Here is a 57,671-nt window from a genome sequence, read left to right as displayed (position 1 = left end):
CCCCGCCGGCGATCTGCACCCAATGGCGTTCGGGATCGGCCCGCTTGGCGGCGGCGAGCTTGGCAGCCTCGGCGGCGTCGGCCTTTTTCTGGTCGGCGAGCTTCTTCGCCTCGGCAGTTTTTTTGGCGGTCGCGGCGCGGGTGTCCGCCAGTTTCCTGGCGGCTGCGGCCTTGGCGACGTCGGCGGCACGGGCATCGGCTTCGCGTTTTTCGGCGGCCTTGCGCGCGGCTGCGGCATCGGCGGCGAAGGCGGCGGCGCCGGTCGGCACGGTCGCGACGGGCGGCGGGCCGACGCCGAGTTCGGAGGCCGGAATGTCGAGGTTGCGGATGATGCGGGCGAGGACGTCGTCGTTCGTTTCGCGCCGGGCGGCGACCGTCGTGGCGGCGGTCGAAACGGCCGGCGTCGCCGGGGGCGGCGTTTCGGGCGGGCGGTCGACGACGGTGACCGGCACCGGCGCGGCGGCGACCTGCACCGGCGGACGGGCGGCCTGTGCCAGTCGGTCGCGTTCGGCAAGCGCAGCGGCGGCGACGCGGCGTTCCTCGGCCTGACGCGCGGCGACCCGTTCCGCTTCCAGCCGGGTTGTCTCGGCGATGCGCGTCTGTTCGGCCTGTTGGGCGGCGAGTTGCTGCGCGTCGCGTTCGCGCTGCGCCAATGCCGCCTTTTCGGCATTGGCGCGGGCCAGCGATTCGCGGCGCGCGGTTTCGTCGGCGCGGGCCTGGGCGAGTTGTTGCGCCTGCACCTCGGCCACCCGGCGCGCCTGCTCGGCCTGCGCCTGACGGCGACGTTCGCCGCTCGACAGCGGGCGGACGGTCGCCGGGGCGGTGGGTCGGGTCACGGCGGCGACGGCGACCGGTGCGGCGGTGCGGACCGGGGCGGGCAGCGGCGGCGCGAGGCGCGCGTCGGCGATCCGCTCGGGCGAGGGCGCCAGCCGGCCGAAATGCACCGCGAACGCACGGTCGGCACCGGCCAGTTGCGGCAGGCGACGGAAGAAAGGCGACAGGCTGCTGGCGAAGCCCGGCAGCATGCTGGCGGTAATCCTGTCCGCACCGGTCGTATCGCCGGACATGGCGAGGACGAAGGCGCGTACCCGCCACGCGGCACGATCGTTCTTCAGCAGCAGCGGGTTCAGAACCCGGGTCGCCTCGGTCAGATCGCCGTCGATCCCCAGCGACAGCGCGAGGCGGCGGGTGACCTCGTCATCCTCGCCGGCCCGCAGCGCCTGCCGGTAATCGGCCTGCGCCAGCGTACCGCGCCCGAGCAGATCGTAGGCGAGGCCGCGTTCGGCCAGATAGGGCGTCATCGCGACCCCGGCGCGCTCGGCCGAGTTGAACAGCGCGAGGGCTTCGCCGGGCCGTTCCATCGTCACCAGCGCCACACCGCGCGCGGCACGGATGCGCGGATCGCTGGGCGCGACTTTCTCGGCGCGGGCGAGGAACTGCATTGCGGCGTCGGTGTCGCCGAGCTTGCCGCTGAGGCGCCCGGCCTCGACCAGCGCCGATACGTCATTGGGGCTGCGGCCGAGGATGCGCATCTGTTCGGACAGGCGATCGGCATTGGGGGTCGTCACCGACTGGACGATCGCGCCGGACTGGGCCGCGACGGGGAGCGGGGCGGCGGAGGCGAGCAGCAGAGCCGTCGCGCGGAACATCGGGAATCGGGTCATGGGCGACCTCGCTACACCATGTCGGGGCTGAACCGGGAATGGTGGTTGCGCACGGTCGGCGACGAAGCGAGTGGTCGTGGCGACGAACGGGCGGCGAAGGTGACGAAGGTGCCACGTAGTGGCGTGTTTCCGGGCGGGCTGGGTGGGCGGCTGTTGCCGGTTTCGAGTCTGGCAGGGTTTGGGGGTGTAGGAAAGTTTCTTCGGTTCCGGTTGCGGAAGCCCCCCCCTCCACCATCCTGCGGATGGTCCCCCTCCCCGCGCAGCGGGGAGGATTTCCGGGTGTTGCCCCGCGATGCCGGTCGCGGGGCGGGTTGCCTTACTGGTTGTTCTGGCGGTGGAGGAAGCGCGGGATGTCCAGCGGTTCCTTACCATCGTCGGTGCCGCGCGCGGGGGCGCGGCCGGCGTTCGCCATGCGTTCGAACAACGTACCGCCGGGCTTGCGGGTCGGTGCCGCTTCTTCGCGCGGGGCCGGTTCGGCAGGCGCTTCCGGGGTCAGCCAGCGACGACGGCCTTCGCTGGACGACACGCCGAAATCGCTGGCCGGGGTCGGTGCGGGCGCGGGTGCGGCGGCTTCGGCACCGAGCACCAGTTCGTCCTCATCGCCGTGCGAAGGTTGCACCGGTGCATGCTGCGACGCGTGCTGCGGGGCGTCGTAGGTCGAATGCGGCACGACCCGTTCCGACGCCGACGGCTGGCTCGCCCCCTGCGGGAAGCGTTCCATCGGCGCGGGCGCAGGCGCTTCCTGGAGATGTTCGGCAGCGGCACCGCTCGGCGCGACCGGGACGGACGTGGCCGGGCGACGCGGCGCGTTGAACGAGAAGGCGCGGGTCGGTTCGGCCTGGGCCGGAGCCGGCTGTGCCTGCGACGGCTTTTCATCCTCGATACCGGTCGCGACGACCGACACGCGGATCTTGCCTTCCAGCTCGCTGTTGAACGCCGAACCCCAGATGATGTTGGCGTCTTCGTCGACCAGCTCGCGAATGTGGTTCGCGGCTTCGTCCACTTCGAGCAGACGCATGTCGTCGCCGCCGGTGATCGACACGATCACACCCTTGGCACCGTTCAGCGACACGCCGTCGAGCAGCGGGTTGGCGATCGCCTGCTGCGCCGCCTCGATGGCGCGATTGTCACCTTCGGCCTCGCCGGTGCCCATCATCGCCTTGCCCATCTCCTGCATCACCGAACGGACGTCGGCGAAGTCGAGGTTGATGAGGCCGGGCATGACCATGAGGTCGGTGATGCCGCGCACGCCCTGCTGCAACACTTCGTCGGCCATTTCGAAGGCCTGCTTGAACGTCGTGTTGGCGTTGGCGATCAGGAACAGATTCTGGTTCGGGATGACGATCAGCGTATCGACGTACTTCTGCAGCTCCTCGATGCCGGCCTCGGCCGACTTGCCGCGACGCTTGCCCTCGAACGCGAACGGACGGGTCACGACGCCGACGGTCAGGATGCCCATCTCGCGCGCCGCCTTGGCGATCACGGGTGCCGCGCCGGTGCCGGTGCCGCCGCCCATGCCGGCGGCGATGAAGCACATATGCGCGCCCTCGAGGCTCTTCTGGACCGCTTCGATGGTCTCCTCGGCAGCGGCGCGGCCGATTTCGGGGCGGCTGCCCGCGCCCAGACCCTGGGTGATCTTCGCGCCCAGCTGAATACGCTGCGGCGCGGACGACTGCTTGAGCGCCTGCGCGTCGGTGTTGGCGACGAGGAACTCGACCCCCTGCACCTCGGCACGGATCATGTTCGCGATCGCGTTGCCGCCGGCACCGCCGACCCCGATCACGGTAATGCGCGGGGTCAGTTCGTCCACGTCGGGTGCCAGAAATTCGATGCTCATACTCGGTCTCCCTGTCCCGGCCGGCACCGGGCACAATTACCATGCCGTTGTGCATCAAGCGGCGGGGCGATCCTAGTCCCCCGCGGCCCGATGGGTAGAAAAAGTCAATAGTTGGTGCGGAACGCGGTCATCAGCCGCTGGAACAGCGCACCCGTACTGGGGCGCGATACCATCTGCTGCGTGGGTTGTAACGCGCGCAAATCGACCGGGTTCGATGCGGCGAACATGGCGAGGCCGGCCAGCGTCGCGAAGCCGGGACCCGAATGCGCCTCCGGCAACGCGGTCAACCCGCGCGCGCGACCGACGCGGACCGGGCGACCCAGCGCCTGTTGCGCGTAATCGGCGATCCCCTTCAACTCGGCACCGCCGCCGGTCAGCACGACCTGTCGCCCGACCGGATCGTCGAAGTTCAGCCGGCGCAGTTCCTTGCCGATTTCGCCGACCAGCCGTTCGAGCCGCTGGCGGATGGTGGTGATGAGTTGCGCGCGGGTGATCCGCGTCCCCTCCGCATCCTCGTCCGCGCGGACCGGTGCGACCTCGATCATGTCGTGATTGTCGCGCGGCGACATGTTGGCCGACCCGTAGAAGCATTTCAGCCGCTCGGCCTGCGCCCGGTTGGTGCCGAAGGCCGAGGCGACGTCGTCGGTGATGTCGCTGGCCCCCATCGCGATCGAGGCGAGGCCGGTCAGCACGCCATTGGCGAAGACCGAGACGTTGGTGATCCCCGCACCGATTTCGACCAGCGCGACGCCCAGTTCGCGCTCTTCCTCCGACAGGCAGGCAAGCCCGGTCGCGACCGGCGCGGCGACGATCGATTTGGTTTCGAGATGCGCCGAACGGACGCACAGGTCGAGATTTCGGACCGGCGATCCTTCAGTGGCGACGACATGGATTTCGACCCCGAGGCGATCGGCGTGCAGCCCCTTGGGCTCCTGCACCCCGCCCAGACCGTCGAGGGTGTAGCGCATCGGCTGCGCATGCAGCACCATGCGCTGACCCGGATCGATCGCGTTGCGACCGGCCTTGAGCAGCGCATCGATATCGGACTGTTCGACGCGGTGGCCGCCCAGATCGACCTCCAGCTTGACGATATCGGACACGAGGCCACCCGCCGAAAAGCTGACCCACACATCCTCGATATTGAAGCCGGCGATGCGTTCGGCCTGTTCGACCGCTTCGCGAACCGCCGTCTCGGTCGCTTTCATGTCGGCGATATAGCCGCGCTTGACGCCGCGACTCTCGCGCTGGCCGGTGCCGAGCACGGTCAGTTCGCCGCTGTCGTCGACGCGCGCGATCAGTGCCGACACTTTCGACGTGCCGATGTCGAGTGCGGTGATGATGCCTTCCGGTGCCGTCTTCGCCATATGCCCCCCCTGTTCAGTCGACGTCGGTCGGCGGTGCCGCCGCGGTCGCATTGTCGCCAGCGTCGTCCTCGCCCTCGTCCGGCGTCGCATGTTTCATCCGCACGACCAGCTTGGTCGGATCGCGCAGGTCGAACCGGTCATAGCCCTTGCCGAGCAGGCCGAGCGTGCCGTCGAGCTGGGCGAACTTCACCAGCGCCTTCGCCGAATCGGCCTCGCCTTCGGGCAGGACCAGCCGCTCGCCGGTCTGGAACAGGATGTCCCAGCGGCGATTGCCGATCCACACCGCCGCCTTTACCACCGGTTTCAGCGCGGGCGCGGCTGCCATCAGCTTGCGATAGGCGGGTTCCTGCGCATTCGCACCGTCGCCGATGACCAGCGGCAGGCGCGGCATCCGGTTGGGCTGGACACCGTCGAGCAGCACGCCGCCCTCGTCGATCAGCATCAACTGACCCTTGTTCTGCCACACCGCCGCGGGATCGCGTTCGACCACGTCGACGACCAGCGTATCGGGCAGCCGGCGCGAGACGCGGGCATCGGCGATCCAGCCATAGCCGAGCAGTTTCTGCCGGGTGGCGTCGAGATCGACCAGCGGCATCGCCCGCGACCGCTGGTCGAGTGCCACGGCATAGACCGAGGTCGCGTCCATGCGTTTGAGGCCGGTCACCTCGATCTGTTCGACGCGGAAGCCGGCCGATCCGACCGCTTCGGCCGCCGCCACGCCGACCATGCCGAACAGGCCGAACCAGTTGGCGAGCGCGACGACGATCGCCCCGGCCCCGGCGGTCAGGCTCCACCCGACGATGCGGCGCGCGGTCGCGGCACCACCGGGCAGTGCGGCGACCGCCTGATCGAGGACCGAGGCACGGACCGGGCGCTTCTGCTGGACGCGGCGCTTGGGCTTGACGGTGCGGGTCTGGACGACGCGCTTGCCGGTCTGGGTCATCGCATCGCCTCTTCCACGATCCAGCCGACAAGGGCTTCGTAGCTCATGCCGACATGGCGCGCCTGTTCGGGGACGAGGCTCAAGGGGGTCATGCCGGGCTGGGTATTGGTTTCGAGGACGAACAGGCCGTCGATGCCTTGGCTATCGTCCCAGCGGAAGTCGGTGCGCGACGCGCCCTTGCAGCCGAGCACGCGGTGGGCGGTGACGGCATAGGCCATGCACGCCTGGGCGATGTCGTCGGGGATGTCGGCAGGGCAGACATGTTCGGTCAGGCCGTCGGTATATTTGCTGTCGTAATCGTAGAAGCCGCTTTTGGGCTTCAGTTCGGTGACGCCGAGGGCACGGTCGCCGAGCACCGCAGTGGTCAGTTCGCGGCCACGGATGAACGGTTCGGCGAGGAGTTCGTCGAATTCCTGCCATGGGCCTTTGGAGTCCGCTGCGATCGGGTTGCCGACATTGCTATCGTCGGTGACGATGGCGACGCCGACCGAGGAGCCTTCGCTGACGGGTTTCAGGACGTACGGGCGCGGCAGCGGGTCGCGGTCGTGCAGTTCCTGCGTCTTCACGATGCGGCCGCCGGGCATCGGCACGCCGGCAGGCACCAGCGCCTGCTTGGTCAGCACCTTGTCGATCGCGATGACCGAGGTGGCGAGGCCGCTATGCGTATAGCGCAGGCCCATCAGGTCCATCATGCCCTGTACCGTGCCGTCTTCGCCGGGCGAACCGTGGAGGGCGTTGAAGACGAGGTCGGGTTTGGCTTCGGTCAGGCGCGCGGCGATGTTGCGGTCCATGTCGATGCGGGTGACATTGTGCCCGAGCGATTCGAGCGCGGTGGCGACGCCCGCGCCGGACATCAGCGAGACTTCGCGTTCCGACGACCAGCCGCCCATGAGGACGACGATGTGCAGGGGGTCGGTCACGCGGTCGGTTCCTTCGTTATCACACTATACCCGTTTGCTTCGAGCGCAGGGTCGAGCTTGTCGAGACCCGTAGTCGAGAAGGCGGTGGTGACGCGCGCGTTCTCGACGGGCGCTTCTCGACTTCGCTCGAAGCTGCTCGAACCGAACGGGGTGGTTGGTGATAGGTTGGTCACGCCACCCCCACCCGCTGAATTTCCCACTCCAGCGTCACGCCCGATCCGGCAAGCACCTTCGCGCGGACGTCCTCGCCCAGCGCCTCGATGTCGGCGCTGGAGGCGTTGCCGGTGTTGAGCAGGAAGTTGCAGTGTTTCTCCGACACCTGCGCATCGCCACGCGTCAGGCCCCGGCAGCCGGCGGCGTCGACCAGCGCCCATGCCTTGTGCCCGTCGGGGTTCTTGAAGGTCGAACCGCCGGTCTTCGAGCGCAAGGGTTGCGAGGCTTCGCGAGCGGCGGCGATGCGGTCCATTTCGGCCTGGATCGTCTGCGGTTCGCCCTGCTCGCCGCGAAAGGTAGCGGACACGACGATCGAGCCATCGGGCAGGTCGCTGTGGCGGTAGCGGTAGTGGAGGTCGGCGTTGGCCAGCGTCGTCAGCGTGCCGTCGCGAGTCACGACCTGCGCCTCGACCAGCACGTCCGCCACCTCGCGGCCATAGGCACCGCCGTTCATCCGCACGAAACCGCCGACGGTGCCGGGGATCGAGCGCAGGAATTCGACGCCGGCAATGCCCGCGTCACGCGCGGTCGAGGAGACGAGGATGCCGCTCGCCCCGCCGCCGCAGGTGAGCGTCAGGCCGTCGGCGACGACCTTGGCGAAGGACTTGCCGAGGCGGACGACGACGCCGGGCACGCCGCCGTCGCGCACGATCAGGTTGGAGCCGAGGCCCAGCCCCATCACCGGCGTCGCGGGGTCCAGCGCGCGGAGGAAGTCGCACAGGTCGTCCGTATCGGCCGGTTCGAACAGCCACTGCGCCGCGCCACCCGCCTTGAACCAGACGAGCGGGGCCAAAGGGGCGTTCGCGGTCAGTTTGCCACGGACCGGCGGCAGGGTCATTTGCCGACGCCCCAGAAGCGCGCCCATGCGGTCCATGCCTCGGCCTGTGCGTCGACGATCTGCTTGCCAACTTGCGTCATGTCCCGCTGTTCGGCGGTGTCGAGGAGCTTGCCGGCGGCGTCGAGCTGCGCCTGTTGCGCACGCAGGATTTCGCGCTGCATCTCGATCGCGGTGGAGAACCAGTCGCTCATTTGAGGTTCTCACCGATCGCGGCGGGCAGGCCGGCGGCGATCTTCGTTATGTCGCCCGCGCCTAGACAGACGATCAGGTCGCCGTCCTGCCCCTCGGCGGCGAGCGCGGTGGCGAGCGCGTCCTTGTCCGCCGCGACCTGTGCCGAACGGTGGCCGCGCAGGCGGATGCCGTCGACCAGTGCCTCGGCGCTCACGCCGTCGACCGGGGTCTCGCCCGCGGCATAGACGGGCAGGACATGGACCGCATCAGCGTCATTGAACGCCTGTGCGAACTCGTCCATCAGCGCGCCCAATCGCGAATAGCGGTGCGGCTGGACGACGGCGATGACCCGCCCGCCGGTCGCTTCGCGGGCGGCGGAAAGCACCGCGCGGATTTCGACCGGGTGGTGGCCGTAATCGTCGATCACGGTCATGCCCGCCACTTCGCCGACGCGGGTGAAGCGGCGCTTCACGCCCCCGAACTTCGCGAAGCCCTGCGCGATCGTCGCGTCGTCGAGACCCAGTTCGACCGCGACGGCGATCGCCGCCAGCGCGTTCTGGACATTGTGGCGGCCGGCCATCGGCAGGTGGATGCCCGAGATCGTGCGGGTCTGGCCGTCACGGTCGCGTACCACGCAGTCGAAGCGGTTGCCGTCGCGGCCCGCCGTCACCTCGACGCCGCGAATGTCGGACTGGGCCGAGAAACCATAGGTCACGATACGGCGGTCGCGGATGCGCGGGATCAGTGCCTGCACTTCGGGGTGATCGAGACAGAGCACCGCCGCGCCGTAAAAGGGCACATTCTCGATGAATTCGACATAGGCGTCCTTCGCCCGGTCGAAGCTGCCATAATGGTCGAGATGTTCGGGGTCGATGTTGGTCACCACCGCGATCGTGCCATCCAATCGCAGGAAGCTGCCGTCGCTCTCGTCGGCCTCGACCACCATCCAGTCGGATGCGCCAAGCCGCGCGTTCGAGCCGTAGCTGTTGATGATGCCGCCGTTGATGACGGTCGGATCGACGCCGCCGGCATCGAGCAGCGCGGCGATCAGCGAGGTTGTGGTCGTCTTACCATGCGTCCCCGCGACCGCGACGGTCGATTTCAGCCGCATCAGTTCGGCCAGCATCTCCGCACGGCGCACCACCGGAATACGCTTCGCCAGCGCATGGTCGCGTTCGGGATTGCCGGGCTTGATCGCGGTGGAAGTGACGACGACCGCCACGCCCTCCACATTCTCCGCCTTGTGGCCGATATGCACGTCGATACCGCGCGCTCGCAGGCCGTCGACGACATAGCCCTCGGCGACGTCCGATCCCTGCACTTTGTAGCCGAGATTGTGCATCACCTCGGCAATGCCCGACATGCCGATGCCGCCGATGCCGACGAAATGGATCGTGCCGATATCGGTCGCGACACCCTTCACGCAAATGCTTCCTTCTGTCGTTTGGCGGGGGCGGTCCTGCCCACTTTCGCCTTGGGTGCGTCGATGCTCTCCACCAGATCGGCCATGTCACGCACCGCGAACGGCCGCCCGCAACTGCGCGCACGCGCCGCCGCATTGGCGAGCGCGGCGGGATCGAGGCCGAGCTTCTGGATTTGCTTCGCCAGTTCCGCGGCAGTGAATTGCGACTGGGCGATCGCCCGGCCACCACCGGCCGTCACGATCTCGCGGCAATTCGCGGTCTGGTGATCGTCGGTCGCACTGGGCAGCGGCACGAGGATCGCGGGACGGCCGGCGGCGGTCAGTTCGGCGATGGTCGAGGCACCGGCGCGCGCGATCACGACATGCGCCCATGCCAGCCGGTCGGGCAGGTCGGGCAGATAGGTCGCGATCTCGGCCGGAATGCCGTGTTGGGCATATTTGGCGCGCACCAGGTCGATATCCTCGATCCGTGCCTGATGCGTCACCTGCATCCGCCGACGGAACGCGACGGGCAACAGCGCGAGACCGTCGGGCACGACCTGGCTGAGGATGCTAGCCCCCTGGCTGCCGCCGGTCACCAGCACGCGGAAAATTCCCTCCGCATCGAGCATCGGATAGGGACGATCGCGCAGGGTGAGGACGCTGTCGCGCACCGGATTGCCGACCAGATGCGTCTTGGGGACATGCTTGTCCTTCAGACGGTCGACCTGTTCGTAGCTGGTGGCGATGGCATCGACGCTGCCCGCGACCAGCCGGTTGACCCGGCCGAGCACGGCATTCTGTTCGTGGACGATCGTCGGCACCTTTTGCGCAAAGGCGGCGAGCAGTGCCGGCAGTGCCGGATAGCCGCCGAAACCGATGACCGCCGAGGGGCGGAACGTCCGGTACAGTTCGATCGCCATCGACCGCCCGGCCAGCATCTGCCGCCCGGCCTTCAGCCAGCCGATCGGCCCGCCGCTCAACCGACCGGCGGGCAGGACATGGGTCTGGATGCCGTCGAACAGGTCGGGGAACCGCACGCCGCGTTCGTCGCTGACCAGCGCGACGCGGTGGCCGCGCCGGGTCAGTTCGACCGCCAGCGCGGCGGCAGGAACCATATGTCCCCCGGTGCCCCCGGCGGCGAGGACATAATGTTTGCTCATTTCGCTCCGCTCCAGCGCTGTGGGCCGTAAGGTGAGCGGCTCAGATACGGGTTCCGGCGGGTGAAAGCGAGCAGCAGTCCCATCGCCGTCGACAGCGCGATCATCGACGACCCGCCATAGGAGATGAACGGCAGCGTCATCCCCTTCGACGGGGCGATTCCGACATTGACCGCCATGTTGATCAGCGCCTGCGCCCCGAACTGCACGGCGAGGCCGGCAGCGGCGAGCAGTTTGAACGCGTCCTCCTCATCGAGCAGGCGCACGAAGACGCGCACGACGATCGCGAGGAAGATCAGCGCAATGATCGCACAGGCGATCAGGCCGAATTCCTCCCCGACCACGGCAAAGATATAGTCGGTATGTGCCTCGGGCAGCTTGAACTTCACGCGCCCGCCCCCGGGACCGGTGCCGATCGCACCGCCCGCGGTCAGCACGGCATGGGCCATGTCGACCTGATAGCTGTCGGTCGCGGCGCTTTGCGGGTCGGGGAACAGGAAGCCATCGATGCGAACCCGCGCCGTGCCGTAGAAGGTGTAGGCGGCAGCGACCAGCCCCACCCCTGCCCCGGCGAGCAGCGCCATGGTGCGGACCGAAATGCCCGAGATCACCAGCAGCGCCGCCCAGGTGCAGCAGAAGATGACCGTCTGGCCAAAATCGGGCTGCAACATCAGGCAGCCGGCGATGACCGCCGTCAGTGCGCCGGTGACCCACAGCATCGGCAGTTGCGGGTCCTTGGCGCGCAGCGACAACAGCCATGCCGTCGTGACGATGAACATCGGTTTGAGAAATTCGGACGGCTGGAACTGGCCGATGCCGAGGCTGACCCAGCGCCGGGCACCGTTCGCCTCCACGCCCACGAACGGCGTGACCATCAGCGCGAGCAGCAGGACGGCGGTACCGAACAGGCACAGCCGCCGGGCAAAGGTGACCGGCAGCATCGATACCGCGATCATGACGGGGAAGGAAAAGGCGATCCACCCCGCCTGTCGCCAGAAATACATCATCGGCGGCACGGTGACATCGCCGCCCGAGTACCGTACGGCCGAGGCGGGCGACGCCGCGGCAACCGCGACCAGCCCGATCGCGATCAGCACCATCGCGATCAGCAGCAGCACCCGGTCGACTTCGCGAAACCATGCGCCGATCGGCGAGCGGGCGCTGCGGCCCTGCAGCGTTTCGACCCGTTGCCGCAGCGCGCGGACATCCCGCCCGCGTCCCAGATCGGTCATCGCAAAGCCTCCACCGCTGCTGCGAAGGCGCGGCCGCGCGCTTCGAAATCGCTGTACTGGTCGAACGAGGCGCAGGCGGGCGACAACAGCACGGTGTCGCCTGGTTGGGCCTGTTCGGCGGCACTGCGGACCGCTGCGTCGAGCGTGCCCGCGATTTCGACGGCCATGTCGGGGGCGAGCAATTCGGCGAAGCGTTCGGCAGCGGTGCCGATGGTGTAGGCGCGCACGACATTGCCGAAGCCGGGGCGGCAGGCGTCGAGGTCGTCGGATTTGGCGAGGCCGCCGACGATCCAGTGAATGCGGCCGAACGCGCTGAGCGCCGGTGCGGTTGAATCGGGGTTGGTCGCCTTGCTGTCGTCGACATAGGCGACGCCGTTCAGGTCGGCGACGTGCGCCATGCGGTGCGGGAGCGCGCGGTAGCTCTGCAAACCGGCGCCGATGGTGTCGGCGTCGAGGCCGAGCGCCTCGCAGACGGCGATGGCGGTCAGCGCGTTCTGGGCATTGTGCGGACCGGCAAGCGCGGGGCCAAAGGCGAGCGCGTCGGCCGGGACGGCGATGCGAATGGCGTGCGGCAGGGTGTCGGCGATGGCCGCCGACGTCGCGTCGCCGGTGCCGACGATCGCGGCGTGGCCAGCGGACTGCATCGCGAACAGGCGTGCTTTCGAGGCGGCATAGGCTTCGAACCCGGCATAGCGGTCGAGATGGTCGGGCGTGATGTTCAGCAGCACCGCGACGTCGCAGTCGAGACTGGTGGTCAGGTCGATCTGGTAGCTCGACAGTTCGAGGACGTACACACCGCCTCCGGGCAACGGGTCCTGCGCGAGGATCGGCAGGCCGATATTGCCGCCCATCCGTGCGGGCACGCCGGCCTGGGTCAGGATGTGGTGGATGAGGGCGGTGGTGGTCGACTTGCCGTTGGTGCCGGTGATGCCGACGACCTTGTGCGGGGGCAGGTCGGCGCGGGCCTGCGCGAAGAGTTCGATGTCGCCGATGATGGGGACGCCGCCGGCGTGCTGGGCGATTGGGTGGCGGTTGAGCGGCACGCCGGGCGAGACGACCACGCCGTCGAAGCCGGTGAGGTCGATCGTGAGCGGATCGACAAACGTCAAAGCCCTCTCCCCCATGGGGGAGAGGGTTGGGAGAGGGGCAGTCGCGGGCGCTATCGAAGAAGAAGAAGAAGTCCCCTCTCCCCGACCCTCTCCCCGCAAGCGGAGAGAGGGAGAACGGCGCGCTTCATCACCGTCCCACGCCACGACCTGCGCGCCCCCCGCCAGCAACGCCCGCACCGTCGCCGCGCCGGAGCGCGCCAGCCCAAGCACCGCGAATTTCTTCCCCGCCCAGGCGGCAGCGGTGATCACCGCAGTTTCAGCGTCGACAGGCCGGCCAGTGCCAGCACGAACGCCACGATCCAGAACCGGATCACGACCGTCGCCTCGGCCCAGCCGAGCTGTTCGAAATGATGATGGATCGGAGCCATGCGGAAGATGCGCTTGCCGGTGCGCTTATACCAAAACACCTGGATGATGACCGACAGCGCCTCGACCACGAACAGCCCGCCGATGATCGCCAGCACGATTTCATGGTGCGACGACACCGCGATCGCGCCCAGCGCGCCGCCGAGCGCAAGGCTGCCGGTATCGCCCATGAACACCGCCGCCGGGGGCGCGTTGTACCACAGGAACGCCAGCCCCGCCCCGACGATCGCGCCGCAGAACAGTGCCAGATCGCCCGCGCCCAACACGTGCGGGATGCCGAGATAGGCGGCGAACTTGGCGTTGCCGACCATGTAGACGATCAGCATCAGCGCGACCGAAGCGATGATGACCGGCATCGTCGCAAGACCGTCCAATCCGTCGGTCAGGTTCACCGCATTGCCGAACGCGACGATCGTGAAGGCGGCGAAAACGATGTAGAACGGCCCCAGATCGATCGCCACGCCCGAAAAGAACGGGACATAGAGCATCGTGCCGGTCTGGCGGATGATGATCCAGCTGGCGACGCCGGCGATGAAGAATTCGAGCAACAGCCGGACCCGGCCCGAGACGCCGGCGGTGCTGGCCTTTCGCACCTTGTCATAATCGTCGAGGAAGCCGATCGCGGCGAAGCCCAGCGTCACGAACAGGCAGGCCCAGACGAACGGATTGGCGAGATCGGTCCACAGCAGCACCGCGACCGTGAGCGAGGTCAGGATCATCAGCCCGCCCATGGTCGGCGTGCCGCGCTTGGCGAGGTGGCTCTGCGGTCCGTCGAGGCGGATCGGCTGCCCCTTGCCCTGTCGCACGCGCAGCCAGCCGATGAAGCGCGGACCGATGATGAGGCCGAGGAACAGCGCCGTCGCCGTCGCCGCACCGGTGCGGAACGACAGGTAGCGGAACAGGTTCAGCACACCGGGAAAGCCGAGATATTCGGCGATTTCGTACAACATCAGTTCTGGCCCCACAGGTCGGCGACGACCCGCGCCAGCCCCACCCCGTTCGATCCCTTTACGAGTACCGCATCGCCAGGCAGCAGCAGGTCCGACAGGACCCGCGCGGCGGCGGCGGCGTCGGGCACATGGACGGTTTCGACGCGCCCCTCAAGCGCCTTGGCAAGGGGGAGCATCCCCTGCCCCACCAATATGGCGCGCGAAACGCCCGCTTCGTCGATCGGGACCGCCAGCGCGGCATGATAGGCGTCGGACGAATCCCCCAGCTCGCGCATTTCGCCCAGCACCGCGACGCGGCGCCCGGCGGTTTCGGCGGCAAGCACCTTCAACGTCGCGCGCATCGAGGCGGGGTTGGCGTTGTAGCTTTCGTCGATGATCAGCGCCTCGCCGTCGCCGACAGCGATCCGGCGACGCGCGCCGCGCCCGGCAAGGCCATCGAGATCGGCTAGCGCCAGCCCGGCCACGCCGAGATCGCCGCCGATCGCATCGATCGCCGCGATCACCGCCAGCGAATTGGCGACCCAGTGATCGCCGGGCTGGGCCAGCGTATAGCTGACCTCGCGCTCGCCCAGCCGGGCGGTCACGAAGCTGTCGCCCGAGGAGAGGCGGACATGTTCGATCGCGCGGACATCGGCACCCTCGCGCAGGCCGAACGTCACGATGCGGCCGGCAAAGGGCGTGGCCGCCGCGATCAGCGTGTCGCGGTGCGGGCTGTCGAACGGCACGATCGCGACGCCGCCGGGGGTCAGCCCTTCGAAAATCTCGCCCTTGGCGCGGGCGATCGCGTCTTCCCCGGTGAAGAATTCGGTGTGGGCGGGGGCGATGGTGGTGATGATCGCGATGTCGGGCCGGACCAGCCGCGTCAGCCGCGACAGCTCGCCCGCATGGTTCATGCCCATTTCCAGCACCGCCGCCCGCGTCGTCGCGCGCATGCGAGCGAGGCTCAAGGGTACGCCGGTATGGTTGTTGTAGCTTTTGACCGAGCGGTGCGCCTGTCCGAAGCTGACGCGGTCGAGCGCGGCGAACAATGCTTCCTTGGTGCCGGTCTTGCCGACCGATCCGGTGACGCCGATGATCCGCCCGGTCGTGCGGGCGCGGGCGGCATGGGCGAGCAGGTCGAGCGCGGCAGTGGTGTCGGACACCAGCACGTGCGGCCCGTCGACCGGCTGCGACACCAGTGCGCCCGCCGCCCCTTGCGCGAATGCCTGTGCGACGAAACGATGGCCGTCGGTCGCCTCGCCCGACAGTGCCACGAACAGGTCGCCGGACCCGACCTCGCGGCTGTCGAAGGCGACGCCGTTCGCGTCGAAGTCGGCCGAAGCGATACCGCCGGTCGCAGCGGCTATCGCTGCCGATGTCCAGAGCGGACCGGCTCCGTCAGCCTGCACAGTCACGCGCCACCTGCACGTCGTCGAAGCGCAGGATCATGTTGCCGACGATCTGGCCCTGTTCATGCCCCTTGCCCGCGATCAGCACGATGTCGCCCGACTGCGCCATCGCGCACGCGGCGCGGATCGCGGCGCGGCGGTCGCCAATCTCGGTCGCGTCGGGCGCGCCGGCCAATACCTGCGCACGGATGCTCGCGGCGTCTTCGGTGCGCGGATTGTCGTCGGTGACGATCGCGACGTCGGCATGGTTCGCCACGACCTCACCCATCGGCGCGCGCTTGCCGGTGTCGCGGTCGCCGCCCGCGCCGAACACGACGATCAGCCGCCCGGCCGCGTGCGGACGCAGCGCGGCGATTGCTGCCTCCAGCGCATCGGGGGTGTGGGCATAGTCGACATAGACCGGCGCGCCATTGGGCAGGATCACCGCGCGTTCCAGCCGCCCGCGCACCGGCTGCAACCGCGCCAGCCCGGCCAGCGTCGCGGCGAGGGTGCCGCCGGTCGCCAGCACCAGCCCGGCGGCGGTCAGCGCGTTCGCCGCCTGATAGGCACCGATCAACGGCAATTGCACCTTGTGCGCCTGCCCCTCGGCCTCGATCGTCAGCGCCTGCCCCAGCAGGCTCGGCTCGCGCGCGGTCAGGCGCAGCGTGTCTCCATGTTCACCGACGGTGATCAGCGTGTTGCCGCGGACGCGCGCCAGATCGATCACGCGGTCGGCATGGGGATCGTCGACCCACACCACCGCCGTACCGTCATCGGCCAGCATCTCGGCGAACAGGCGCAGCTTGGCGGTCAGATAGGTGGCCATGTCACCATGATAGTCGAGGTGATCGCGGCTGAGATTGGTGAAGGCGGCGGCGCGGACCGGCAGCCCTTCGGTGCGATATTGCGACAGGCCGTGGCTCGACGCCTCGAACGCGACATGGGTCACGCCCTCGCGCGCCAGCCCGGCGACGTTCGACAGGAAGGTGACGATGTCGGGCGTGGTCAGCCCGGTGACGACGCGTTCGTCGGCGGTGGTGACGCCCAGCGTGCCGATCGATGCGGCGTGATGCCCCTGCATCCGCCACAGTTGTCGCACCATTTCGACGGTGCTGGTCTTGCCATTGGTGCCGGTGACCGCGACGCAGGTCGGCGGGAACGGCGCGAAGAACTGCGCGGCGGCACGGGCAAAGGCCTCTCGCGGGTCCCGCACGGCGATATGGACCGCGCCCTCGACCACCGCTTCGGGTCGGGCGACGACGGCGATCGCCCCGGCGGCAATCGCGGCGGGAATATAGTCCTCGCCATTCACCCGCGCCCCTTCGAACGCGCCGAAGACGGTGCCCGGCGCGACCTTGCGATGGTCGATCGCAAAGCCGGTCACGATCTGCGGTTCGTCACCGCCGGTAATCGTCCCTAATTTCATTCCACGTTCGCCAGTTTCTTCGCATCACCCGGCGCGTGCCACAGCAGCCCGCGCAGTCCGGCGACGTCGATATCGGCATTGGCGTCGGGAATCACCCCCAACAATGGACCGGTCCGCGAGATGACGCGGCTGACGACCGGTGCGGCGGTCCATGCCGCACTGGTGAAACCGAACGTCTCCTTCGTCCCCTTCGGGCTGTCGAGCATCGCGATCACGACATAGCGCGGACGATCCATCGGAAAGACGGCGGCAAAGGTCGATACGTTCACGCGCTTCGAATAGCCGCCATGCGCGCCAACCGTCTCGGCGGTACCGGTCTTTCCACCGACGCGGAAACCGGGAGCTTCGGCCTTCTTGCCGGTACCGTCGGTAACGATCAGGCGCAGCAGCCCGCGCATCTTGGCGCTGGTCGCTTCCGAAAACACGCGGCGACCCGCCGGAGCCTGTCCGGGCTTCAGCTTCAGGATCGTCGCCGGACGCCAGATGCCACCATTGACCAGCGCGGCATAGGCGCTGGCGAGGTGCAGCGGGGTAACGGCAATGCCATGCCCGAAGGCGGTGGTCATGGTCGTCGTCCGGCCCCAGTAGCGCGGCCAGATCGTACGCGACTTTTCCAGTTCGATATCGGGCGCGGCATCGAAATGCAGCGAGCGGAACAGCTTTTCCATCCGCGCCTGGCCCATTTCGTCGGCGATACGTGCAGTGCCGATATTGGACGAATGGACGAGAATTTCGGGGACGTTCATCCAGCGTTTCTGCGCGTGATCGTCGCGGATGCGGAAGCCGCCGACATGCAGCGGCTCGGTCGCGTCGTACCGCTTCGACAGCGACGGGACGACCCCATCGTCGAGCGCCGCCGCCATGGTCAGCGGCTTGAACGCCGAGCCCAATTCGTACACGCCCTGCGTCACCGTGTTCATCTGACCGGTGTTCGCGGTGACGTGGTTGGGATTGAAGGTCGGCAGCGAGGTCATGGCGATGACTTCGCCGGTATCGCTGTCGAGGACGACGCCGCCCGCGCCGCGCGCCTGGAACACCGCCATCGCATTGGCGAGTTCGCTTTCCAGCGCGGCCTGCACGCGCGTGTCGAGGCTGAGCGCCACCGGACGCCCGCGTTCGGCCGGGTCGATCAGCCGCGCGTTCAGGAATTTCTCCATGCCGCGCACGCCGCGCCCGTCCATGTCGAGATAGCCGAGCGCATGGGCCGCCATCGCGCTCTGCGGATACAGGCGTTCGGGTTCCCGGCCCAGCGCGATGCCCGGTTCGCCGAGCGCATTCACCGCCTGCACCAGTTCGGGCAGCGCGCGGCGGCGCAGATAGACGAAGCCCCGGTCGAGATTGAGCTGCGCGTAATAATAGGCCGCGTCGTGATCGGGCATCAGCGCAGCGAGCTGTTCGGCCAGTTGCCGCTTGTCGCCGATCACCTTGTCGGGACGCACCGCGATCGACCAGGCATCGATGGTCCGCGCGAGCGGCGCGCCGTTGCGATCGACCAGATCGCCGCGCAGCGGGACCAGCGCCGCTTCCGCCGCGATCGCCGAACGCGGTTCGGCCATGACGCCAAGCAGCATCAGCCGCACGAGAATAGCCGCCACCCCTGCCGCGAACAGCAGCATCAGCACCATCAACCGGTAATGGGCGACGTTCACCAGCGTATGCCGCGCGCCATCGGCACGCTGCTGGTTGAGCGAAGGGGCGACAACGACGATCACGGGCGGGCGGCTTCCTTGCGGGCGGAGCGGGCCAGATCGGCCATCGTCGCATCGCTTAGCAGGGTTCGGTCGAGCATCGCCACTGCCCGTGCCTTTGCCGGAATGACGTCCGCCCGTGCCGTCTGCACCGGGCCGACCGGCTTCACGTTGCGCGCCGGTTCGACCCTGGCAGGCGCGGACGCGGCGACCGGTGCTGCGGCGGCGAGGGCCGGTTCGGGGGCGGGCGCGGCCTCCATCGGCGCGCTGGGCACGACATAGGCGAGCGCAACATTGCCGCCCTCGGTCCGGCCGGGCAGCGACGCCAGTTGATGCTCGCCACCGACATATTGTTCGGCGCGCGGCGCGGCGAGCGCCAGCACGTCACCGTTCCAGCGTTCGAGCTGCGCCATGTTCGCGCGGGTATCGAATTCGGTTTCGAGCGAACGGATGTCCTGTCGCGCCTGCACGATCGACCGCTCGATCGCCTCGACGCGCCCACGCTCCGCCGCGCCCTGCGAGATGACGAGGTAGAAGGCGGGGGCCATCACCCCCAGCGCCACCAGCTTCCCCAACGCTCCGAACCCGAACGCACCCATCACATCGCACTCCCGGTCGAATTCCACGGCGCAGACGCCGTGCGAAGCCCCACGCGCAACGTCGCCGAACGCGCGCGCGGATTGATCGTCACTTCTTCGTCGCTTGGCCGCACCGCCTTGGCGATGTTGCCGAAACTGGGGGCCGGCCCCTGCACCACCACCGGGCGGTGCCGCGAACCGGCGGGCATCGCGCCGCCGCGTGTCCGCAGGAAACGCTTCACGATACGGTCCTCGAGGCTGTGGAAGCTGACCACCGACAACCGCCCGCCGGGACGCAGTACCCGCTCCGCCGCGTCGAGCCCGGCGGTCAGTTCGCCCAGTTCGTCGTTCAGGTGGATACGGACCGCCTGGAACGCGCGGGTCGCCGGGTCCTTCTTTTCATGCGGACGGTGGCCGAGCGCCCGGCGCACGACCGCCGCCAGTTCGCCGGTGCGCGACAGCGGCCGCGCGCCGACGATGAAGTTCGCGACGCGGCGGTGGCGCGGCTCCTCGCCATAGCGGTCGAGCACGTCGGAAATCTCGGCCTCATCGGCAGTGTTCAGCCATTCGGCCGCCGTCATGCCTTCCCGGCTCATCCGCATGTCGAGGGGGCCATCCGATTGAAAGGAAAAGCCTCGATCGGCCTGATCGAGCTGCATCGAGGATACGCCGATATCCATGACGACCCCGTCGACCGCGTCAATGCCGCGCGCCGCCAATTCACCCGCCATCGCCGAAAAAGGTGCCTCGATCAGCAGCAGCCGGTCGCCGGCTTCGTCGAGCAGCGGCCTGGCGGCGACGTGCGCGGTCGGATCGCGGTCGAACGCGATCACCCGCGCGCCGGCCGCGAGCATGGCACGCGTGTAGCCGCCCGCGCCGAACGTCGCGTCGACATGGGTCTCGCCCGGCTGGATCGCGAGCGCCGCGACGGCCTCGACCAGCAGCACCGGAATGTGGGAAGCGGCGGTCATTGCAGCCCCTTCTCTTCCATCAGGAATTCGCACAGCTCGCGCGTATCGGCGTCGATCTCGGCATCGGCGATCAGGGTGAACGGGTCCCAGATGTTGAAGGTGTCGCCGCGCCCATGGAAGAACGCCCATTTGTCGATCTTCGCCCGGCGACGATAGAAGGTCGGCAGCACGAAGCGCCCGGCGCTGTCGAACGGTGCCGATTCGAGGTTGCCGAACGCCTTGCCCGCCACATTGTAATCGGTGTCGACATCCTCGTCGCTGCCCTGCGGCCGGCGCGAATAGAGGATTTTGGGCCAGGCAGTGTCGAACGCGCTGAGGCAGACATGCTTGCCGTGCCGCTTGATGAGCAGTTCGCGGGCGTCGGCGTTCTTCTCCAGCACCGAGCGCAGCTTGGCAGGCACTGCGACGCGACCCTTCGCGTCGACCGCCTGTAGCCCATAGCTCAGGTAGAGTTCCCTGTCCGACACATCGCCCCTGTTCGGTCACGCAGGAGAAGCGTCGCGCCCGGCAAATACGCGCCGCGCGAGAAGATTCGACGATCCCAGGACCTGCCCCCTGTGACGGTTAAGGAAGTATCAAAACTAGATCTGGGTCACAATGGGCGAAGTTGGGTGAGGATGGGATTTTACCCCACCGCGACGTCAATTTATGAGATGTACGTTGTTTGTTCTCAAGCACTTTTCCTCTTTGCCGGGCACGGGGATGGGAGGGTACCCCATTCGGGGTAGAAGGCGGTGCGCGACAGGTGCGGATGGGCGGCCGGACCGTCGCAGTCGGGCGAGACTGGCACGCGCTGAGTTCCTCGACTCCGGACAGGGAACCGGTTGCACCGCCGCATCGGCAGCGGCGAACGACCGTCAATCGCAGAGGGGATCACGCGGCAGACGGTGCCGACGTGAGCGGAGGGTTCAGCGCGTTTCGGGGGTTGCCGCGTTATCGCCCGGCGCGGTGCCCGGCGATATGCCCAGTTCGGCAAGCGGTTCGTCGGGATTGCTCGCGGTCAGATTGGCGAGCGCGGCATTCGCCGAACCCTCCAAAGTCGCGACATCCTCGCCGATCGGCGGTTCGTCGATCGCGGAGCGGAACAATGCACTGGCGAGCACAATCAGAAACACGACCAGCACGAGACCGGTCGCGCCGACGCGCAGGCGTTGCAGCAGTTGCGATTGATCGGACCGTGGCAACATTCGGAAGCGTGTTAGGCCGAAGTCTCCGCGCTGTCGACCACCAACCCCTTCGCCATTAACCATTCGGGATTGTAGAGCGTCGACAGGTACCGGAAGCCGGTGTCGCACAGGATCGTCACGACGCGGCTGCCCGGCCCCAATTGCCGGGCGAGCAGCACCGCGCCCGCGACGTTGATGCCGGACGACAGGCCCAGACACAGTCCTTCCTCGGCCAGCAGGCGGCGGACCCAGACCATGCCCTCGGCGTCCGACACGCGGAACTGGGTGTCGATCGGCGCACCGTCGAGATTGGCGGTGATCCGCCCCTGCCCGATCCCTTCGGCGACCGACGATCCTTCCGACCGCAATTCGCCATGGGCATAGTAATCGTACAGCGCCGCGCCGTGCGGATCGGTCAGCGCGATGGTGACCGATTCGTCCTTTTCCTTCAGGCCCAGCCCAACCCCGGCCAGCGTCCCGCCGGTCCCGGCCGCGCAGGTGAACCCGTCGATCCGCCCGTCCATCTGCTCCCAGATCTCGGCCGCGGTGCCGGTGATGTGCGCGCGGCGATTGGCGATATTGTCGAACTGGTTGGCCCAGATCGCATTCGGCGTTTCCTCGGCGATCCGCCTGCTGGTGTGCACGAAATGGCCGGGGTTCGAATAGGGCGCGGCCGGGACCAGCACCAGCTCGGCCCCCAGCGCGCGCAGCGTGTCCATCTTTTCGCGGCTCTGCGTCTCGGGCATCACGATGATCGTGCGATAGCCCTTGGCATTGGCGACCAGCGCCAGCCCGATACCGGTATTGCCCGCCGTGCCCTCGACGATCGTCCCGCCGGGCTGGATGGCTCCACGCGCCTCGGCATCCTCGACGATCGACAGCGCGGCGCGATCCTTCACGCTGGCACCGGGATTGGCAAATTCGCACTTGGCGAAAATCTCCGCCCCGGCGGCCTCGCTCGGCCCTTTCAGGCGGACGAGGGGCGTGTTGCCGATCAGAGCGAGGGTGTCATGGGCGGTGTGCATGGAGTGCAGATGGCCCGGACCGCGCACCGGGGCAAGCCGGCGGCGCGGTAGAATGGATTGGTCGCGGGCAACGGGGGCTTTGCGCCTACCCCGCCAATGCGTCGACCAACGCCTTCACCTTCGCCTGTCGCCATTGCGGGAGCGGCGCGACCAGCCAATATCCCTGCCGGCCGCCCTTCGGTTCGCCGACCACCGCCGCCCGTCCGGCGGCGATATCGCCGCGCGCGAGCAGTTCGGGCACCGTCGCCCGGCCCAGTCCCGCCACCGCCGCGTCGATCGCGAGGCCGGCGTCCGCGACCCGGACCAGCGCCGACGCATCCTCCGGTTCGCACCCGGCCCAGCCGATCCGCGTGTCCGCACCGCCGCCGGCGCGTTCGATCGTGACCATGCCGTCCGATTCGAGCGCCTCGCCCTCATGCGCGCCCGGCCCGTCGCCCCAGCGGATGGCGAGGTCGAGATTGGCTTCGGTAAAGTCGATCGCATCGTCGGACGCGACCAGGGCGAAGCGCAGTTCGGGATCGGTCGTCGCGATCCGCGACAGGCGCGGGAGCAGCCACTTCTGGGTCAGGTCCCGCGGGGCGGCGATGGTCAGCGACTTGGACGACTGGCCCGCCTGCATCGCGCGGACCGCTTCCTCGAATTGCAGGAAGCCGCCGCGCAGTGCGACCAGTCCGGCCTCCCCCTCGGGCGTCAGCTCCAGACCACGGGTCGTGCGCCGGAACAGGACGACGCCCAGCGTATCCTCCAGCGCGCGGACCTGCTGCCCGACCGCCGCCGGCGTCACCGCCAATTCGTCGGCGGCGCGGGTGAACGACAGGTGCCGTGCGGCGGCATCCAGCACGCGCAGACCGTTCAGCGGGAGGTGCGTCCGCTTCATGCTCCGACCGCCGGTGCCAGCAGGGCAAAGCGCGGGATGGTCACGTCGAACGTATCCCCGTCATCGGCGAGCATCTGATAGCTGCCCTGCATCATGCCGCTCGACGTCGAGAGCGGACAGCCCGACACATAGTCGAAGCTGTTGCCCGGTTCGATCACGGGGAGCTCGCCGATCACGCCTTCACCCTCCACGCTATGCCGTTCGCCGCGGCCGTCGGTGATGATCCAGTGGCGGGTCAGCAACTGGACGGTGCGATCCGACCCGTTTTCGATGCGGATGTGATAGGCCCAGAACCAACGGCCCAGCGCGGGCTGCGACTGTTCGGGCAGATAGGTCGCCGATACCCGCACCGCGATGCCGGCGGTCGTCGCCTCGTGCGGGAACAGCGCCTTCATAGGGCGACCGCCCGCAATGCCTGATCCAGATCGGCGATCACATCCTCGGGGTCTTCGAGGCCGACATTGATGCGGATCATCCCTTCGGAAATGCCCATCTCGATCCGCTTTTCCTCCGCCACGCCCGAATGGGTGGTCGACGACGGATGCGTCATCAAGGATCGCGAATCACCGATATTGTTCGAGATGTCGATCAGGTGCAGCGCATCGAGCAGCCCGTGCGCCTGCGCGCGACCGCCATCGAGTTCGAACGAGAAGATCGGCCCGGCCATCTTCATCTGGCGCATGCACAGTTCGTGCTGCGGATGGCTGGGCAGGCCCGGCGCGTTGATCTTGGGCACGCGCGCTTCGAGGAAGCTGGCTACCTTCAGCGCGTTCTCCGACTGGCGCATTACGCGCAGGTCGAGCGTTTCCAGCCCCTTCAGCACCACCCACGCGTTGAACGCGCTGAGCGTCGGCCCGGTATTGCGCGTGAACGGCAGCAGCACGTCGTCGATGAACGCCTTCGTCCCGCACACCGCCCCGGCGAGCACGCGCCCCTGCCCTTCCATCAGCTTGGTTGCGCTATAGGCGACGACGTCGGCACCGAACTCCATCGGCCGTTGCAGCGCGGGACTCGCAAAGGCGTTGTCGACGACGGTGACGATGCCGCGCTCGCGCGCCGCGGCGCAGATCGCGGTCAGGTCGGCGACATCCATCGTTGGGTTGGCCGGCGTTTCGAAGAACCAGACCCTGGTATTGGGGCGGCTGGCGTCGATGAACGCCTGCGTGTCGCGTGCGTCGACGACATCGGTCTCGATCCCGAACTTCGGCAGCAGCGTATCGGTCAGCCAGCGACACGATCCGAACGCCGCGCGCCCGCCGACCAGATGATCGCCCGCCGACAACTGGCACAGCAACGACGCGGTCATCGCCGCCATACCGGTCGCCATCGTCCGGCACGCCTCGGCACCCTCCAGCAGGGCGATGCGCTCTTCGAGCATCTCGACGGTCGGATTCTGCAACCGCGAATAGGTCATGCCGACCTGCTCACCGGCAAAGCGCGCGGCGGCATCGCCCGCGCAATCATAGGCATAGCCGGAGGTCAGGAACAGCGCCTCCGACGTTTCGCCATATTCGCTGCGCGCGGTGCCGCCGCGCACGGCCTGCGTTGCGGGGCGCCAGTTGGCGGTGATGCTGCGGTCTTGTCCGGTCTTGCGCTTCATGCGTCGGTCTTTGCGCGCTCGTCGCCCAAATTTCCAGTGAAGATGCGGGTCGCGGGCGATGCTGGACCCAGTGGGCTCGCGACCGTATCAGGCGTCGATGCGTTCCGTTCTCAACATCCATCGCTCGATCCTCGGTCAACCCTGGCGCTGGCGGGGGCTGGAGGGCGATGTCTGCGACGAAGGTTTCGTCGCCGACGACCTCGTCACCCGTATCCTGCTGGCACGCGGTTGTCCGCGCGACGGGCTGGACGCGCACAAGACGCCGAGCATTCGCCAGTTCATGCCCGACCCGTCGATCTTCCGCGACATGGACCGCGCCGCCGACCGCCTCGCCGATGCGGTGATCGCGGGCGAGCCGGTCGCGATCTTCGGCGATTACGACGTCGACGGGGCGACGTCGGCGGCGTTGCTGGTCCGGCTGTTGCGTGATCTGGGCCTCGCCGCCCGCTCCTATATCCCCGACCGGCAGCTCGAAGGCTATGGCCCCAATGCCCCGGCGATGCTGCGACTGGCGGGCGAAGGTGCCACGCTGATCGTCACCGTCGATTGCGGGGCGCAGGCGTTCGATGCGCTCGCCGCCGCGCGCGATGCCGGGGTCGATGTGCTGGTGGTCGATCACCATCAGTGCACGACGCAATTGCCGCCCGCGCTGGCGGTGGTGAACCCCAACCGCCTCGACGAAGGCGAAGGCGCGGCGCACGGCCACCTGGCGGCGGTGGGCGTTGCGTTCCTGCTGGGCGCGGCGTTGCTGCGGACGTTGCGGGCGCGGGGCTTTTTTGCCGGCCGGGCCGAGCCGCGCCTGCTCGACCTGCTCGACCTCGTCGCGCTCGGCACCGTCGCCGATGTCGCGCAGTTGCGGGGCCTCAACCGGGCCTTCGTCGCGCAGGGGCTGAAGGTCATGGCCGGGCGGCGCAATATCGGCCTCGCCGCGCTGATCGAGGCATCTCGCCTGACTCGCGCGCCGACCTGTACCGATCTCGGCTTTGCGCTGGGGCCGCGGATCAATGCCGGCGGGCGGGTCGGCAAATCGGATCTCGGCGTCCGCCTGCTCACCACGCAGGATCCGGAGGAAGCGCGGGCGCTGGCCGTCGAACTCGACCGGCTGAACGAGGAACGCCGGCTGATCGAGGGCGATGTCCAGACGGAGGCGGACCTCGCGGCGCGGGCGCAGGACTCGCGCGGCTGCGTGGTCGTGTCAGGCCGCGGCTGGCATCCGGGCGTCATCGGCATTGTCGCCGGACGGTTGAAGGAAAAGCTCGGACGGCCGGTACTGGTCATCGCGATCGACGAACAAGGCGTCGGCAAGGGATCGGGCCGCTCGATCCCCGGCGTCGACATGGGCGCGACGATCCTTGCCGCGAAGGAACTGGGGCTGGTCGGCGCGGGCGGCGGCCATGCGGCAGCGGCGGGGGTGACGGTGGCGGAGGCGAAGATCCCCGCGCTGGCCGATTTCCTGCACGACCGCATGGCCGAGCCGGTCGAGCGCGCCCGCGAGGACCGTGCGCTGCTGGTCGACGCGGTGCTGGCCCCCGGCGGGGTCAGTCCGTCGCTGATCGAGGCGCTGGAGGCCGGCGGCCCGTACGGCATGGGCTGGCCGTCGCCGCGCGTCGCCGCCGGGCCGGTACGGATCGTGAAGGCGGACATCGTCGGCAACGGCCATGTCCGCGCGATCCTGACCGGCGACGACGGCCGCCGGTTCAAGGGGGTGGCGTTCCGTCAGGCCGAAACCGATCTCGGCGCGGCGCTGCTCGGGGCACCGCCGCACCGCAAGCTATGGCTGGCCGGCCGCGCCAAGCTCGACGACTGGGGCAGCCGCCCCGCCGCCGAACTGCACATCGACGACATGGCATGGGCGGATTGACGGAAAAATACGAAAGTGTGTTGACCGATCGCAAACCCTCCCCTAACAGCCCGTCCACGCCTTCACGGCCCCTTCGTCTAGCGGTTAGGACGCGGCCCTTTCACGGCTGAAACACGGGTTCGATTCCCGTAGGGGTCACCAGCGCCTGCCAGAATGGCGGAGTTGCGCGGTTGGCGGTTTCCATCGAAGCCCCACCCATCCAGGGGTGTAAAGGGTGCGCGCAACGCGATCCGCACGGACCTGCGATCAAACAAAATCTTGCACCGGCATTTTCCATTTCCGCCGGGCCATCCCGACAGAGTTTCAGCCATTCTTCGACGATGCGTCGAGCGAACGGTCGGGGCACGACACCCGTTCGATGATGGCGGCGAGTTCGTCCTTGCGGAACGGTTTGACCAAACGAGGCAGGGCTGCGTCCAGCCCGCAGACCTCGGCAAAGCCCGAGACGAGCAGAACCGGCATTTGCGGCGATCGACGGCGGACTTCTTGCGCCAGATCGACGCCGGTCATGCCGGGCATCAGATGGTCCGTGACGAGAAGATCGATCGGCGTTTCGTTCAGAACGCGGAGGGCCTGTTCTCCGGAGGCGGCCTCGACCACGTCGTACCCGAGGTCCGCCAGCATATCGGCGGTACTCAATCGGACCAGTTCCTCGTCATCGACCAGCAGCACGCGACCGCTGAACGACGTCGGACCATGATGGTCGGCGGCATCGACCTGCGTGGCCGCCTCGGCGCTCTGCGGCAGCCAAAGCTCCATGTTCGTGCCCATGCCGAGCCGGCTGCGGATGACGAGCGCACCACCGAGCTGTGAGGCGAGACCGTGGACCATCGAAAGGCCAAGGCCGGTTCCCTGACCGACCCCCTTGGTGGAGAAGAAAGGCTCGACGGCACGGGCCAGCGTCGCTTCGTCCATGCCGATACCGGTATCGGCAACGGACAGGCAGACATAGTTGCCGGGTGCCACCGCTGCCTCGTTTGGCCGATCCACGCGCCTTGCGCTCGCCGTGATCCGCAACGTGCCGCCTTCGGGCATTGCGTCGCGGGCATTCACGCTGAGATTGAGCAACGCCATTTCCAGCTGATTGGGATCGGCCAGCGCAGGCGGTAGATCGGGTTCGGTCGCCACGAAGACCCTGATTTGCGGACCGGTGGTACTGGAGACGAGATCGCCCATGCCCGCAACCAGTGTGGCAACATCAACCGGCACTGCCTGCAGCGGCTGGCGTCGTGCGAACGCAAGCAATCGCTGCACCAGCGTCCGCGCCCGTTCGGCCGACTGCATCGCGCCTGCGATCAGGCGCTGCTCGCGCTCGTTGCCGATCCCTTTGCGCTGAAGCATGTCGAGGCTGCCGACGATCGGCGTCAGCAGATTGTTGAAGTCGTGCGCGACGCCGCCGGTCAGCTGGCCCATCGCCTCCATCTTCTGCGCCTGCCGAAGCGCGTCCTGCGTCGCCCGCAACTCGGATTCCGATCGCAGCCGGTGCGAAACGTCATTCGCGACGTGGAAGGCGCCCATCACCCCGCCGGCTTCATCGAGAAGCGGCGTGTAGATGACTTCCCAATGCGGCTTGGCGAGGTCGGGATCACCGAACTCCTCGACCGTCATATAGCTCTCGCCGGCCAGCGCACGGGCCATGAAGCCGCGCATGACCATGGCCTGATCGGGCGGGAAGAGGTCGGGGAACACCTCGCCGATCTGAACGCGATGAGCGAAGATACGGAAGAATTCGTCGCTATGCGCCTTGTTGAAGGCGATCAGCCGGTAATCGTGATCGAAGGCGCAGATGGGCGAGACGGTCGCTTCGATGATGTCACGGTGGAACCGCAACTCCGCCGTCCGCTCGGCGACCTGGCTTTCGAGCGTATCGTTCCATTCGCGTAAGCGGTCGTCCGCCGCGCGACGTTGGGTGATGTCGAGCGACACCCCGGTCATCGCGATGGGATCGCCGTTTTCGGCATAGGCCGGCTGCGCGCGTATCTGCACCCAGCGCAGTTCCCCAGACGGCGTGATGATCCGGTATTCGATGTCGTAATCGCCGCCCGTCGCGATCGACGCGGCCACGGCGGCCTGCATCGCTTCGCTGTCGTCGGGATGCACCGCTGTGACCAATTCGGAATAGGGGAATTCGGCACCCGGATCGCGGCCGAAATTCGTGCGGCACGTCTCCGATGCCGTCAGTTCGCCGCTGACGAGGTCGAGATGCCAGGCCCCGAACCGCCCCGCCTTGAGCGCGAAATGAAGTTCGCGCTCGCGCGTGCGCGACGACGCCTCGACCGACCGGGCGGCCGCCTGGGCCAGCGCGCGTTCGATGACGAGACCCGCGGTATGGACGACGAAGTCGACGATTTCGAGGTCCGCCGGTGCCGGGTCGCGTGGCTCGCGGTGATACATGGCGAAGGTGCCGAGGATCGCCCCCGCCGCCGATCGGATCGGCGTCGACCAGCACGCGCGCAGGTCATGGGCCAGCGCGAGATCGCGAAAATCCACCCAGAGCGGGTCGGTGGCGATATCAGTGACGAAGACGGGTTCGCCACGATCGATGGCGCTGCCGCACGACCCGACCGCCGGGCCGACCGCGATGCCGTCGACCGCTTCGTTATAGGCGGCCGGGAGGCTTGGCCCGGCACCATGACGCAGGGTTTCGCCATCCTCGCTGAGCAGCAGCACCGACCCCAGCACGCCCGAAGTCGATAGCCGCTCGACCTGCGCGATGATCGCATCCAGCGTGTCGCCAAGCGGTTCGTTGCGGACGATCCGTTCGAGGATGTCGCTCTGTGCGGCTGCCAGCGCGGCGGCACGGTCCCGCGCCTCGATCAGGCGGACATTCTGGATCGCGACCGTCGCCAGCTTCGCAAGGCCCTCGAGCCGCCCGATCGTCCCGGCATCCGCAGCATTCACTTCCGACCAGTACGCGCCGAGCGCCGCGATCGGCTCGGGCTGGCCGATCGGAGCGATGGCGAGGCTGCGCACGAACGTGCTGCTGTAGAGGTCCTGCGGCACCCGCGCGTCGGCTCGGATATCGGCGATGGCGATCGTCTCGCTCGACCGCATCGCCGTGCCGGAAATGCAATCCGCCGACTGGAACCGGCGACCGCGCCACAGCGGCCCGATCGCGTCCTCGGCAATGTAATGGCACTGGTCGCGGTCGCGAATGATGACGGCGATCCCGTCCGCATCGACTACTGCCCGCGCGGTTCGGCGCAGCACATCCACGACTTCATCGACCGAATGCGCGCCAGCCAAGGCCGCACTGGCGGCGATCAGCAGCGATGCAGGGTCCGGGCCGTTCGAAGCAGGGTTATCGTACACACGCCTTCCTTAGCCGCTGTGCCGGCGCAACCCTATCTGATATTTCGCGAATAGACGCGGTACGATCGCCATGATGCCGGCCGTTCTGCATCGCTTCCGGCCAAGCAGGACGTCGATGCCATCATCCGGTAGCCGTCGCCTCTTCAGATCAGGGCGACGACGACAAACCTGACGACAAATATTTCTGGTTCGCTATTCGGGTACGAGGTGGAATGCCAACCGCGCCAGACCGGTGCGGCATCGCGTTCACCATCGAGCAGGACGGAAACGGCGACATGAAGTCTGGTTCGGGATGTTTCGCCGGCGGCGGGATGATGGGGGAGCGGATACGGACGCATCCCTGGGAAAATAGCTCGCTCGGTGCTTACGCGACATGGCCGCACAGTCTGCGAACCGCGGTCGGCATGATGGCCTCGTCCGGCCATGCGATGTGCATCCTGGGGGGACCGGAGCGGGTGCTCCTGTACAACGATGCCTATGCCCCGCTGCTGGGTGCGCGACATCCCGACGCGCTCGGCCGGCCCACTGCCGACGTGTGGCCGGAAATCTGGAATGAACTGAAGCCTTTGGTGGATGCCACCTTTGCCGGCGAATCCTGCGTCTTTCGCGATCAGCCGCTGACGATGACGCGCAACGGTTTCGCCGAACAGACATGGTGGGATTTCGCCTATTCGCCGATTCACGGCGAAGACGGCGAGGTCGTCGGGCTGCTCAACGTGACCTCGGACAGCACCTCGCGAGTCATCGCGCAGCGCGAGCGGGACGCTGCGTTGAAAGACCTGACCACGAGCGAGGCGTTCATTCGCAGCGTGTTCGCCAGCTCGACCGACTGCATCAAGATCCTCGATCTCGATGGCCGCCTGACCTTCATGACCGAAGGCGGCCAGCGGGTGATGGAGGTGTCGGACTTCAACGCGATCGTCGGCTGTCCTTGGCCCGACTTCTGGCGCGGTGCCGGCAACGATGCGGCGGTCGCCGCGCTGGAGGCGGCCCGTCGGGGGGAAGCGCGCAGTTTCATGGGGCAGGCCGACACGATGGCCGGCACGCCCAAATGGTGGCATGTCGCCGTCAGCCCGATCCCAGGGGCGGACGGACAGCCCGAGCGCATCCTGTCGGTATCGCGCGACATCAGCGATCTTCGCGCGAGCGAGGAGGAGCGCGACCGCTTCGTCCGGCTGGTGGAAAACAGCAACGACTTCGTCGGCATGGCATGGGCCGATGGCAGAGTCTTCTACCTGAACGATGCGGCGCGGCGGATGGTCGGCGTCGGCGATGCGGACGCCACCGATTTCACGATCGCCGACTTCTTCGCGCCCGATGAAGCCGCGAGAGTGATCGACGTGGCCTTACCGGCGGTCGCGCGGGACGGGCACTGGAGCGGCGAGATCGCATTGCGCGACTTCCGGACCGGGGAGGCCATTCCGGCGCTTTATTCGGTGTTCGCGATCACCGACGCGAATGGTGCGATGGTCGGCTATGGTACGGTCACCCGCGACTTCCGCGACCGCAAGCGCGCCGAGGACGATCTGGCGATGATGAACGGCGAACTGGCGCATCGCCTCAAGAATGTCCTCGCGATCGTGCAGTCGATCGCCAGCCAGACGCTGCGCAATGCCCGCGATACCGAAACCGCGAGCCGGGATCTCACATCCCGCCTCGCGGCACTCGGTGCGGCGACCGACGTGCTGGTCAGCAAATCGTGGCGCTCGGCCGATCTGAAGCAGTTGATCGAGCGGACCCTGGCCCCGCACGCCGCATTGGGCGACCGGATCCGGGTCGATGGTCCGCGCGTGACGCTGAAACCGGAAGTGTCGGTCGCGTTCGTCCTCGCCCTGCACGAACTGGCCACCAACGCCGTGAAATACGGCTCGCTCTCCAATGATGACGGTTCGGTGTCGCTGTCGTGGGATATCGATGGCAGCGACGAGGACGCGAACTTTTCGATGCGCTGGGAGGAACGCGGTGGCCCCGAAGTTTCGTTGCCGCAGCGCAAGGGGTTCGGCAGCACGCTGATCGAACGATCGCTCCGCTCCTATTTTCGGGGGCAGGCCGCAACCGAATACCGCCCGGAAGGATTGGTATTTCAATTACATGCCCGGCTTGGTGATGCCGCGCTCGTGACCGGGAACTAAGCGTGGGCCAGCATCTGCCGATCGGCACGAAAACCATACTCATCGTCGAGGACGAGGCATTGATCCGCTTCGACCTCGTGGACTTCTTTGAAGATGCGGGCTGGCGGGTCTTCGACGCTGAGCACGCGGATGCCGCGATCGACATCCTCGACCGCCATCAGGAAATCGGCGTGGTGCTGACCGACGTGCAGATGCCCGGATCGATGGACGGGCTGAAGCTTGCACATCATGTCCGCAATCGCTTCCCCCCAACGATGCTGTTCGTCGTCTCCGGGCACGTCCGCATCCCCGAAGACCAGCTGCCACTTCAGGCTACGTTCCTGCGGAAACCGTTCGATCCGAACCGGCTGCTGGAGCAGATAGAAGGGGATCGCGGTTAGCTTTTCCGGAACGTGATCCCCGCCCCGGCTGTGGCACCGGGACGACGCCATCCTCCGGTTACATCGTTACGGACGCCGTTCGGGAACGTTGCCCTTTCCGTTGCTCGATCGGCAGCAGCCGACGACCAGTCAGGTCGTCGCCGCCCAGCCAAGGCGAAGCGCACCGCCGGGACTGCCGGCCACCGCAATACCCCCACGGTCGACGATCCCCCGTGCAACCGCGCGACGCTGGCTGGCGCTACCGCCCTCGACCGATATCTCCCGCGCCAACCGGGCCGAGCCCCATGCCGCCACATCGAGCGCGACGCTGTCGATCACGCCCGCATCGATCGCCACGGTCGGTAACGGGGTATCCGGCGGCGGGGCGAGCCGTACCTGCCATGCCGCGAGCGTCCGCCCGGCGCGGGCCTCCAGCGCCCGGTACCCGGCCATGCCGAGGCCCGGCAGCGTTGCGGCAACGGCCTCGATCGCGCGGCTCGCCGGATTGACCAGCGCCGACGCGGCGTCACTGCCCGCGATCAGCGCAAGGTCGGCGAGCGCACGCTGCCGGTCGCGGTCGGGATCGGGCGTCGACGTTCCGGCACGGGCGATCTGCGCTGCCTCGACGCCGCCCGCGTCGGGGTCGACCCGCAACTGGTCGACGTGCAGGTCGATCCGTCGCCCCAGACGTTGTTGCAGATCGGCGGCGAGGACGCGATCGGCCTGCGGGTCGACCTTCGGGGTCAGCACGACCGCGCGGACCCGGATCGGGGTCGCGGCATAGTCGATGTCGAGCTGTCCCAGTCGTGACGCGTCGGGAAACCGGTCACGGATCGTATCGCGGACCTGCCGCTGTGCGACGGCTTCGAACGCGATCTGGCGCAGGCCGGTACCCAGCGGAACCGACAGGACGCCCAGCGCGACGACGAACAACAGCAACTGCCAACCGGTATGCTGCGGCGACAAATGGCTGCCGAACCCATAGACGCGCGCGACCAGCGCAGCGGTCAGGGCGATGGTGATGGCGTTGGTCAGGAACAGCAACAGCGCCCCGGAGAACACCGTCCAGTTCCATGTCGCGATGCCGAAACCGACGACCGCCAGCGGCGGCATCAGCGCAATGGCGATCGCGACACCGACCACCGTGCCGCCCCGGCCACGGATGAGTGCATAGGCGCCCGCGACGGCCGACAACAGTGCGACGAGCAGGTCGAACAGGGTCGGACGGGTCCGCCCGGCGATCTCGCTGGTGATCGTCTGGATCGGGGACAGGCTGACCAGCACCACCGACAGCGCCACCGCGATCGCCGCACCCGCGGCCAGCGCGATCGCCGCCCGCCGGATTTCGCGGGTGTCGAGCGTGGCGATCCCGAACCCCAGGCCGATGATCGGCATCATGAGCGGTGACAACAGCATCGCGCCGATCAACACCGCGACCGACGGCATCAACAGGCCCAGCAGCGAGATCGCCGCCGATATCACGATCAGGAACGCGTATCGCCCCGTCCAGCCGGAATCCTCGGCGATCTGGCGCAGCACCGCGTCGTGATCCACGCCGCCGACCACCCACATCGACCACCAGCGGCGTGCCCTGCCCCGACCGTCCATCGCCGTTGCCGTCATCCCGTCCGTTCTCCCGCCCGCTCGATCCATACCCATGCAACGTGCGATGCGGCATAACGTCGCACGGGCTATCCCGGTCGAACAGGAGCGGCGTCGTTGCGCTCAGCGTCCGTCCAGCGTCAGCAACGCGACGCCCTGCCGGGGTAGCTGGACGGTGATCGACCGCCCGCCCCGGCCGTTGGCGCTCGACGACACCGCCTCTTCCTGCATCTTCGAGGCGGATTCCAACCGGGCATATTGCTTTTCATCGGGCGACTGCGGCGAACCCATTCGCTGCCACGCGGTGAAGGCGTTGGCGTGGCTGCCATCGACCCGCCACAACCGTACCGGTCCCGCCTTCGCACCGGCGATGTCGAGCTTCACCTGCGCGACCGGACCTGCGACGTCGTCGTCGTGATAATGCCATAGCAGCACCGCGATCCGCCCGTCGGGCGTCCGCGTCGCCAGCGTGCCGATATCGGCCTGCCCGCGTACCCCGTCCTTGACGACCGCATCCAGCGGCACCTGCGCGCTGCTGGTCGCGGCGATGCGTTCCGGACCCATCTTTGCGAACATGCGGAAAATGTTGAGCACCGGCAGGTCGACCCCGTTGGTCGACAATTGTCGATACCCGGCGAACCACGGTTGATCCTCGAATTCGAACGACCAGGACAGGATGCCGTCGATATTCACCTTCCGCCTGGCGGCAAGGTCCCAGATGCGCGCGAAGCTGGCGGCGGTGTAGCTCGAATACATCGTGCCGTTGCGATAGGCGTTTTGCGGTCCCGGACAGGCGGCGCATCCCTCCGGATCGCTTTCGCCGATCACGATCGGTTTGGCGGCCAGTGTCGGGAAACCGGCGACCTTGGCAAAGCCCCGATCGACGTTGCGCAAATGGGTCGACAGCCCCATGCGGACATGGCCGTCGACGAAGCTCGGCGCGCCCTTGGCATGGAAGGACAGGAAATCGGTCGGAGTCCCGGTCCGGCCGGTGACGTAATTCCGGCCGGAGGCGACGTGGCGCAAGAAGCCGTCCATGAACTCGCCCGCCACCGCGACATCGGGGCCGCCGACTTTCGCAGTCGGCAGTGCGCGCCGGACGGCGTCGATCGCGAAGTCGTGGAGCTTGTTGAATTCCTCCGGCGACGCCTGCCAGTAGAATTTCGAATCCGGTTCGTTCCAGACTTCGAAATACCAGCGGTTCACCTCATCCGCGCCATACCGTTCGACGTTATGCCGGGTCCATTGATAGACCAGTTCGGCCCATTTGTCGTAACCGTCCGGCGGATAGGTCCATCCGGTCGCGATCAGCCGATAATCGAACCCCGGTCGCCAGCTATGCTGGTAGGGCGTGCCCTTCGGCGCGGTCGACAATGCCTCGGGCATGAACCCGATCTGGAGATAGGGGCGGACGCCGCGCGCCAGATAGGTGTCGATGATGTTGTCCACGATCGTCCAGTCATAGACCGGCTTGCCGTCCGGCCCTTCGGTATAGGCGTTGGTGCTGCCCCATTTGAACGCTGCCGTGCCGTCGCCGGTGCTGAGCAGGTTGTGCGCCCGGAAGAACACCTCGCCGCGCTTCAGGTCGCCCAGTTCGACCAGCAATTTGCGCCCGTCCTTCATCGTTGCGTAATTGGGCTCGTCCGCGCCGAAGAAACGCCACGCCGGCGGCAGCGGCCCCAGGGACTTGCGGGCGTCGACGGTGACCGAAACGTCGCGGACCGGCACGGGCGCAGTGGCGTCCGCCGGTAGCGGCTGCGCCATGGCGACCGTGGCGGACAGCCCTGCTGCGGCCAAAGCCGTCGGTGCGACGAAACGGATCATGGCCCTCTCCCCTGTACGATTTCGCGCGACCCGTCTCTTGCGGGCTTTGCTTCAAGTTACCTTTACTCCTACAAGGATCTGCATGACCGCAAGTCCAAAGTGCGAAACGCATTGATCGGGATCGCGACGTAGGTCGTTGACTTTGAACGGGCTACGTCGCCCTCTTCGTTCCGGCGCGGTCGTGCCCGCTCCCTTGTTCGAAAGGCGATTTGTGCTGCGATTTTCCCTGCTATGCCTCGGCACCGCGCTGTTGACCGGTTGCGGCGCTACGGACTCCGTCCAGAATGCGACCGCCTCGACGCCCCCCGCGGCCGCGCCGGTCAATTATGGCGGGTCGACGCCGGCCACGACGAAGCCGTTCAAGACCAGCACCGTCGCGACGTTCGACAATCCATGGGCGCTGGCGTTCCTGCCCGATCAGCGGATGCTGGTCACCGAAAAACCCGGTCGGCTCTGGCTGGTAACCGCGGCGGGTGCCAAGGCTCCGGTCGCCGGCGTGCCGAAGGTCCATTTCGAGGGACAGGGCGGACTGTTGTTCGTCGCGACCTCGCCGACCTTCGCACAGAACCGGCAGGTCTATCTGACCTATTCCGAACCGGGCGAAGGCGGCGACGGATTGGCGCTGGCGCGGGCGACGCTGGACGTGACCGGCGCGCAGCCGGCGTTGCGCGACGTGCAGGTGCTGTGGCGACAATTGCCGCGCGGGGCCGGCGGGCAGTTCGGCGGCTATATCGCCTTCTCGCCGGACGGGCAGTATCTGTTCCTGACCTCGGGCGAGCGGCAGCGTTTCACCCCGGCGCAGGACCCCGATCAGGCGCTGGGCAAAATCCTGCGCCTGACGCTGGACGGCAAGCCGGCCCCGGGCAACCCGCTGGTGGGCAAGGCTGGCGCGACGACGATCGGCATCATCGATCCGCCCGAAAACACCGGGGCGGCGGCAAAGGCGGCGGTGCGCAAGGCGCAGATGCCGGCCCCCAATCTGACGCCCGCCGAAACATGGTCGACCGGCCATCGCAATCCCTATGGTCTCGCCTTCGACGCGCAGGGGCGGTTGTGGGAGACGGAGATGGGACCGCAGGGCGGCGACGAGCTGAACCTGATCGACGCCGGCGGCAATTACGGCTGGCCGGTGGTGTCCTATGGCAAGAATTACGACGATACGCCGATCGCCTCGCCCGCCGGCAACGGCAAGTTCCACCAGCCCGCGCTCTACTGGACGCCGGTGATCGCGCCGGCCGGGCTCGCATTCTACGACGGTGCCATGTTTCCGCAGTGGCGCGGCTCCGCCTTTGTCGGCGGGCTGGCCGCGACCGCGCTGGTCCGGATCGCGTTCGACGGCAAGACCGCGCGCGAGGCGGAACGCTGGGACATGGGCGCGCGCATCCGGGCGGTCATGGCGGGGCCGGACGGCGCGCTATGGCTGCTGGAGGATGGAAACGACGGACGTCTGCTCCGGCTGACCTCGCCACGGGCGGGCTGACGCCGGACGTTCCCGCAACAGCCGAGATCCGTTCAGCCGCGGGTGGTTCGCGACGCCTGCGCCGTGCTGATGCTGGCGAGCATCGTTTCATATTGATCGGTGTTGAAGCCGGCGGCGAAGAATGCCGCGAGTTCGTGGACCGGCACGGCATAGCCGCGGTGCCAGCTGAGCACCGCCATGCGGCGCAGCGCCTCCAGCTTCGGGTCCGCCAGATTGGGATCGCGGCGGCGGGTACCGAAGACGCGGCCAAGCGCGATCGACAGCGGCGACGGTTCGCGCAGCGACGCCATCCGGTCGCGTTGCGCCAGGGCAACGACCGACCATTCCAGCGCGGTCAGGCCGGTGGGAGCCGGTTCGACGGCGACGGGTGGGGCAATGGCAGGTGCGGCGGCGGGGGTGGCGAACAGCGTGTCGCCGGAGAAATCGACATAGGCCATGAGAAATCCTCCCTTGGGTTCAAAGGCATCCAGCAGCGGGCGCACGGGGGCGACCGCCAAAGCCCCCCTTTCGGAGCCGAGACGCTGGTGCGGGGACGCAGATCGCCGACGCCTGCGACGCGGAGGTCGAGCGGAAGCAGTCTGCGGGTGGTAAAGTTGATGAAGGTTACACGTACCGCCGAATTATGGGGCGGTCACGACGCGACGTCAGGTTCGGGCATAGCGGCATCCTTGCGAGCGCCGGGACATCGGTGCGATGCCCTCTTCTATACTGATCGGTATATTAAGCGCCGATCGGTCCGTCAACGCCTTTTGTACCGGTCGGTAGAATAATTCTACCGGCCCGGCCACATCAACAGGCTGGTGTCGACGATCCGTTCGAGGTCGGCGCGGGTCGCGCCCGATCCCGCCTGTACCGCCATCCCCTGCACGATCGCGTAGAGATAGTTGGTCAGCCCATCGATATCGACGTGACCGGGCAGGTCGCCGTCGCGCTTGGCCTGTTCGAATCGCTCGACCAACGCAGCCTGTGACGATGCGCGGCGCTGCATCACGTCGGCCTTGATCGACGCCGCTTCGGCACCGCACGCGGTCGCGCTGATGACGCCGAGGCACCCTTTCGGATCGCAACTGCTCATCTGCGCATCGATCGCGCCGCGCATCAGCCGTTCGGCGACGGCACGCGCGGTCGGCTGTCGCAGCGCCTCGCGCATATATTCCAGCTTTTCGGATTCGTAGAGTTCGAGCGCCTTGTGGAACAACGCTTCCTTGTTGCCGAATGCCGCGTACAGGCTGGGTTTGGTGATCCCCATCGCCTCGGTCAGGTCGCTCATCGAAGCGCCTTCATACCCCTTCGACCAGAAGACGCCGAGCGCGGCCGCCAGCGCCTTGTCGACGCAGAATTCGCGGGGCCGGCCCTTGGCGGCAATCGTCAACGTCTTTTCCATAACGGACGGTACATATTCTATTCGCGCCGTTGCGCAAGGGCAGGATGCCGGATGGGGGCGGCCATATCGGCTTGCGGACCCCTGGAATCCCGATCGACGTGTGCGGACAAACCACCGGCGATCGGCGATCCGCCATGGACCGTCAGCGGCGCCCCGGACGGGGCGCCGCCGATCGTCAGGCCGTCTCGATCCCCCGCGCCCGGTCGAGGGTGACGCGGTGGCGGGCGACGACCTGCCGATCGAACGGTTTGGCCATGACCGTCGACACCGCGACATGCTCCGCGACGGCGGCATCGGGGGTGAGCGTCAGCAGCGTATAGCCCTTGCGATCCTGATCGCAGAACACGACCTCCCGGTTCGCCTCGGCGATATAGTCGCCGAGGCCCGGCAGCACCGCGCCGAACGATGGGCTGGTGATCGCGGTGCAGCCGAATTCCGCCGCGGCCAGCCGACCGCCATCGTCGTACAGATCGTTCGACCATGCGGCATGGCTGTCGCCCGCCAGCACGATCGGCCGGCTGCCCGCCCGCCGGAACGACTGGTACAGCCGCTCGCGCGCCGGCGGATAGCCATCCCACGAATCAAGGTTGAACGGCGCGCCCGCACGATAGCTCGCGATCGCTGCCGTCATCCGCGCCCGCCAAGGTTCGGACAGCTTCGCCATCGTCGCCGCGAACCGTCCGGCCCCCATCAGCTTCGGCAGGTCCGGTCCGGCGACCCGCGCCATCACCACCTGATTGCCGAGCAACTGCCACGGCTTGCCGGCCCGGACCGACCGGGCGAGCGTCTCCTCCAGCCAGCGTTGCTGGGTCGCACCCAGCAATTCGCGGTCGGGACGGGCGCGCGCGGCCAGCACCGTCGCGACCTCGTCGGGTTCGCGCGTGTCGCCCTTGAACGCCACCTGCTGCGACCGGGCGAGCAACCGCGTTTCGACCATTGCCAGCGTGGCGAGGTCGCCGAATTCGAAGCTGCGATAGATCGCCTCGCGCCCCAGTCCGCGGCGCGATTCGCGGATCGGCATCCATTCGAAATAGGCCTGCATCGCCGCCGCCTTGCGCGCGCCCCAGTCGCCTTCGGTCGCGGGATCGTGGTTTTCGGCACCACCGACCCAGCCGTCATTGGCTACTTCGTGATCGTCCCACACGCAGATGAAGGCGGCACGGGCATGGGCCGCCTGCATATCGGGATCATGCTTCACTTGCGCATGGCGGCGACGATAATCGTCGAGCGTCAGGATCTCATGCGACGGATCGGGCAACCGGTCGAGCTTGCGCCCGATGTCCGCGCCATAGCCGTCCGCGCCATATTCATAGATATAGTCGCCGAGATGGACGACCGCGTCGAGCCGCGGCAGCGCCGCCATGTCGGCATAGGCGTTGAACAGCCCGCCCGGATATAGCTGACACGACGCCACCGCGATCGTCAGCCGCTCGACGCGCCCTTTGGGCAGCGTCCGGAACCGCCCGACCGGCGAACGCACCCCGTCCGGAGCGGCGAACCAGAACCAATAATCGCGCCCCGGTGCCAGCCCAGACACCTCGACCTTCGCCGTATGGTCGGCCGCCGCCCGCGCAGTGACCTTGCCCGACCGGAGGGGTTTTGCATCGGGGCCGTCGGCGACATGCCATTCCAGCGCCGCGTCGCCTGCCCCGTCCGCGACCGTGGCGCGGGTCCACAATACCGCGCCGTCCGCCGCCGGATCGCCACTGGCGATGCCATGGTCGAACCGCGCCGTGCGCGCGGTCGCCGCCGTGGCGAACCCCGGCAGGGCCAGTCCCGCGCCGCTGCCCAGCAGTGCCAGCGCCCCGCGCCGTCCGATCGTCGTCATGTGAAGGTTCCTGTTCGTAAAGGGGATCAGAAGCGCGCGGTGAGTTGCGCGCCGTAGAGGCGCGGTTCACCGGGGATGAAGGTTGGAATACCGAAGCCGCCGCCGGTATTGCCGGCGTCGGGCAGATCGGCGGCGTCGAAGTTCGATCTCGGGGCAGCGAGAGCGGGGTCGATGCCGGTCCGTTCGCCTGGCACGGCTTTGGCCGGCGTGGCTGCGCCGGCGAAGGCAGTGCCTGCGCCGGTCAGCGAGCCGAAGACCGGCAGGCGCGCGTCGAGTGAGCCAAGCGAAACCGAAACCATGGATGCCCCTGTTGAAGTCGGCAGACCCTTGGCGACGGTTGATGAAGCTCCAGCGACGTCGGCGTGACGCGGGTGTTACAGATGCCGGTTTAGCGCGTTCTCGCGATAGGCGAAGTAGCGGAAATCGGCGGGCGTGCCCTGCCCCGACATATCCTGACACGCCATGCCGACGAACGTGCCGGTGAAGTTCGGCAGGCCGGTGATCGTTGCTTCGTCGGACAGGAGGCTGGCGTCGAACACGTCGTCCAGCCATTGCCAGTCGGCCAGTCCCGTCGCGCGGAAGGCGAAGCGCAGCGTTTCGTGGTCGACCTCGGCACGCAGTTCGATCGGGCCGGCGGGTATGGCGATCGGCACGGAGGTGCGGCTGCGGCCCTCGCCGATCGGTTCGACTGACAGGACCTGCAACCGGCGCTGTCCGGCATCGTCGGCGGTCAGGTGCAGGAAATGGAATTTGGTCGAGTTGTAGTAGCAGACCAGCCCGGCCGCCTGCTGAAAATCGGTCGGGGTGAAGTCGACCTCGGTCTCGGCGGTGTAGCAGAATGCCTGTTGCCGGCGGGCGACCAGCGCCTGTTCGAAATGGCTGCCGATCGTTTCGCGGCCGTGGAGGCGGAGGTGGCCGGGCCGTTCGGTCAGGCTGAACAGGCGGTCGGGATAGGGGGTGCGCAGCCACTGGAACGGTTCGGGCAGGTCCGGGCCGTCGAACCTATCGCACCGGTCGATGGCGGGCGCTTCGGTTGCGACGCCCGGCACCGCCGCCTCTGGCAGCGCGGGACGCAGCCAGCCGTCCGCGCCCCATGTCATCGGCTGGATCGCCGTTTCGCGGCCCAGCACGCAGCGGTCGCTATCGGGCAGCGGACGGCCGCATAGATAGGCGAGCCATGTCTCGCCCGCCGGTGTCTCGACCAGATCGCCATGACCGGTGCGTTGCAGCGGCAGGTCGGGCCGGCCGCGCGCGGTCAGGACCGGGCCGTCGGGATGGACGTCATAGGGGCCGAACAGGTCGCGCGAACGGGCCATGACCACCGCATGGTTCCGTTCGGTACCGCCTTCGGCGACCAGCAGGTGATACCAGCCGTCCCGTTGGTAGAGGTGCGGCCCTTCGGTAAAGCCGAGCGATGTCCCTGCGAAGATGGTGCGGCGTTCGCCGGTCAACCGCCCGGTGGCGAGGTCCATCTGCTGCACCACGATGCCGGCGAAGCGTTTGCGGTCGGGGCGGTGATCCCACAGCATGTTGAGCAGCCAGCTGCGCCCGTCGTCGTCATGGAACAGGGCGGGGTCGAAGCCGCTGCTGTTCAGATGCACCGGATCGGACCAGTCGCCGTCGATCCGGTCGCTCCACGCCCAGTAATTGTGGAAATCGCGCAGCGACGCGCCCTTCGCGCCGTCGACGGTGGTGCGGCCGTATCGCTTCACGTCGGTGAAGATCAGGTGGAAGCGGCCGTCGGCATAGCTGAGGTCGGGTGCCCAGACGCCGCAGGAATCGGGGTTGCCGCGCATGTCGAGCTGGCCGGGGCGGCGCAGCGGCCGGGCGACGAGCCGCCAGTTGGCGAGGTCGCGCGAATGATGGATCTGCACGCCCGGAAACCATTCGAAGGTCGAGGTGGCGATATAATAATCCTCGCCGGCGCGGACGATCGACGGGTCGGGATTGAACCCGCGCAGGATGGGATTGCGGATGGTCATACGGACTTTCGTATCAGGGTCCACAGCAGCGCGGCACCGACCAGGTCGAGCAGCCCGAGCAGGACGAAGAAGGGTTGATAGCCGACGCTGTCGACCATCGAACCCAGCACCAGCGTGAAGATCAGCACGCCGAGATTGGCGGCGGTGCCCGATACGCCGGTGGCGGTCGCCACCTGATCCTGCGGGAACAGGTCCGATGTCATGGTGATGACGGTCACCGACAACGTCTGGTGCGCGAACCCGCCGAGACAGAGCAGCGCGACCGCCGCCAACGGGCTGCCGACCGTGCCGACGAACATCATGCCGGTCATCAACACCGCGCCCAGCGTGAACGCCCAGCGGCGGGCATCGATCAGGTCGACCCCGCGCCGCTGCAACCATGCGACGACCGCCGGACCGAACAGGCAGCCGAGATCGGCGGCGAGGAACGGCAGCCATGCGAACATCGCGATCTGCGTCAGGTCGAACTGCCGTACCTGCACCAGATACAGCGGCATCCACAGCGACAGCATTCCCCATACCGGGTCCGCGAGAAAGCGCGCGGCAGCGATCGTCCACAGGTTGCGCCGGCGCAGCAGGTCGCGCAGCGGCGGGCGGCGGCGCTGTTGCGCCAGTGCCGGCTCCTGTCCGCCGAGGATCAGATCGCGTTCCTCCGCCGATACCGCGCGATGCTGGCGCGGCGGGGCATACCATGCCAGCCATGCGCAGACCCAGACCAGCCCTAGCCCACCGGCGACGAAGAACGCCGCCCGCCAGCTATGGTTGAACACCGCCCATGCGACGAGGACCGGTGCCAGCACCGCGCCGAACGACGCGCCGATCTGATAGATGCCGCCCGCCAAGCCGCGTTCGCGTGCGGGAAACCATTCGGCGACGACCTTCATCCCCGCCGGCTGCGCCGATCCCTCGACCAGGCCCAGCGCACCGCGCAGCGCGGCGAAGCCGAACCATCCCGCCGCCAGCCCATGGCCCATGGTGATGAGCGACCAGACCGCGACGAACAGGGTGAAGCCGATCTTCAACCCGATCAGGTCGAGCAGATAGCCCGCCACCGGCTGGAACATGATCCCGAACTGGAACGCACCGGTGATCCACGAATATTGCGCGGACGATATCCCCTGTTCGGTCATGATCGCGGGTGCGGCGACGCCGAGGATGCTGCGGGTCAGGTAATTGATGACCATCGCGCCGACGAACAGCGCGATGATGGTCCAGCGCACCGATTTGAATCGCGCCAACTTACCCCTCCCGGTAACGTTACCATCTTTTCGTAGGCGCTTCCGGTCGGGTTGCGCAAGCCCGATATCGGCCCTTGCCGGGCGTGGTCCGGCACCGATACGGTGCGTCGATAGACGACCGCGTATCGCGCCGCGTCGATCGGCCATCGCCATCCGCAATCCATCGTAGAGAAACGCTTGACCCACCCCCCTCGCCGACGTCGCAGCGTCACGATCATCGATGTCGCGAAACACGCCGGGGTGTCGCCGATGTCGGTGTCGCGGGTCATCAACGGCGACAGCGGCGTGCGCAAGGAGACGCGCGCGATCGTCGACGATGCGATCCGCGCGCTGAACTACACCCCCAATCTGATGGCGCGCAGTCTGGTGACGTTGCAGGAGATCCGCATCGGCGTGATCTATTCCAACCCCAGCGCCGCGTTCATGAGCGATTTCCTCGCCGGCGTTTTCGAGGAGGCATCGAACCGCGCGGCGCAGTTGATCCTGCTGAAGGGGCAGGCCGGCGGCGCGCCGACCGCCGACGCGGTCGGGCGGTTGCTCGGCTCCGGGATCGGCGGCGTGATCCTGGCCCCACCGCTTGGCGAGGCAGTAGGCTTGCGCAGGATGCTGCATGATGCCGCATTGCCGGTGGCGGTGGTCGGCGCGGTCGCCAGCGACGCGATCTCGGTCGGGATCGACGATCATGGCGCAGCGCGCGACATGACGCGTCACCTGATCGCGCTGGGCCACCGCCGGATCGGCTTCGTTGTCGGCAATCGCGGGCAGCAGGCGAGCATTGCCCGGCTCGACGGGTTCCGCGCCGCCATCGCCGATGCGGGCGACGTCACGGCGACGATCGTGCATGGCGATTTCAGCTATGCATCGGGCCTGATCGCGGGCGAGCAACTGCTAGGGTCGGACGATCGCCCGACGGCCATCTTCGCCAGCAACGACGACATGGCGGCGGCGGTGGTTTCGGTCGCGCACCGCCGCCACCTCGACATCCCTGCCGATCTGACCGTCACCGGTTTCGACGACAGCACGGCAGCGGTCACGCTGTGGCCGCCGCTCACCACGATCCGGCAACCGGTACAACAGCTTGCCGCCGAGGCGCTGCAACTGCTGATCCGCGAGATGCGCACCGGTATGCCGCTGCCCGCCGGGGAACGGTTGCGCGTGCTCGAGCACGTCCTGGTCGAACGCCAGTCGACAGCCCCGCCACCCGGCTGAGGTCGGGCGGCGTCAACCGCCATGCCACGCTGCCAGCAACGACCGAACCGGCGTGTCGCCGGCGAAGACTACCGTCACGTCCAGTACAAGACCCGCGCCGCCGGCAGCGTCGTGGCGATCGCTTCGGCAAAAAAGTCCCGCAGCGCCCGCATCGTTTCCGCGTCGTACACCTGCTTCTCGCCGCCGAACTTCGTCCGCTTCGTGGTCCGGTTCGCCAACCCCATGTCGAGCGACGATCCGGGATACCAGCGGTCCAGCACCGCTTTCGAACCGGCGGTGAAGCGATGGGTGATGAGTTCGATCGTCAGGTCGAGATCGGGCACCGCCCCCAGCGCGGCCGCCGCGTCGGCCAGCAACGCCCCATAGGCCTCGCGCCACCCTTCGGCCGCGATGATCGGTGCGATCGTGAGGCCAACCGGATATCCGGCCATCGCCATCCGCGCCAACCCCGCCAGCCGCGCGGCGACCGGATCGGTGCCCCCTTCGAACCGGGCAAAGGCCCGCGGGTTGATCGAGGCGCGCATCCGCGTTCGACCGCGATGGTTCAGGTCGATCAACGGATCGACGCCGGCGAACTTGGTCGTGAAGCGCAGTTGCACCGGCGCATCCCACCGGCCGAACCACGCGATCGTCGCCGACAAGGCACCGGTGATCGGTTCCAGCGCGAGCGGGTCGGTATAACAGGACGCCTCAAACGTCGTGCCCTCCCCGGCGCGATCGCGCTGACGCGACGTCACGCTGCCCTGCCCCAGATAATCGGGCAGTCCGCCCAGTATCTCATCGAGATTGGCATAGACCCGCGTGATCGGCGGCCCCTTCAGCGAGCCGGCAAGATAGCAATAGCCGCAATGTGCCGGACACCCCTCCGCCAGATCGACCCGCCAGTCGGCACTGGGCGCAATCGGTTGCAGCCGGCGCTTGGACGGCGGCGCGACCACTACCGCCAGCGTCGCCTTCGCCGCGGCATAGGCGCGACGTGGATCGTCGGGCAGGTCGAGCGCGAGCCGGTCGCCGGGCAGCAGCACGACCTCCACCCCCTGCGCCGCCGCGCGGTCGGCGATGGCGCGGCCATGGGCGAACGCCATCGACGATCGGGTGACGAGCAACCGGCGCGGTCGCCATGCCATTGGTGCCTGTAACGGCGGGAGGGGGACGACAGCCATCGCCCCCAAACGATCCACACCGGCAGACGGTCCGGCGCGATCCCCTTGCCGTGCGCCGTTACGGGGCCGAGCGGAAGCGAACGATACAGCTGTCCCACGGGGCCAGCACCATCGCGCCCTGCCCGGTGCCGGCGGCACAGATGCGTTCGCCATAGGTCGGCGCGGGCCCCGCCCAGCCGCCCGGAGCCGCCGTCCGCGCCGTCGCGCTGATGTTGGCCATCACCAGCGCGCCGCTGCCGTCGGGATTGACGCGGGCAAAGGCGAAGACGGCCGGATCGCCGCTTTCGAGCGGAACATAGCGGCCGGTGCGGAAGGTCGGATCGGTACGGCGCAGTCCGGTCAGGCGGCGATACCAGTGGAGCAGCGACTGCGGATCGCGCTCCTCGGCCGCGACGTTGCGCGTCCGATAGCCTTGCGCGGCCGGCAGCCATGGCGTGCCGGTGGTGAAACCGGCGGCCGGCGCGGCACTCCACTGCATCGGCGTCCGCGCCCGGTCGCGTTCGTCGGTGCGCGGGCGTTTCGGCCCGATCGGTGCCTGCGCCAGCGTCGCCTTGTCAGCGTCGCCCATGCCGATCTCCTCGCCGTAATAGAGCAGCGCGACACCCGGATTGAGCAGGGTCAGCGCCGCCGACAGCTTGGCGATCCGGTCGTTGTTCACCCCGTCGCCGAACTCGCTCCACTGGCGCGACTGGTCGTGGTTGCTGAAGAATTCGACCGGCGTCAGCCCGTCGAGCTTGGTCGCGGCCTCGTCATAGCGGCGCTTCAGTTCGCCGGCGTCCAGTTTGGTGATGTTGCCGACGAGGAAGTTCATCGGCAGGTGGATCTCGTCCTTGTCCTTCCCATACACGGCGCGCAGCTGTTCGATCGACCGGGTCGAGGATTCGCCCAGCAGGATCGGATTGCCGGGATAGGAATCGACGACCTTGCGCATCTCGCGCAGCACCTGATTGGTGCCGGGCAATTGCGAGTTGTACGGTTTCAGCCAGACCGGATCGGCGGCGGGGTTCGGGTCCTGCGGCCAGTTGCTGTCCTCGAACAGATAGGGCGTCGCATCGAGACGGAAGCCCGACGCGCCATGGTCCAGCCAGAAGCGCACGACGTCGAACATCGCCTGCTTCAGCTGCGGATTCGACCAGTTCAGATCGGGCTGCTGCGACAGGAAGATATGGTAATACCATTGCTTGGGGGTCGGGTCCCATGTCCAGCTGGGGCCGCCGAAGATCGATTTCCAGTTGGTCGGCGGCTTGTCCGGCGTACCGTCGCGCCAGACATACCAGTCGGCCTTGGCATTCGTGCGCGAGCTGCGTGATTCCTTGAACCACGCATGTTCTGCCGAACTGTGGTTGACGACCAGATCGACCAGCACCCGGATGCCGCGCTTGCGGGCTTCGGCGACCAGCATGTCCCAGTCCGCCATGGTGCCATATTGCGGATCGATCGCGGTGTAATCGGACACGTCATAGCCGAAATCGGCGTTCGGCGATTTGAAGAACGGCGTGATCCAGATCGCGTCGAGTCCCAGCGACTGGAGGTAATCGAGCCGCGACGTGATGCCGCGCAGATCGCCGATGCCGTCGCCGTTGCTGTCCTGAAAACTGCGCGGGTAGATTTCGTAGATCGTCGCGTGCTGCCACCATGGCTCGGCCGTCGGTGCGGTCGTGGCCGTAGCGGATACCGCCGGCGGTTCCTGTGCCGACACGCCGGTCGACGGCAGAACCGTCGCCGCAAGCAACGCCGCGACGCTTATGCTGTTGCGCATATTATTTCCTCTCCTCGTTACCCGACGGATACAGTGTGCAATCGATTGCTGCAACCGGTGTTATACGCGTGACGTATTTGCAACAGCTACACAAGGTTACGAATACGTATGCGTAAATCCGTGATTGCAAACGATTGCGGTATTGCATATCCGATCCGGAACGCGGGAAGTCGCCTTGGCAAAAGACCGCATAAAAAAGACGTCAGGAGAGGATTACAGATGACTTCACGGCATACGCTTGCTTGCTCGACCGCCGCGCTCGCGCTGCTGGTGGCGACGCCCTCGCTGGCGCAGACCGCCGGCACCACGGTCGTCCCGCCGGTCGATCCCGCCGCACCGGTGACGCAGCCCCCGATCGGCGCGCAAACCGACCCCGCTGCCGTGACGGAGGAAGCACCGTCGGAGGACATCGTCGTCACCGGCCTGCGCGCCAGCCTCGAACGCGCCCAGTCGCTCAAGCGCAACAACAGCTCGGTCGTCGAAGCAATCTCGGCCGAGGATATCGGCAAGCTGCCGCAATCGAGCGTTGCCGACTCGCTCGGCCGCCTTGCCGGTCTGGCGGGGGAGCGCCGGTCGGGCCGCATCAGCGGCATCTCGGTCCGCGGCTTCCGTGAAGACTTTGTCGGCACCACGCTGAACGGCCGCGAGCTGATCGGCATCGGCGACAATCGCGGCGTCGAATACGACCTGTACCCCGCCGAAATCGTCAGCGCCGCCGTCGTCTACAAGACGCCCGACGCCGCACTGACCGCGATGGGCGTCGGCGGCACCGTCGACATCCGCACCGTCCGCCCGCTGGAGCGCAAGCGCGCGCTGATCGCCAATGGCAGCTTCGAACAGAATGGCCAGCCGTCGCGCAACCCCGATTTCAGCAACCGCGGCTATCGCTTCGCCCTGTCGTACAGCGACAAGTTCGCCGACGACACGATCGGCGTCGCGCTGACCGCTGCCACCACGTCTTCGCCGGTGCAGAATGAATTTTCCAGCGTCTGGGGCTATGACGACGGCGCGATCACGTCCGGTCCGAATGCCGGCAAGCAGGTCGTGTCGGGGTACGAAGCGGCGGCGCGCTCGCGCGTCCTGAAGCGCAATACTGTGGCCGGCGTCGTCCAGTGGCGCCCGGACGAAAAGTTCACCGCCACCGTCGACGCGCTTTATATCGATTTCGCCGACACCGGCATTTCGCGTGGCTTCATCGAACAGCTGCCGGTCGCCGCCGACGGCAGCGGCGTGCTGAGCGCCGATGGCGATCTGGTCACCTCGGCCCGGACCAGCGGCTATAATTCGGTGTTGCGCAGCGATCCGCTCGACAAGCAGGGCAATCTGTTCGTCGTCGGCGGTAATTTCGACTATGCCGCGACCGACAATCTCGACCTGAAGTTCGACGTGTCGCACTCGACCAGCAGCAAGAACGACACCCGTGGCGAAAGCTATTCGGGCCTCGGCCGTGCCGGTTTGCGCTCGCAGGGGCCGAACACGATCCGCGAATGGACCTATACCGATCGCGGGCTGATGTTCGCGAACAACAGCCAGTCGTTCGACAATTATGCCGCGGTCAAGCTGGCCGGACCGCAGTCATGGGGCGGCAGCCTCGCGCCGATCACCGAACTCGACACCGCCGCCGCCCGTGCCGCCGGCATCGGCTTCGCACAGGCGCAGGACGGCTTCGTCAACTCGGCGCTGTTCGACGAATATCTGAACTCGGCGCGGATCGATGCGACCTATCGCTTCGACGACAGCTTCCTGAAATCGATCAATATCGCGCTGCGCTATTCGGATCATGAGAAGTCCAAGACCAATCAGGGCTTCTTCCTCACCGCCGAAACCTATCCGTCCGATGGCCCGATTCCGGAAGACGCCCGTCGCGGCGTCGCCGATCTGGGTTGGGCCGGTCTGGGCAACGTCGTCGCCTATGACGCGCTGGGGCTGATCAACAGCAGCTTCTATCGCCGCTGGGATGCCGGCGCGCTGGAACCCGATCGTCTGGGCGATACCTATTCGATCCGCGAGAAAGTGTGGCAGCCTTCGATCAAGGCCGATTTCGAGCTGCAGACCGACTTCGCCCGCGTGTTTGGTAACGTCGGCGTGCAGGGCCTGATTACCGATCAGCGCGGGACCGGCTTCACCTCGCTGATCGCGTCGAACCTGCGGGTGCAGGCGACGCCGATTTCCGACGGGGCGAAATATACCCGCATCCTGCCGAGCATGAACGTGAACTTCGATCTGGGCAGCGGCCACACCCTGCGCTTCGCGGCATCGAAGGTCGTCAGCCGGCCGCGCATCGACTTCCTGAACCCCGGCTCGTCGGTCAAATTCCGCAACAATGTCGCCGAAGTGACCAGCACCGATCCCGAACGCGGGCCATGGCTGTCGACCGGCGGCAATGCCCGGCTGCGCCCGTACGAGGCCAATCAAGCCGATCTGTCCTATGAATATTATTTCGCCAGCGACGGCTTCGTGTCGGTCTCGACCTTCTACAAGAAGTTGACCAACTGGAACGTCCAGAACAGCACGATCCGCGACTACACCGAATTCTACATTCCCGGCTATCACCGCGCGGTCAGCAGCGACGGTCAGACGGTCTTCACCCCCGCCACCTTCCTCGGCGTGGATACGACCTATACCGGCGGGCTGAAGGGCGATGTGAAGGGTGTGGAGGTGCAGGGATCGGTGCCGCTGCGGTTGCTGACCGGGGCGCTGGACGGGTTCGGCCTTACCGGGTCGGCGGCATTTACCGATGGTCAGCTGGACAATGGCAGCGACATTCCGGGCCTGTCGGCGCGGGTGTTCCAGGGCACGGCCTATTTCGAGAAATACGGCTTCTCGGCGCGGGTATCGGCGAACAACCGGTCGAGCTGGCTGTCGGAGGATCGCGGCGGCAGCAATACGCTGGGGCCACTCAACCGCGCCGGGCAGACGCTGGTCGATGCGCAGATCGGCTACGACTTTGCCGGATCGGGCGTCCGCTATCTCGAAGGGCTGCGGATTTCGCTGCAGGCGATGAACCTGACCAACGAACGCGACACCTATCGCGACTCGGGGACCGGTCTGTTCCTGCGCAACGAACAGTTCGGGCGCAACTTCATGGCGAACCTGACCTACGCCATCTTTTAAGCACGGTTCGCGACAATATTCTCGCCGGCGGCGTCCGGCGGGGATAGGTCGTGCCGGCACGAAGGAGAGACGCATGGCCGCTGCGATCAACGGGGTCGTCATCGTCGGCGGCGGGACAGCGGGCTGGATGACGGCGGCGCTGCTCGCCAAGGTCATCGGCCCGCAGGTCCGCATCACACTGATCGAATCCGACGAGATCGGCATCATCGGCGTGGGCGAGGCGACGATTCCGCCGATCCAGCACGTCAACGCGGTGCTGGGCATCGACGAAGCCGAATTCCTGCGCGAGACCCGCGCGACGATCAAACTTGCCATCCGCTTCGACGATTGGGGCGCGATCGGGGAATCCTATTACCATACGTTCGGCGCGGCGGGGCGCAACACCGCTTTCTGCTCGTTCCACCATTATTGGAACCGGGCGAAGCGCGCCGGTATCGCCGGCGATTACTGGGACTATGACCTCAACTATCTGTGCGCGCGCGAGGGCAAGTTCGCCAGGATCCAGGTCGACGACCCGCTCTGGCACCTGCCCTATGCCTATCATTTCGATTCCGGCCTCTACGGCCAATATCTGCGCCGCTACAGCGAAGCGCGCGGCGTCGAGCGGATCGAGGGGCTGGTCGAACAGGTCGCGCGCGATGGGGAAAGCGGCAACGTCACCGCCCTGATCATGCGCGACGGCCGTGAGATTACCGGCGATCTCTTCATCGACTGTTCGGGCGGGCGCGGGCTGCTGATCCAGCGGCAGTTGAATGTCGGCTATGAGGATTGGGGCCATTGGCTGCCCTGCGACCGCGCCATGGCGGTACCGACCGCGCGTCACGACGACACGCCGCCCTATACCCGCTCGACCGCCCGCAGTGCCGGTTGGCAATGGCGTATTCCGTTGCAACACCGGGTCGGCAACGGGCTGGTCTATAGCAGCCGCCACCTGACCGACGATCAGGCCGCCGACCTGCTGCTTGGCAATCTCGATGGCGAGGTGTTGGCCGAACCGCGCATCATCCCGTTCCGAACCGGCCGCGCCCGCCGGCAATGGGACCATAATGTCGTCGCGATCGGGCTGTCGAGCGGGTTCCTCGAACCGCTGGAATCGACCAGCATCTATCTGATCCAGTCGGCGATCGTCCGGCTGCTCCACCTGTTCCCCCATGCCGGCTTCGACGACCGCCAGATCGCCGAATATAATCGCCAGTCGCGGATCGAGTTCGAAACGGTGCGCGACTTCATCATCCTTCATTACCACGCGACCCGGCGCGACGATTCCGACTTCTGGCGGCATGTCCGGACCATGGCCCTGCCCGACCGGCTGGCGGACAAGATCGCGTTGTTCCGCGCGACCGGCACGTTGACGCAGGACCCGCTCGACATCTTCATGGAACCGTCCTGGGTACAGGTGCTGATGGGGCAAGGCATCGAGCCGGCCGACTATCACCCGCTGGCCGACGGACCGACCGATGCCGAACTGGCCGAGCAACTGCGGCAGCTGGCCGCGATGAAGCGCGAACCGGTGCCCAATATGCCCGCCCATGATCGCTGGCTGAGCGGGTTCGGCGGGGCGGCCGGGTGAGCCCGAGCATCGTCATCCTGGGCGGCGGCACGGCGGGGTGGATCGCCGCGCACCTGTTTGAGCGCGCATGGCCCGATGCGGCGATCACCGTCGTCGAATCGCCCGAGATCGGCACGATCGGCGTCGGCGAGGGGTCGACGCCCTCGCTCAAGCGTTTCTTCGAGATCATCGGCGCGGCGGAGGCCGACTGGATGCCGCGCTGTGGCGCGACCTACAAGGCCGGTATCCGCTTCGTCGACTGGAGCCCCGCCGCCCCGTGGCGCGACTATCGCCACCCGTTCACGACGCAGATCGACGTCCATACCGAGGACGCGTTCGTCCTCAATTGCCGCAACCGGCGCCTCGGCCATGACGTACCGGTCAGGCCCGACGACTTCCTGCTGAACGGCGTGCTGTCGGCCAAGGGCCTCGCGCCGGTCGCGCCGCCGAACTTCCCGTTCCGCATCGAATATGGCTATCACTTCGATGCCGGCCTGCTCGGCCAGTATCTGCGCGAGCTGGCGGTCGCGCGCGGTGTCGTCCATCGCCCCGCCAAGGTGACCGAGGTCCGACGCGCCGAAAATGGCGACATCGCCGCACTGGTGACCGACCGCGAAGAGACGATCGCCGGCGACATCTTCGTCGATTGCAGCGGCTTCAACGGTCTGCTGATCGAACGCACGCTCGGCGTCCCGTTCCACAGCTTCAAGGACCATCTGTTCAACGACGCGGCCGTCGTCCTGCCGACCGAGATGACCGGCCGGCCACCGGTCGAAACCGTCGCCACCGCGCTGTCGAACGGCTGGTGCTGGTCGATCCCGCTCCGGCATCGCGTCGGCAACGGTTATGTCTATGCCCGCGATTGCCAGTCGTCCGACGCCGCCGAGACCGAATTGCGCCGGACGCTGGGGGTCGGTGACGAAGTAGCGGCGCGTCACCTCACCTTCCGTGTCGGACAGGTCGCGCGCCATTGGGAGCGCAACTGCGTCGCGGTCGGCCTGTCGCAGGGGTTCGTCGAACCGTTGGAGGCGACCGCGCTGCATCTGGTGCTCGGCACCGTCGAACAGTTCATCCGCCATTATCGCGACGGCGGCTGCACCGACCGGCACCGCGCCGCGTTCAACACGGTAGCGGCCGAGCGGATGGACGGCGTGCGCGACTATATCGTGGCGCATTACAAGCTGAACACCCGCACCGACACCGACTATTGGCGCGCCAACGCCGCGAACGAGGCGCTACCCGATCCGCTGCTCCACATCCTCGACCGCTGGTTCCGGCGCGGCGACATCGCCGAGGAACTGGCACGTCAGGGACAGCGCAGCCATTTCGGCAACTTGTCATGGCATTGCCTGCTCGCCGGCTATGGCGCGTTCCCAGCGGTCAGCGAGGCGCGACGCGACGACATGGACTTCTACGCCGCGCGAACGGTCAGCGCGTTTCTCGAAGGGTGCAGCCTGAACTTCGCCCAAGCCTGACCTAGGGCCGATCGACATTCAATAAGGTTTCGACTTCTCCCCTCCCTGACAAGAGCGTCGGGCCGGTCATGCCCCCGGCATGACCTAAACAGTGCGGCGCACAGTTTACCCGACGCTGGTCGGGGGTGGGTTGGCCAGCGAGGGATCGACTCGCCAGCCACAGACCGACCCACCCCCAGCCCCTCCCTTGTCAGGGAGGGGAGCAGTTCACCGACTGACGGATGAATGTCGATCTGTCCTAGCGCCCCGCCTGCATCTCGGCGACGACGGCTTCGAGCTGCCGGTCGAGTTTGCGGTTGTTATATTCCGCCACGACCTTGGCGAACGCGGCACGACGCAGCGCCACCACATCGACCTCCCCGCGCGCGATCCGGTCGAGCGTCGCGGCGATGCCGTCGCCGTCGCGCTCGTCGACCAGCAGCCCGCAGACGCCATCCTCGATCAGTTCGGGAATGCCGCTGTGCCGCGTGGCGAGGACGAGGACGCCGTTGGCCATCGCCTCCATCAGCGACACCGGAATGCCCTCCATATCGCCATTGGCGGCGGTGACAGATGGCAGCAGGAACACGTCCGACTGTTCCAGTTCGGCAAACACCCGTCCGTGCGGCTGCGGCCCGAGAAACGCGATCGCATCGCCCGACGGCAGTGCTGTCGCCTGCAATTCCTGTTCCAGCGGCCCGGTGCCGATCACCTGATAGCGGATATCGGCCTTCGCCTTGGCGACGCCGTCGATCGCATAGGCGATGCCCTTCTTTTCGACCAGCCGCGCGACGCTCAGCACCCGCAGCGGCGACTGGATCGGCGCGTCGAACGACGGCATCGCCGCCTCGTCGATATCGACCCCCATCCGCAAAACGGTGATCCGGGCATCGTCGGCACCCCAGCCCATCAGCCGTTCCCGCCACAAATTGCTGATCGGCAGCAGCCGTTCGGTCCGCGCGAACAATTGCTGGTAGAACGGCTTCATCTGCTGAATGAGCGCGATCTCGGTGATGTCCAGCCCGTGGAAGATCGTGGCGATCGGCCCGTCGATGACGCCTGCCGACCGCAGGAACTCGGCGCGTACGCCCGGCGGGCCGAAATGCGCGATGATCGCGTCATAGCTACCCAGATGCCGCCCGATCGTCCCCGCCAGATCGGCGAGCGGCGCGTTGTAGCCGCCCTTCGCCGCCTTGATCGCGCAGATCAGCGTGGTGCGGAAACGACTGCCGAGGATCGCCGTTGCCCCCCGCCCGATCCGTTGCGCAATCGAGCGATGCGGATCGCGCGCGGTGCGGATCGCGCGCAACTGCACCTTTCCCGCCAGCGGATCGGCCACGTCGGGATGATATTTTCCGGTCACGACGGTCACTTCGTGGCCGAGATCGATCATGCCCCGGATCTGGCGGATCACGAAGGTTTCGGACAGCACCGGATAGGCGGCGAGGAAGAAGGCGATACGCATCGGCTGGGCCATGGTCAGCCGACCAGCGACCGCAGCTTGCGCGCGATCCGCCGCGCGATGCCCGGCCGTTCGACCGGTGCCGGCGCGGCGCTGGTCGGCGGTGGCATGGTCGCGGCCAGTGCCTGTGCGCGCTCCGGATCGGTCTTCGCCAGCAGATGCAGCGCCAGCGACGGGATCAGGACGTCGCGCCGTTTGAACGCGCCGGTGACGTGATAGATATAGGTATCGTCGTCATCGCTCAGATACGGCGTCGCATCGGTCATGTCGGCCCATTCGCCGGCGGGCAGCGTCGACGCCGGCAGCCGGTTGAACGCCTTGGGCAGGATCGTCAGCGGCACCTTGGCACTGTTGAGCAGATAATAAGTCAGGGTCTGGTGCGGATAGGCCGCGAACAGCATCTCCCGTGCCGCCAGGATGCGTTCGGGCGAAATGGCATCGGCCATCCCCCGCGTATAGAGCATGACTCCCGAGTTCATGTAATGCTCGGGAGTATAGGGAATTTCCGGCTCGCCGCGTGCCTTCAGATATTTGCGGATTTCCTTGAAGCTCAGCTCGGCATGGGCATGGCTGGTCTCGGTCAGGCCGACCGCGCCTGGTTCGATGAAGTCGAACACGTTGGGCGCATCGTGCTTCACGCAGCAGGAATCGTCGACGACCAGCACGCGGTCATATCCCTCGATCGCCAGCAGGCGCCACGGCAGGAACGCCTTCAGCGCATATACCCGCTTATGGGCGCGGCCGGGGCTGTCGGGCAGCGCCGGCAGCGGAAAGTCCTCGTCCGACGGTTCTTCGGTCTGCAGGATGAAGGTTGCCCCGCACCGCTTCGCATAGTCGCGGAACAGTTCGGAGGTGACGCGCGACCATGGCCGTGCGCCGATCGCGATCATCAAAATGGCAAGCCGCTCGTTCGATCCAGCCACACTCATGGTCGAACACCTCCCTTTTTAGTTCCGATCCCGACCAGCCCCCCGGCACGGTACGGAGCGAACCGACAATTCATGCTGCAAGTGCGAACCAATGGAGCAAGCGCGAACCGATGCCAAGCCAAATCCAGCCACCCGCTGGTACAGCCAAGACGCGCACAGGAATATAGCGAAATGCAGCCCAAGGTGCCGGCGGATCGGGAAACTATCGGGGGGCGCGGCGCAAAGCCCTTTCGCTGCGGTGCGTGGTAGGCTAGGCGACGAAGCATGCAAGCCGTTTCCGTCGTGACACCTACGCACTTGCGTTCCCACCTGTTGCGCGAATCGATCGCCAGCGTTGCGGCCCAGACGATGCAGCCGACAGAGCTGCTCGTCGTGGATGATGCGAACGATCCGGCGACGCAGGCGGTGGTTGCCGAGGCCGATGCCCGGTTTCCTTTTGCAGTGCGGTATATCGCGAACGATGCGGGCGGCGTCTGCCATTCGCGTAACAAGGGCGCGCAGGCGGCCACCGGCCAGTGGGTCGGCTTTCTCGACGACGATGATCTCTGGCATCCGCCCTTTCTCGAACGGCTGGTCGGGCTGGGCGAACAGAAGCGGGTCGGCCTCGTGATCAGCGGCCTGTTGCACCATGAGGACGAACATAGCGTCAAGCCGCGCGCGCAGCTGACCGGCCTGACCGCGGATACCGCGCTGCTGCAGAACGGGTCGATGACGGGCAGCAACTTCGTGATCGATCGGGCCGCCTATGCCCGGGTCGGCGGGTTCGATCCGGCGGTGACGGTGTTCAACGACTGGGACTTCTTCGTCCGCCTGCTCGACGCGGGCGTCACCTATGCCGTAGATCCCGAACCGCTGGCCGAATGGCGTTTCCATCCCGGCGATCGCATCGCCACGCCGTCGCTGCGCCGGGCGGCAGGCATCGGCTTCTTCCTCGACCGGCATGGCAAGCGCATGTCGAAACAGGTGTGGCGCGATCTGGAAACGACGATGCTCGGCATCCGTCGTATCCATACGAAGAGCCGGTTCGAAAAACTGATACTGAGCGCGCAGCTGGTGCGCGCGCACGGGCCGGTACGCTATCTGAAGCGCATCCTGCACCGCTGACGCATAGTGCCGGACGACCGACGATCGGGTCGCCGGCCCGGATTACGATGAAAGTGAGAC

Annotated in this window: 45 protein-coding genes and 1 tRNA gene (1 of these 46 running past the window's edge); 10 read left to right on the top strand and 36 right to left on the bottom strand. The window is 67.3% G+C overall.

What is annotated here, in order from left to right:
- The 23 genes from ASE70_RS01645 to ASE70_RS01535 form a co-directional block, all read right to left on the bottom strand.
- On the bottom strand, window positions 1-1,663 hold the 5' portion of the coding sequence (locus ASE70_RS01645) for an SPOR domain-containing protein (protein ID WP_235519514.1). The gene continues 236 nt to the left of window position 1, outside the view; only the first 1,663 of its 1,899 coding nucleotides appear in the window; it begins with the start codon at window positions 1,661-1,663; its stop codon lies off the left edge, out of view.
- Between the two features lie 316 nt (window positions 1,664-1,979).
- Window positions 1,980-3,500 (bottom strand): cell division protein FtsZ, encoded by a 1,521-nt coding sequence (ftsZ, locus tag ASE70_RS01640; RefSeq protein ID WP_056403634.1) that lies wholly within the window; start codon window positions 3,498-3,500, stop codon window positions 1,980-1,982.
- A 104-nt stretch (window positions 3,501-3,604) separates the two neighbouring features.
- Window positions 3,605-4,864, bottom strand: a complete 1,260-nt coding sequence (gene ftsA, locus ASE70_RS01635) for a cell division protein FtsA (protein WP_056403637.1) — start codon at window positions 4,862-4,864, stop codon at window positions 3,605-3,607.
- 13 nt (window positions 4,865-4,877) lie between these two features.
- The gene (locus ASE70_RS01630; protein WP_056403641.1) at window positions 4,878-5,807 is read right to left on the bottom strand and encodes a cell division protein FtsQ/DivIB; all 930 of its coding nucleotides are present in this window, start codon (window positions 5,805-5,807) and stop codon (window positions 4,878-4,880) included.
- Window positions 5,804-6,727 (bottom strand): D-alanine--D-alanine ligase, encoded by a 924-nt coding sequence (locus ASE70_RS01625; protein WP_200925575.1) that lies wholly within the window; start codon window positions 6,725-6,727, stop codon window positions 5,804-5,806. The genes ASE70_RS01630 and ASE70_RS01625 overlap by 4 nt, the downstream gene beginning before the upstream one ends.
- Window positions 6,728-6,896: 169 nt before the next feature.
- Window positions 6,897-7,778, bottom strand: a complete 882-nt coding sequence (gene murB, locus ASE70_RS01620; RefSeq protein ID WP_200925574.1) for a UDP-N-acetylmuramate dehydrogenase — start codon at window positions 7,776-7,778, stop codon at window positions 6,897-6,899.
- Entirely contained in the window at window positions 7,775-7,969 is a 195-nt protein-coding gene (locus tag ASE70_RS01615; protein WP_056500653.1) for a hypothetical protein, read from the bottom strand. Before ASE70_RS01615 ends, murB begins: the two co-directional genes overlap by 4 nt.
- On the bottom strand, window positions 7,966-9,372 hold the full coding sequence (gene murC, locus ASE70_RS01610) for a UDP-N-acetylmuramate--L-alanine ligase (RefSeq protein ID WP_056500649.1): 1,407 nt from the start codon (window positions 9,370-9,372) through the stop codon (window positions 7,966-7,968). Before murC ends, ASE70_RS01615 begins: the two co-directional genes overlap by 4 nt.
- Window positions 9,369-10,514 carry an undecaprenyldiphospho-muramoylpentapeptide beta-N-acetylglucosaminyltransferase gene (murG, locus tag ASE70_RS01605; protein ID WP_056403653.1) on the bottom strand — a complete coding sequence of 382 codons (1,146 nt, stop codon included), beginning with the start codon at window positions 10,512-10,514 and terminating at the stop codon, window positions 9,369-9,371. The genes murC and murG overlap by 4 nt, the downstream gene beginning before the upstream one ends.
- Complete coding sequence (locus ASE70_RS01600; protein ID WP_056403654.1) at window positions 10,511-11,743, bottom strand: FtsW/RodA/SpoVE family cell cycle protein; 1,233 nt, start codon at window positions 11,741-11,743, stop codon at window positions 10,511-10,513. Before ASE70_RS01600 ends, murG begins: the two co-directional genes overlap by 4 nt.
- Window positions 11,740-13,101, bottom strand: coding sequence for a UDP-N-acetylmuramoyl-L-alanine--D-glutamate ligase (gene murD, locus ASE70_RS01595; protein WP_056500646.1), 1,362 nt, complete (start codon window positions 13,099-13,101; stop codon window positions 11,740-11,742). The genes ASE70_RS01600 and murD overlap by 4 nt, the downstream gene beginning before the upstream one ends.
- Window positions 13,098-14,168, bottom strand: a complete 1,071-nt coding sequence (mraY, locus tag ASE70_RS01590) for a phospho-N-acetylmuramoyl-pentapeptide-transferase (RefSeq protein ID WP_056500644.1) — start codon at window positions 14,166-14,168, stop codon at window positions 13,098-13,100. Before mraY ends, murD begins: the two co-directional genes overlap by 4 nt.
- The gene (locus tag ASE70_RS01585; protein ID WP_235519513.1) at window positions 14,168-15,562 is read right to left on the bottom strand and encodes a UDP-N-acetylmuramoyl-tripeptide--D-alanyl-D-alanine ligase; all 1,395 of its coding nucleotides are present in this window, start codon (window positions 15,560-15,562) and stop codon (window positions 14,168-14,170) included. The genes mraY and ASE70_RS01585 overlap by 1 nt, the downstream gene beginning before the upstream one ends.
- Complete coding sequence (locus tag ASE70_RS01580) at window positions 15,546-16,961, bottom strand: UDP-N-acetylmuramoyl-L-alanyl-D-glutamate--2,6-diaminopimelate ligase (protein WP_056500639.1); 1,416 nt, start codon at window positions 16,959-16,961, stop codon at window positions 15,546-15,548. Before ASE70_RS01580 ends, ASE70_RS01585 begins: the two co-directional genes overlap by 17 nt.
- Window positions 16,958-18,673 (bottom strand): peptidoglycan D,D-transpeptidase FtsI family protein, encoded by a 1,716-nt coding sequence (locus ASE70_RS01575; protein ID WP_056403666.1) that lies wholly within the window; start codon window positions 18,671-18,673, stop codon window positions 16,958-16,960. Before ASE70_RS01575 ends, ASE70_RS01580 begins: the two co-directional genes overlap by 4 nt.
- Window positions 18,670-19,251 (bottom strand): hypothetical protein, encoded by a 582-nt coding sequence (locus tag ASE70_RS01570; RefSeq protein WP_156355896.1) that lies wholly within the window; start codon window positions 19,249-19,251, stop codon window positions 18,670-18,672. Before ASE70_RS01570 ends, ASE70_RS01575 begins: the two co-directional genes overlap by 4 nt.
- Complete coding sequence (gene rsmH, locus ASE70_RS01565; protein ID WP_056500631.1) at window positions 19,248-20,198, bottom strand: 16S rRNA (cytosine(1402)-N(4))-methyltransferase RsmH; 951 nt, start codon at window positions 20,196-20,198, stop codon at window positions 19,248-19,250. Before rsmH ends, ASE70_RS01570 begins: the two co-directional genes overlap by 4 nt.
- A complete protein-coding gene (locus ASE70_RS01560; RefSeq protein WP_056403674.1) occupies window positions 20,195-20,665 on the bottom strand; it encodes a division/cell wall cluster transcriptional repressor MraZ in 471 nt (156 codons plus the stop codon). Before ASE70_RS01560 ends, rsmH begins: the two co-directional genes overlap by 4 nt.
- Window positions 20,666-21,106: 441 nt before the next feature.
- Window positions 21,107-21,385: a hypothetical protein gene (locus tag ASE70_RS01555; RefSeq protein WP_056500627.1), complete on the bottom strand. Its 279-nt coding sequence runs from the start codon at window positions 21,383-21,385 to the stop codon at window positions 21,107-21,109.
- Between the two features lie 11 nt (window positions 21,386-21,396).
- Window positions 21,397-22,389: a cysteine synthase A gene (locus tag ASE70_RS01550; protein ID WP_056500622.1), complete on the bottom strand. Its 993-nt coding sequence runs from the start codon at window positions 22,387-22,389 to the stop codon at window positions 21,397-21,399.
- Window positions 22,390-22,474: 85 nt separating this feature from the next.
- Complete coding sequence (locus ASE70_RS01545; RefSeq protein ID WP_056500619.1) at window positions 22,475-23,266, bottom strand: LysR family transcriptional regulator; 792 nt, start codon at window positions 23,264-23,266, stop codon at window positions 22,475-22,477.
- Window positions 23,263-23,661: a Co2+/Mg2+ efflux protein ApaG gene (gene apaG / locus ASE70_RS01540; RefSeq protein WP_056500615.1), complete on the bottom strand. Its 399-nt coding sequence runs from the start codon at window positions 23,659-23,661 to the stop codon at window positions 23,263-23,265. The genes ASE70_RS01545 and apaG overlap by 4 nt, the downstream gene beginning before the upstream one ends.
- A complete protein-coding gene (locus ASE70_RS01535) occupies window positions 23,658-24,866 on the bottom strand; it encodes a trans-sulfuration enzyme family protein (RefSeq protein WP_056500612.1) in 1,209 nt (402 codons plus the stop codon). Before ASE70_RS01535 ends, apaG begins: the two co-directional genes overlap by 4 nt.
- 97 nt (window positions 24,867-24,963) lie before the next feature.
- Between ASE70_RS01535 and recJ the strand changes: the two genes are divergently transcribed.
- Window positions 24,964-26,727 carry a single-stranded-DNA-specific exonuclease RecJ gene (gene recJ / locus ASE70_RS01530; RefSeq protein WP_056500859.1) on the top strand — a complete coding sequence of 588 codons (1,764 nt, stop codon included), beginning with the start codon at window positions 24,964-24,966 and terminating at the stop codon, window positions 26,725-26,727.
- Window positions 26,728-26,793: 66 nt separating this feature from the next.
- A tRNA-Glu gene (locus tag ASE70_RS01525) sits at window positions 26,794-26,868 on the top strand.
- 162 nt (window positions 26,869-27,030) lie between these two features.
- Here ASE70_RS01525 and ASE70_RS19020 read toward each other — a convergent pair.
- The gene (locus ASE70_RS19020; protein ID WP_082450500.1) at window positions 27,031-30,039 is read right to left on the bottom strand and encodes a GAF domain-containing protein; all 3,009 of its coding nucleotides are present in this window, start codon (window positions 30,037-30,039) and stop codon (window positions 27,031-27,033) included.
- 212 nt (window positions 30,040-30,251) lie between these two features.
- Between ASE70_RS19020 and ASE70_RS01515 the strand changes: the two genes are divergently transcribed.
- Entirely contained in the window at window positions 30,252-32,171 is a 1,920-nt protein-coding gene (locus ASE70_RS01515; protein ID WP_056500609.1) for a PAS domain-containing sensor histidine kinase, read from the top strand.
- Window positions 32,172-32,173: 2 nt separating this feature from the next.
- Complete coding sequence (locus ASE70_RS01510; protein ID WP_082450498.1) at window positions 32,174-32,551, top strand: response regulator; 378 nt, start codon at window positions 32,174-32,176, stop codon at window positions 32,549-32,551.
- A gap of 129 nt (window positions 32,552-32,680) precedes the next feature.
- On the opposite strand, the gene ASE70_RS01505 is transcribed toward ASE70_RS01510, so the two are convergent.
- Window positions 32,681-34,153, bottom strand: a complete 1,473-nt coding sequence (locus ASE70_RS01505) for a DUF389 domain-containing protein (RefSeq protein WP_235519512.1) — start codon at window positions 34,151-34,153, stop codon at window positions 32,681-32,683.
- A gap of 102 nt (window positions 34,154-34,255) precedes the next feature.
- Complete coding sequence (locus ASE70_RS01500; protein ID WP_056500606.1) at window positions 34,256-35,956, bottom strand: GH39 family glycosyl hydrolase; 1,701 nt, start codon at window positions 35,954-35,956, stop codon at window positions 34,256-34,258.
- 211 nt (window positions 35,957-36,167) lie between these two features.
- On the opposite strand from ASE70_RS01500, the gene ASE70_RS01495 reads away from it, so the two are divergent.
- Window positions 36,168-37,436, top strand: coding sequence for a PQQ-dependent sugar dehydrogenase (locus ASE70_RS01495; protein ID WP_235519510.1), 1,269 nt, complete (start codon window positions 36,168-36,170; stop codon window positions 37,434-37,436).
- A gap of 32 nt (window positions 37,437-37,468) precedes the next feature.
- Here the strand turns inward: ASE70_RS01495 and ASE70_RS01490 are convergent, their stop codons facing one another.
- The 6 genes from ASE70_RS01490 to ASE70_RS01465 form a co-directional block, all read right to left on the bottom strand.
- On the bottom strand, window positions 37,469-37,933 hold the full coding sequence (locus ASE70_RS01490; RefSeq protein ID WP_235519509.1) for a hypothetical protein: 465 nt from the start codon (window positions 37,931-37,933) through the stop codon (window positions 37,469-37,471).
- 275 nt (window positions 37,934-38,208) lie between these two features.
- Entirely contained in the window at window positions 38,209-38,820 is a 612-nt protein-coding gene (locus ASE70_RS01485; RefSeq protein ID WP_056500599.1) for a TetR/AcrR family transcriptional regulator, read from the bottom strand.
- Between the two features lie 175 nt (window positions 38,821-38,995).
- On the bottom strand, window positions 38,996-40,648 hold the full coding sequence (locus ASE70_RS01480; RefSeq protein WP_056500596.1) for an alkaline phosphatase D family protein: 1,653 nt from the start codon (window positions 40,646-40,648) through the stop codon (window positions 38,996-38,998).
- Between the two features lie 26 nt (window positions 40,649-40,674).
- The gene (locus ASE70_RS01475; protein ID WP_056500592.1) at window positions 40,675-40,947 is read right to left on the bottom strand and encodes a hypothetical protein; all 273 of its coding nucleotides are present in this window, start codon (window positions 40,945-40,947) and stop codon (window positions 40,675-40,677) included.
- A 75-nt stretch (window positions 40,948-41,022) separates the two neighbouring features.
- Window positions 41,023-42,630 (bottom strand): glycoside hydrolase family 43 protein, encoded by a 1,608-nt coding sequence (locus ASE70_RS01470; protein ID WP_056500587.1) that lies wholly within the window; start codon window positions 42,628-42,630, stop codon window positions 41,023-41,025.
- The gene (locus ASE70_RS01465; protein WP_235519507.1) at window positions 42,627-43,868 is read right to left on the bottom strand and encodes an MFS transporter; all 1,242 of its coding nucleotides are present in this window, start codon (window positions 43,866-43,868) and stop codon (window positions 42,627-42,629) included. The genes ASE70_RS01470 and ASE70_RS01465 overlap by 4 nt, the downstream gene beginning before the upstream one ends.
- Window positions 43,869-44,045: 177 nt before the next feature.
- Between ASE70_RS01465 and ASE70_RS01460 the strand changes: the two genes are divergently transcribed.
- Window positions 44,046-45,077: a LacI family DNA-binding transcriptional regulator gene (locus ASE70_RS01460; protein ID WP_082450496.1), complete on the top strand. Its 1,032-nt coding sequence runs from the start codon at window positions 44,046-44,048 to the stop codon at window positions 45,075-45,077.
- Window positions 45,078-45,151: 74 nt separating this feature from the next.
- Here the strand turns inward: ASE70_RS01460 and ASE70_RS01455 are convergent, their stop codons facing one another.
- Together ASE70_RS01455 and ASE70_RS01450 are read right to left on the bottom strand one after the other, a co-directional pair.
- The gene (locus tag ASE70_RS01455; RefSeq protein WP_056403751.1) at window positions 45,152-46,240 is read right to left on the bottom strand and encodes an SPL family radical SAM protein; all 1,089 of its coding nucleotides are present in this window, start codon (window positions 46,238-46,240) and stop codon (window positions 45,152-45,154) included.
- Window positions 46,241-46,298: 58 nt separating this feature from the next.
- Window positions 46,299-47,999 (bottom strand): alpha-glucosidase, encoded by a 1,701-nt coding sequence (locus ASE70_RS01450; protein WP_056403753.1) that lies wholly within the window; start codon window positions 47,997-47,999, stop codon window positions 46,299-46,301.
- 219 nt (window positions 48,000-48,218) lie between these two features.
- On the opposite strand from ASE70_RS01450, the gene ASE70_RS01445 reads away from it, so the two are divergent.
- From ASE70_RS01445 to ASE70_RS01435, 3 genes are all read left to right on the top strand, one after another.
- On the top strand, window positions 48,219-51,113 hold the full coding sequence (locus ASE70_RS01445) for a TonB-dependent receptor (protein WP_056500581.1): 2,895 nt from the start codon (window positions 48,219-48,221) through the stop codon (window positions 51,111-51,113).
- 73 nt (window positions 51,114-51,186) lie between these two features.
- Complete coding sequence (locus ASE70_RS01440) at window positions 51,187-52,683, top strand: tryptophan halogenase family protein (protein ID WP_056500577.1); 1,497 nt, start codon at window positions 51,187-51,189, stop codon at window positions 52,681-52,683.
- Entirely contained in the window at window positions 52,680-54,137 is a 1,458-nt protein-coding gene (locus ASE70_RS01435; RefSeq protein ID WP_056403761.1) for a tryptophan halogenase family protein, read from the top strand. The genes ASE70_RS01440 and ASE70_RS01435 overlap by 4 nt, the downstream gene beginning before the upstream one ends.
- Window positions 54,138-54,375: 238 nt before the next feature.
- Here ASE70_RS01435 and ASE70_RS01430 read toward each other — a convergent pair whose 3' ends face one another.
- Window positions 54,376-55,581 carry a glycosyltransferase gene (locus tag ASE70_RS01430; RefSeq protein ID WP_162235905.1) on the bottom strand — a complete coding sequence of 402 codons (1,206 nt, stop codon included), beginning with the start codon at window positions 55,579-55,581 and terminating at the stop codon, window positions 54,376-54,378.
- A 14-nt stretch (window positions 55,582-55,595) separates the two neighbouring features.
- The gene (locus ASE70_RS01425) at window positions 55,596-56,507 is read right to left on the bottom strand and encodes a hypothetical protein (RefSeq protein WP_156347281.1); all 912 of its coding nucleotides are present in this window, start codon (window positions 56,505-56,507) and stop codon (window positions 55,596-55,598) included.
- A gap of 264 nt (window positions 56,508-56,771) precedes the next feature.
- Here ASE70_RS01425 and ASE70_RS01420 point away from each other — a divergent pair, with 264 nt between their 5' ends.
- Complete coding sequence (locus ASE70_RS01420; RefSeq protein WP_082450492.1) at window positions 56,772-57,611, top strand: glycosyltransferase family 2 protein; 840 nt, start codon at window positions 56,772-56,774, stop codon at window positions 57,609-57,611.
- Window positions 57,612-57,671 lie beyond the last annotated feature (60 nt).

This window comes from Sphingomonas sp. Leaf22 (genome assembly GCF_001421715.1).
In the GTDB taxonomy this organism is placed as follows: domain Bacteria; phylum Pseudomonadota; class Alphaproteobacteria; order Sphingomonadales; family Sphingomonadaceae; genus Sphingomonas.
The sequence above is the reverse complement of the archived record's forward strand: the minus strand, read 5'-3'. Positions and strand labels throughout refer to the sequence as shown.

Coding starts and splice junctions, on each gene's coding strand:
- ASE70_RS01545 (WP_056500619.1), bottom strand. CDS start 23,266: ATGAAGCGGACGCACCTCCCGCTGAACGGTCTGCGCGTGCTGGATGCC.
- ASE70_RS01445 (WP_056500581.1), top strand. CDS start 48,219: ATGACTTCACGGCATACGCTTGCTTGCTCGACCGCCGCGCTCGCGCTG.
- mraY (WP_056500644.1), bottom strand. CDS start 14,168: ATGTTGTACGAAATCGCCGAATATCTCGGCTTTCCCGGTGTGCTGAAC.
- ASE70_RS01555 (WP_056500627.1), bottom strand. CDS start 21,385: ATGTTGCCACGGTCCGATCAATCGCAACTGCTGCAACGCCTGCGCGTC.
- ASE70_RS01450 (WP_056403753.1), bottom strand. CDS start 47,999: ATGCGCAACAGCATAAGCGTCGCGGCGTTGCTTGCGGCGACGGTTCTG.
- apaG (WP_056500615.1), bottom strand. CDS start 23,661: ATGAAGGCGCTGTTCCCGCACGAGGCGACGACCGCCGGCATCGCGGTG.
- ASE70_RS01420 (WP_082450492.1), top strand. CDS start 56,772: ATGCAAGCCGTTTCCGTCGTGACACCTACGCACTTGCGTTCCCACCTG.
- ASE70_RS01515 (WP_056500609.1), top strand. CDS start 30,252: ATGCCAACCGCGCCAGACCGGTGCGGCATCGCGTTCACCATCGAGCAG.
- ASE70_RS01615 (WP_056500653.1), bottom strand. CDS start 7,969: ATGAGCGACTGGTTCTCCACCGCGATCGAGATGCAGCGCGAAATCCTG.
- ftsA (WP_056403637.1), bottom strand. CDS start 4,864: ATGGCGAAGACGGCACCGGAAGGCATCATCACCGCACTCGACATCGGC.
- ASE70_RS01430 (WP_162235905.1), bottom strand. CDS start 55,581: ATGCGTATCGCCTTCTTCCTCGCCGCCTATCCGGTGCTGTCCGAAACC.
- ASE70_RS01470 (WP_056500587.1), bottom strand. CDS start 42,630: ATGACCATCCGCAATCCCATCCTGCGCGGGTTCAATCCCGACCCGTCG.
- ASE70_RS01480 (WP_056500596.1), bottom strand. CDS start 40,648: ATGACGACGATCGGACGGCGCGGGGCGCTGGCACTGCTGGGCAGCGGC.
- ASE70_RS01455 (WP_056403751.1), bottom strand. CDS start 46,240: ATGGCTGTCGTCCCCCTCCCGCCGTTACAGGCACCAATGGCATGGCGA.
- ASE70_RS01580 (WP_056500639.1), bottom strand. CDS start 16,961: ATGAAATTAGGGACGATTACCGGCGGTGACGAACCGCAGATCGTGACC.
- ASE70_RS01500 (WP_056500606.1), bottom strand. CDS start 35,956: ATGATCCGTTTCGTCGCACCGACGGCTTTGGCCGCAGCAGGGCTGTCC.
- ASE70_RS01550 (WP_056500622.1), bottom strand. CDS start 22,389: ATGCACACCGCCCATGACACCCTCGCTCTGATCGGCAACACGCCCCTC.
- ASE70_RS01630 (WP_056403641.1), bottom strand. CDS start 5,807: ATGACCCAGACCGGCAAGCGCGTCGTCCAGACCCGCACCGTCAAGCCC.
- ASE70_RS01535 (WP_056500612.1), bottom strand. CDS start 24,866: ATGAAGCGCAAGACCGGACAAGACCGCAGCATCACCGCCAACTGGCGC.
- ASE70_RS01425 (WP_156347281.1), bottom strand. CDS start 56,507: ATGAGTGTGGCTGGATCGAACGAGCGGCTTGCCATTTTGATGATCGCG.
- ftsZ (WP_056403634.1), bottom strand. CDS start 3,500: ATGAGCATCGAATTTCTGGCACCCGACGTGGACGAACTGACCCCGCGC.
- ASE70_RS01505 (WP_235519512.1), bottom strand. CDS start 34,153: ATGACGGCAACGGCGATGGACGGTCGGGGCAGGGCACGCCGCTGGTGG.
- murG (WP_056403653.1), bottom strand. CDS start 10,514: ATGAGCAAACATTATGTCCTCGCCGCCGGGGGCACCGGGGGACATATG.
- ASE70_RS01485 (WP_056500599.1), bottom strand. CDS start 38,820: ATGGAAAAGACGTTGACGATTGCCGCCAAGGGCCGGCCCCGCGAATTC.
- ASE70_RS01475 (WP_056500592.1), bottom strand. CDS start 40,947: ATGGTTTCGGTTTCGCTTGGCTCACTCGACGCGCGCCTGCCGGTCTTC.
- murB (WP_200925574.1), bottom strand. CDS start 7,778: ATGACCCTGCCGCCGGTCCGTGGCAAACTGACCGCGAACGCCCCTTTG.
- ASE70_RS01440 (WP_056500577.1), top strand. CDS start 51,187: ATGGCCGCTGCGATCAACGGGGTCGTCATCGTCGGCGGCGGGACAGCG.
- recJ (WP_056500859.1), top strand. CDS start 24,964: ATGCGTTCCGTTCTCAACATCCATCGCTCGATCCTCGGTCAACCCTGG.
- rsmH (WP_056500631.1), bottom strand. CDS start 20,198: ATGACCGCCGCTTCCCACATTCCGGTGCTGCTGGTCGAGGCCGTCGCG.
- ASE70_RS01600 (WP_056403654.1), bottom strand. CDS start 11,743: ATGACCGATCTGGGACGCGGGCGGGATGTCCGCGCGCTGCGGCAACGG.